The organism is Microcoleus sp. B4-C1 (assembly GCF_036705285.1).
Lineage (GTDB): Bacteria > Cyanobacteriota > Cyanobacteriia > Cyanobacteriales > Microcoleaceae > Microcoleus.
The window spans coordinates 57672-110951 of sequence record NZ_JAUBUC010000012.1 but is presented as its reverse complement, the minus strand read 5'-3'; the positions used below and the strand labels follow the sequence as shown (position 1 = coordinate 110951).

Here is a 53280-nt window from a genome sequence, read left to right as displayed (position 1 = left end):
CCCGCCCGTCCAAAAAGGACGGGCGGGACGCCCATCCCACTTTCAAGAGTGGAAGTTATTTAATTCTCATTCCTTAGAAAGTAAACGTCGTTCTAACAACCCCAATCACCAAATCAGAATTATTCTTATTGTGGTCAGGAGCAGTCAGCCAAATCAAACCAGGAGTGATAGAAATATTGTCGCTCAACTTAAACTGATAGAAACCTTCAACGTGCAGCGAAGTATCCTTATCTTCCGGCAAAGTCCGATTAGTAGAACTCGTCACCCGCGGCTCCATGCCTACGATAATCCCCGCCACATTTCCTTCTTTCAACAAATCGGGAAAAGCCAAAGTAACCGCCCAGTTCCAAATTTTTTGATCGCCCCGCTGCACAGAACCCGTAGGAGTACCCAAGTTGGATAAAATGCGCTGATTAGTGTAACCAGCCCAACCGCCAATTGCAAATCTCCGGTTCAACTGCCACGAAGCTTGCGCGCCGTAGGAATTGCTAGAAACTGGCACATTGCTATCGCTGTCGAACCCGAAGGAACCGAGACGCTGCGGAAAATTAGAAGCATTGCTGCCGGTATTGGTAATTAAGTTGTAGGAATTAACGTAAGTTAAACCTAAAGCCATGCTGTCGCTCGGTTTGAAAGTCAACTGAGCCAAACCGCCGTAAGAACCGTTGAACAAACCGTTACCCCGCGTCGGGTTCGCGGGGTCGCCGGCCAAATACCCCAAACTAAGCTCTAATTTTTCCCCAAACTGATGCCGCAGAGCGAGGCCAGTACCACCAAGCAAATAGTAAATCGGGTTGCGAGTACCGAAGTTAGAAAGAGCGCCGTAGCTGCCGTCTCCGTCAAAGTAAGGGTTGACAGTGTTAACAAAATCATCAGCAGCGCCGGCATTAGCTTCGAGAATTACAGTCGTGCTTTTGCCTAGAGGGAATTGGTAAAGCAGCGCATCTAAAGCTACTATATTGTTAGCCTCGCCAAAAGGCCCGACATTAAACCGCAATTCCCCTTCAGCAGTTTTCGTATTTTCCGTAGAAAACGCACCCAAATTTAAAACTTGCAATCGAGTTCTCAGCAAATCTTCTCCTGAGAAACTCGTGTCGAAATTGATACGAACCCTGCTACCAAAAGCCGTGGTTTGATCAGCTTCGCGACCCTCGGCATCATCTCCCCTGGCGATACCGGCCAAACCAAATATCACTTCGCCGTTGAGTTTAGTCGTAGTTGAAAACTGATTTGCTTCTAATTCAGAGGCGCGCGCTTCCAAAGCATCGACGCGGCCGCGCAAAGTTGCCAATTCCGCCGCAAATTCTTCTTGCAACCTTTGCACAGAAGCCAAATCTTCTCGCGTCGCCAGATTTCTGGAACCGCCTTGAATCAGCTCGCTAACTTTATCCAAACACGCATTTAAACCTGCTGCAAACTCGTAGCGAGTCATCGCCCGGTTGCCGCGAAAAGTGCCGTCAGGATAGCCAGCTATGCACCCGTAGCGCTCTACTAGAGACTGCAAAGCTTGGAACGCCCAATCGGTGGGTCGAACGTCGGAAAGTTGAGAAACTGAGGTTACTTGGCCAGCCGCATCTTCGCTGCTACTGTCTTCGGCGCTGTATTGGTTGATTTGTTCTAAAACATTTGACTGTGCTGGAGGTTGGGCACTTGGATTTGGCGATTGGGAAATCTGCTCTGGGGCGCTTAAATTAGCCGGTGCAACGGCGGGTTGCGTTTCGCTTAAGTTTGCGGGCGCTACTGCGGGAATTTGCTCCGCGACAGGTTGTTCGGGACTTAAAGTTGCGGGCGCTACTGCGGGTTTGGTTTCGCCTAAATCTGCAGCTGCAACTTCCGGTGCTTTTGCTTGTTCGGCAACTGGGGCAATCGGCTCGTTAGCGTTAGCCAAGCGATCCGAAGGAAAGCCCTCGTAGATGTTCGCACTTTCTTTCTCAATAGTCTCAACAGTCAAGTTGCTAGCTAGCGACGCTGGTTCGGCTGTCTCAGGCTTTGCCGTCTCAGACTTTGACGCCTCGGTTACAGCACCTGCTAATGGCAATTGATCAGCTTGATCTGTGGTGGCAATTTCTACAGGTTTCTCTGCTGCTAGCGCCGTCGAAGATACGACTAAACTTGCTGCCAATACAGCGGGACTAATTAAAAGTCCCTTCCACAAAAATTTGGACATTTTTTCCTCACACCACATTGAGCCGATCGCCCGTTCCGAAGATTTAGGCGCCAGCAAATCACCTTCAATATTCTGCCTAATAGTATTTCTTGTCAACAATCGGGGAAATCACTGCCGAAAAGTGCAGTTTTGCTGTGGCTGATTTGACAAAAACCCCGTTTATTCCCAAAATCCTTGGTTTGACTCACCGAAGAGCACCATTCTCAAGAACAGGCAAGATGCCTGTTCCACAAAGAGGGAATTTTCTTGTGGAACAGGCCGAAAAGCCTGTTCCTAAACAAGTAATTGAGAATGGCGCAACATCTCAGTTTGAAGATACCTACCTAGAAACCTGGTTGATGGCCCGATATTGCGTAAGTGAGCCCTCAGTAAGATTAATATTGACAGAAATGGCGCTAACACATCGTTCGATCGGCTACAAATACAAGTGAAACAACTCAAATACGCCCTAGTTCACGAATGGTTGACGCCCTTAGCTACTGGCGGTTCAGAACTCGTAGTACAGGAAATCCTCAAACACGTAGACGAGGCAGATATCTATGCCCTCATCGACTTTGAATCAGCCAATCCCGAAAGCTATCTTTTCGGGCGACAGATTGGCACAACTTTTTTGCAGCAGTTTCCCAATGCCCGCAGCGGTGTCCAAAAATATCTGCCGTTTCTGCCGATCGCGATCGAACAACTAGATCTGCGAGAATACGACATCATCCTCTCCTCATCCCATGCCGTCGCCAAAGGCATCCTCAGCAGTCCCCAGCAAATGCACGTCTGCTACTGCCACACGCCCATGCGCTACGCTTGGGACTTAACTTTTGACTATTTGCGTAGCAGCAAAGCCGGACGGGGCATCCAGGGTCTGCTGACGCGATATTTGTTGCATCGACTGCGGCAGTGGGACGTAATTTCCGCCAATCGCGTTGATTATTTCATCGCTAACTCTCAACACACGGCGCGCCGAATTTGGCGCTGCTATCGGCGGCGGGCCCAGGTGATTTATCCGCCGGTAAATATCGAGCGATTTTCCTTGATGCGGCAAAAACAAGACTTTTACGTCACGGTTTGTCGGTTGGTAAGTTACAAAAACGTAAGTGCGATCGTCCAAGCATTCAATCAACTAGGGCATACTCTCATTGTCATCGGCACCGGGCCAGAATTAGAAATGATTCGGCAAATCGCCAAACCCAACGTGCAAGTGCTCGGCTGGCAGCCCGCCTCCATCGTTGAAAAGTACATGGCAGAGGCGAAAGCCTTTGTCTATGCAGCTTGCGAAGATTTTGGCATAGCTTTGGTAGAGGCTCAAGCTTGCGGAACACCGGTAATTTCCTATGCAGCAGGGGGCGCTTTGGAGACAGTGCTCGACATTCGCCAACACCCAGAGACTGGGACTGGTTTATTTTTTTCCTCCCAAACCCCAGCAGCATTAGTCGAAGCTGTCGAGGAATTTGAGCAGTTGCAAGGCAAATTTGAGCCAGAAATCAGCAGGTTGCGCGCTGAACATTTTGCCCCCGATGTCTTTGGGCAGCGCTATCTAGCTTTTGTGGAAGGCTGCTATCAGGAATTTCAATCCCGTGATTTTACCGAGTCTGGGGCTTGAGAGTGCCAGAGCCCGATAACGGGAGAATCTTCCTTCTGCCTTTGTATAAGTGCCTTCAGAAGACCTCTGCATCAGTGCCTTGTGCCTTCTTCCTGGTGCGTTGAGAAGCCATCTTCCTTCTTCGTTCTGCCTTTTGAAGCCTTCTGAAGGCAGAAAATTGAGTATTGGCAACATAATTGAGAGAACAAAGCGTCTTGAGGCTTTATGATCAGGACTGTGTGTGGTGTGAAGTGAAGGAGTAAGATGACTGCCGACAGCCAACTAATCTCCGGCAAGGTAATTCGAGCGATCGCAAGACGCGGTTTTGGGTCTGTCCTGCAAGGAGATAGACGCATAAGTCGTTCTCTACAGAGCCTCGACGGAGAACTTTTCAAGCGGTTATTTGACATCCTGTTTTCCTTATCGGTTCTGATCCTGTTTGCTCCGGTTTACCTGCTTTTGGCTTTCTTAATCGCCTTAAGCTCGCCCGGTCCTATTTTTTACGTACAGGAACGAGTAGGCAAAAACCGTAAAAGGTTTTATTGCCTGAAATTCAGAACGATGGTGGAAAATGCGGACGATATATTGCTAGAAATCATGGAAAATTCTCCGCATTTGCGTCAAGAGTTTGAGGACAATTTCAAGCTGAAACAAGACCCTCGAATTACCTGGATTGGAAGATTTTTACGAATGACCAGTTTAGACGAGTTTCCCCAGTTTTGGAATGTTTTAAAAGGAGATATGAGCGTCGTTGGGCCCAGACCTTTAGTTGAAGAAGAACTGCCGAGATACGGCAATCACATCAACAAAATTCTCACCATAAGACCTGGAATTACAGGATTGTGGCAAGTTTCCGGTCGCAACGACATTCCCTATCCCCGCCGAGTCCAAATCGACCTCTATTACGCAAATGACAAAAACCTTTGGATGGATATGTGGATTGTTTTCAAAACAATTGGAGTTGTGATTTTTCCCAAAAATAACGGCGCATACTAATTTTTGTCCGCAGTCAGCAATCGGTAGTTAGTTTTATTTGTTACTGACCACTGATGCTGACTACTGACAATCAGCGACAAACTCTTTGTCAAAACTAAACAGTTCCGGGATGCCGATCGCAGAATTGTCAGCTTAACTAAAGGGGCAAATACTTAAATAAACCTACCTCTTATTCATCTAGAAATATCAGTTATTCTAGATAGACTACTTTAGGTTTAGGTGTTAAACTTAACTCTATAACCTTTGGCTTAAGGGGGATAGCCTACTTATCTTGGGATAGCCCACTACCCAACAGCGTAGGAAGTAAACTTCAACGGGCTTTAGGTAACTAAAGTTAAGTTTGAGTAAGTTTTATAAAGCAGTTTGAGAATACGGCCGGCAGGGAGCAACAGCCTCTGCCAAAAAATTTATTGTAAATTAACACAGCCTGTCAAAGGAAAATCAGATGACGCAACGTAAGCGAGCGCTAATAACAGGTATTACAGGTCAAGACGGCTCCTACTTGAGCGAATTACTGTTAGAGAAAGGATATGAAGTTCACGGCATTATCCGGCGCAGTTCTAGTTTCAATACCGATCGAATTGACCACATCTATGTCGATCCTCACAGCGAAGGTGCGCGCCTGTTTTTACACTACGGCGACTTGACGGACGGCACCACTCTCCGCCGAATATTAGAAGAAGTTCAGCCGGTAGAAATTTATAACTTAGGCGCTCAATCTCACGTTCGAGTCAGTTTTGACTCGCCGGAATATACGGTTGACACAGTAGGGATGGGAGTATTGCGGCTGCTAGAAGCAATTCGGGACTATCAGCACCGCACCGGCATAGAAGTGCGGTTCTATCAAGCAGGTTCTTCGGAAATGTTTGGTTTGGTACAAGAAGTTCCGCAGAAGGAAACAACTCCTTTTTATCCCAGAAGTCCTTACGCCTGCGCCAAAGTTTACGGGCACTGGCAAACAATAAATTATCGCGAATCTTACGGACTTTTTGCCTGCAACGGCATCTTGTTCAATCACGAATCTCCCCGCCGTGGCGAAACTTTTGTAACTCGCAAAATTACTCGCGCCGTTGCCAGAATAGTCGCCGGCAAGCAGAAAAAGATTTACTTGGGCAATCTCGATTCTAAGCGGGATTGGGGCTATGCTAAAGACTACGTGCGGGCGATGTGGCTGATGCTGCAACAAGACAAGCCTGACGATTATGTCATTGCTACCAACGAGACCCATTCCATTAAGGAATTTCTCGATTTGGCTTTTACTTACGTCAATTTAGATTGGCAAAAATATGTGGAGTTTGACGAACGCTACTTGCGGCCTGCAGAAGTCGAACTTTTGATTGGCGATTCGACTAAGGCGCGCCAGCAATTAAATTGGGAACCTTCTGTAACTTTTCAGGAGTTAGTACATTTAATGGTAGATGCTGACATGAAAGCTTTAGAGGAGCAAGGTCGAGGTTCGGGCAACGGATTTGATTAAGCTGCTACATCAAGCCGTCAGTGCGAACAATTTGTAGGGGTAGGGCCCCGTGTCTACCCCTTTGGCGAAAGGCGCGCACCGGAGGATTGCCCCTGCACACACTTCACAACTGATCAGAGGATGGTTACAGCTATTAGTGCGATCGGCATTCAAAGAACCAGCTTAATTGCTCGCCAAATTTTCGGCTGTGCGGGCTAAAAAAAACATTAAAATGATAGTTGAGGAGTCGCGACCCGTATATCTAACTTTCGGGTGTGCACGGCGCAAATTGTCCCTATCGGGTGCAGCTAAAACAAATTTGTGGGCAACCTCATCCTGTAGCTGAAAGCTTTTTTTGCTAAAGCAACAATTTTAGAATTGAAATTGTCGATCGACCTTTATTCAAAATCCCGAGGCTAAAATTATGACCAGCTTGGATTTAAGCAACAAACGCATTCTAGTCACGGGCGGCGCCGGTTTCTTGGGCCGTCAGGTAATCGACCAGCTAGTGAAAGCAGGGGCCGATGCTGATAAAATTTCTGTAAGTCGATCGCGCGACTGCGACCTCCGCGTCATGGAAAACTGCAAGCGCGCCGCCGACCAACAAGATATCATCATTCACCTCGCCGCCCACGTCGGCGGCATCGGTTTAAACCTAGTCAAACCCGCTGAATTATTTTACGACAATTTGATGATGGGCGCGCAACTAATCCACGCCGCCTACGAAGCAGGAGTCGAAAAATTTGTCTGCGTCGGCACGATTTGCGCTTATCCCAACTTGACCCCAGTTCCTTTCAAAGAAGATGACCTGTGGAACGGCTATCCAGAGGTCACTAACGCACCTTACGGAATTGCCAAAAAAGCCTTATTAGTGCAACTGCAATCCTACCGCCAGCAGTACGGATTCAACGGTATCTACTTGCTACCAGTAAATCTGTACGGCCCGGAAGATAACTTTGACCCGAAAAGTTCCCACGTCATCCCCGCCTTAATTCGCAAAGTCTACGAAGCCCAAGAAAGGGGAGACAAAACACTGCCTGTTTGGGGAGACGGCAGCCCTAGCCGCGAGTTTTTGTATTCCACAGATGCCGCGCGGGGAATTGTGATGGCAACTCAATCTTACAGTGAATCTGACCCGGTTAATTTGGGAACGAATAGCGAAGTTAAAATTCGCGATTTAGTGGAAACCATTTGCGAATTGATGGGATTTGAGGGAGAAATTGTTTGGGAAACAGACAAACCGAACGGTCAGCCGCGCCGCTGTTTGGATACGCAAAGGGCTAAGGAAAAGTTTGGTTTTGTTGCTGAGGTGAAGTTTAAGGAAGGGTTGAAAAGTACGATCGATTGGTATCGAAAACACGCAGTTTGAGTGGGAAAAACCCGGTTTCTTGAAGAAACCGGGTTTTTTTAGGAATAATATTATTTCCGGTCGATTACCCCTAATACGGTAGGGGCGGGTTCACGAAAAATATCTGCCAATAATTGACAATCTCAAAAACCCGCCCTTTTAATCGCTCGATCGTACATGATATAATACTAAATGCGGGTGAGAAACCTCATTTATAAGAGTCGGCGATTGCCACCTATCCTACACAAACCAGTCCGCCTTCTGGCACTAAGAAATTATACAAATTTGGGTGATAATTCACTGACAATAGTCGGCAGCAGTGCCGTGTCCCTAATGCTGTGTCCTGTATTTCATCCGAGTGAAAACTGCTATAATACAAATACCTCGACTGAAATCATCGAAAACTGAAATTTGGGAAAGCCAATGATTGCCGATCGCACCCACAATTATATCTCGCCCGAAGAGTATCTGAAGTTAGAAGAACTCAGTCCGATCAAACATGAGTATATTCAGGGCGAAGTCTATGCAATGGCAGGTGCAAATGACGCTCATGTAACTGTTAGTGTCAACTTAGTTACCTTGTTGAGAAATCATGTTCGGGGTAGTGGCTGTCGTGTCTATATGTCGGACATGAAAGCTAGGATTGAATCTAAGAATATTTACTACTATCCCGACGTGATGGTAACGTGCGACGAACGGGACAAATCATCTCAATCTTTTAAGAGATATCCTTGTTTAATTGTCGAGGTGTTGTCTAATGGTACGGAAGGATTCGATCGGGGTGATAAGTTTGCTGACTATCAAGAATTAGAAACCCTTCAAGAGTATGTGTTAATTAGTCAAAAACGTGAGCGGGTAGAGTGTTTTCGTCGCAATGCTGAAGGGTTGTGGGTTTTGTATTCCTATACTCAAGGAAGCGAGATTCACTTGGCTAGCGTAGATTTTCGCACAGGTATTGATGCTATTTATGAGGATGTAATTTTTACGAAGGAAGATTCAGAAGCAGATATTGACGAAGTGCGATCTAGGGGATAAATGGAAAGTGCGATCGCACCTCAGTTAAGGAAGGGCGAGCTTGATGTAAGGTGATGGTAAACTGAATTGCAAGTATCTTATATGATTAGTTAATGAGTGGCATTAACCGCGAACTAACACCAGACCCAAGAACCAGTTTATTTGACAAGCATCTTCCCGAAACGCCACAGGTACAAAGACTGCTGAGAAAAGAAGGAAAAGCTCATGTGTTTAATGACAGAGCCACAATGGATTTAGTGATACAAGCTATTATAGATAGAGGAGAGCTTACAGGGATTGAGGATGAAACCGATGACTACGATCGCTACGGGTTATACTTTGATTATCCTATAGGTTATCAAATCAGAGCCGACGGCAGTCGCATTCCGCTGTATTACGCAGAAATTAAAATCATCAAAGGAACTAATAATTACCATGTTATCCCCCGCACCAAACCTCGTCGAACAAATCAATGATTGGGAATTTATCGAGTTGTGGGTAGATCCGATTGTTTTCCCGCCTCGAATTCTGATGTTAGTGGGTGGCAAAAATGGTAAGTGTTGTATTTACGAGCCATCGGCGAATTATAAACCGCTGTTTTTAAGTTCAAGTTACGATGAGGCTCACTCGTGGCTAGTGGAAGATGAATATGAGCGAGTTGATGGTAGGCTTTTATCCTCGGAAATAGTTTGAGACTGTGATATTATGAGGGCGATCGCACCTCGGTTCAGGAAGGGCGATCGCTTTTGATATATTTAAAATGCCAGCAAAAAAGCGCCGATAATTTGTAAGATATGGATGACATACTCAATAGACACTCCGAGTGGGCCCGCCAACGATCCGATCGCCGCCGCTATTTCAGGAACACCGGCACCTGAACTGATTAAAGCTATCAACTGGCTAAGAATTTCAATCACCGCCGGTACGTTAGCAACCAAGCCAAACAGAGCGGCAACATAAACAGCTCCCACCTGGAGAGCTTCGAGTAGTGCCGTTAGCTGCGCGATCGCGTCTGGGCCTTGAGTGTGAATATAATCTAAAATTTGTGTGATTGCTGCTACCAGTGCATCCATCTTTCTTTCCTTTTAGGGTCAAATACTTACGATAAATCAATACTGTTAGTCAACTAGCTGAAAAAGCAGTTCAAAAAATAGTCTGATTATTTCAAACCAGCTCAAATCATTTCTCATCTTGGTTCCTACATTATTCAGCTTTTCAATATGTTAGATAAAATCAAGATTTTAAATAACCAGCCACTCAAAAGTAACATGACTGAAACTGCAAAAGCAGCAGCATTTTCTGGAATTCCAGAAATCTTGTGGCAGCCAGTGTAAATCATTAAAATTGTGTAGGTTATAGCCACAACCATAACTATAAAAATAATTTCCACATTCGTTATTCCTAAAAGACTACTGATTAATAGCAATAATGACGCAGGAACTAAAGCGACACCAGCAATGAATATATCCCCTTGAAAGCTACCATATCCCCGAAATAGTTTGCGCGTCAAAAAACTAGCCCCTGCTATACTCAAAAAATTAGCAGCGCTGGCAAGTATCAAATTAAATAATGAGCTATTGCTCGAAAATTGTGTTAAAAATTTTTGGCACGCGAATACAAAGCAAACTACATATGCTATTCCAAAAGCAATTCCAACTCCTAAAGCACGTTCCTTGCCTAACCCTTCAAAAAAAACTGGAAGACCGCCAACAGGATTAATTAGAAAAATTTTTAATCCTTGGATAGCGTCATTAAGAGTGGATTTAACTTTGCTTGCGACTTCACTAGCCACTTCATTTGGATTTTCTTTTTCGTTCATGATTAATTAGTGAGGGAAATATTTTTTTGTTATATTTTGTTGCAAAAAAGCAATAAAATATATTTTTGACTCTTACAGCTATATTATGGAAAGCCAGTTAATATATTAACTTTTACCAGTAATCTTTCTCACAATTTTTCTATGCTTATCAATGACATCAGCAACCTCTTTGACTGTCTCCTTTTGTTCTTGCGACAGGGGACATTTTAGCTTAGGTTCTCTTTTTGGTTGGTCAGCCATGAGCTTAATACTCCAATGTTGTGCTATAGTTCATTAGCGGAAAAATATCGCTTATCTTTGGATAATATCATTATATTTATAGTGATGTCCAGTCATACAACGTCAGAAAATGTAAGTTGTTTTACCTGACGATCACTGTCAAAAAAAATCAAATGTTGCCATCCATGTCATAAAATGTCATAAAATAGCAGGTATAATAAGCCAAACCCCTAAACTTAAGTCACCGATGGACGTTAAAGAAGTCTTGAGATTTGCCGATGACCTGGTTTTCGCTAAGACGGGAGAACATTTGGAGGATCTGCAAGAAGCTATCCTGGGTGGTGTATGGGAAGGTCAAAAATACTCTCAAATCGCAGAAGTATCGCATTGTAGCGAAGGTCACGTCAGGAATGTAGCTTCAAAATTATGGAAGCGTTTATCAAATGTATTAGGTGAAGAAGTTACTCCCTCGAATTTACGATCGACACTTGAGAGACGACAATTATTCATCATTTCATCAAATTCGGGAAACGATTTTTTTATTGGTAATGTCAATGTCTGTAAGGATAGTCAATTTTCAGAATATCCACAAAAGCGATCGCCCTCAACCCCCACCTCAGACACCTCCCAACCCCAAACCCGACTAGACTTAGCAGATGCACCTCATATTTCATCATTGTCCGATCGCACATCCGAACTCGCCACCCTCGAAAAAGCGATCGTCCAAGAAAAGTGCAACCTCGCAGCCATATCAGGACTCAGTGGCATTGGCAAAACCGCACTTTCCCTCCACCTCATCCAAAAAATTCAGCATAACTTTGAATGCGTCATCTGGCGAAGTCTCCGCCACTCCCCACCGTTAGAAAGTACCCTAAAAAATCTTCTAGAATTTCTCTTAAATAAACCCGAAATCGAACTCCCTACCAGCATTCCCGATCGACTTTCCCTATTAATGGAATTTCTGCGAAAAAACCGCTGTCTCATTATCCTCGACGACGTGCAAACCATTCTCAGCAGCGGACAATTATCAGGAAATTACCGCCCCGAATGCGAAAATTACAGCATCCTCTTCAGACAAATCGGAGAAACAACCCACAACAGTTGCTTAATTCTCAACAGTTGGGAACCACCCAGAGAAATTACCGCCTTAAAAGGTGAAAAATCACCAGTTCGCAGCTTACAACTCACAGGCATAGGTGCAGCAGCAGCCGAAATTTTCCGACAAAAAAGTTTACTAAATCCCGAAACATGGGAAAACCTAATTAACACCTACCGAGGCAATCCATTGTGGTTGAAAATAGTCGCCACCACCATTCAAGAAATATTCCGAGGTAGGGTTGCAGAATTTTTGAAATATGATATGCTATTCTTAGGCGAAGAATTGGCAGCAACATTGCACCCGCAGATAAATCGTTTGTCAGAATTAGAGAAAAAGCTAATCTGCCGCCTCAGCCACGAAGCAAATTCAGTTTCAATAGAGCAATTGTTAAAAGATGCCGATTTATCGCCCTCCGACTTATGTGACGGGCTGCAATCTTTGGGGAGGCGATCGCTAGTTGAAATAGAAGAACAGGAGAATGAAACGCTATTCAGCGTTTGTCCTGTGGTGAGACAATATGTGCTCTCAAATCCAGTTTGTTGATACAGTCCGACAGTCCGACAGTCCGACAGTCCGGCAGTCCGGCAGTCCGGCAGGGGTTGAAACCCCTGCCTCAAAGCTAAAGTCGGTTAAAACCGACTACAGAGTGTGATGAAAATGCAATGAATTGTAGTCCTCTTTTAGAGGACTTTCGCTGTGAGACAGGGGTTTTCAACCCCTGTCGGACTGGAAGTCAAACGAGAGACTCGATCGCAAATATGAATACTGCTCAACCTTCATTAACTAAAACCGAATTAAGAAAATCGCTCCTCAACACCCGCAAATCCCTATCAGCACCAGAATGGAGACAAAAGAGCACGAGCATCTGCAATCATCTCCAAAACTCGCCCCTATTCACCGAAGCAAAAACAATCCTCGCCTACTTCAGTTGTCGCCAAGAAACAGATTTAAGTCCCCTATTTGTAACTCCTCGCAAATGGGGATTTCCCCGCTGTGTCGGCAAAGAGCTATCCTGGCACATCTGGCAGCCCGGAGATGCTTTACATACTGGAGCTTATGGGATACTAGAACCACGGGCGGATGCTCCTAAAATAGATTACTCAGAAGTAGATTTAATGCTCGTACCCGCTGTAGGCTGCGATGTTCGCGGCTATCGCTTGGGCTACGGGGGTGGCTATTACGATCGAATGCTCAGTTTAGCTGAGTGGGAATCAAAAATTACGATCGGCATTATCTTTGAATTTGCCTTGCTCGCCCAGCTACCAGTTGACTCCTGGGATCAACCGCTGCACGGCATTTGTACAGAAAGCGGTTGCAAAATTGCACAGCAAAAATCTTAAACGGGCATAAACAAATTAATTTTCCGCAATTATGCCTATATCCTCTTAATCTAGAATCTAGAATCTAAAATCTAAAATCTAAAATCTAAAATAGTATGGCCCAGCGGTACGTTCGAGTAAAAACAACACAAGGACACATCCATTACGGTTTACTGCAACTAAGCCACAGCGTTCAAGTATTTGATGCACCGCCCTGGTTAAAAGGACAACCAACCGATTTGGAACTTTCACCCGATACTTACCAAATTCTCGCCCCGTGTTCTCCCTCAAAAATTGTAGCCGTAGGCAAAAATTATGTCGATCACGCCGCCGAGATGGGAACCCCTGTACCGGAAGAACCCCTGCTGTTTTTCAAGCCCCCCAGTGCAGTCATCCCTGCAGGTGCAGCGATTCGTTATCCACAGCAGTCGGAAAGGGTAGACTACGAGGGAGAATTGGCCCTGGTGATTGGCGAACATTGTACCAACTGCACTCCCGAACAAGCACACAGCAAAATTTGGGGCTATACCATCGCCAACGACGTAACAGCCAGAGATTTGCAAAAGCGGGACAACCAGTGGGCGAGGGCCAAAGGGTTCGATACTTTTTGTCCCTTGGGGCCTTGGATTGTCCGCGAACTGAGTCCTGCTGCACAATTGCAGACTTTTGTCAATGAGAGCGAGCGACCGGTACAGTCATCCCAGATCGATCGCATGGTATTTTCGCCAGACTTTCTCGTCTCCTACATCAGTCAAATAATGACCCTAATTCCCGGTGATGTGATACTGACAGGAACGCCGCAAGGAGTAGGGCCGCTACAAATAGGCGATCGAGTCCGCATCGAAATTGAAGGCATCGGCAGTCTTGAAAATACAGTAGTTATGGGTTATTAGTTATTGGGCATTGGGCATTGGGCATTGGGCATTACAACCAACAAATAATAACCAACTAACAACTGCCAACTCCCAACAGTCAACTACCAACTACCAACTGCTTTCCTGACTAACGAACCTGCATATAAACAGCATCCGAAAGCGGAGGAATCTCTGCATAGCGTCCCAAAAGCGACTGCACGACTGCATAAACAAATGCAGCAAAAGCGCCCAAAAACACCATGTTATACAGAGTTTCCGCAATAAATGCGACTTGGAGGCCGTTAGAAAAAATCGGCAAAACCAGACCGCACAGCATCAAAACAATGTCTAAAAGAATCGCCTGCATTGCATTAAAACGAATGAAGTGACTGATGTTTTCGTTTCTAACTACTCCTAAATACAGGGCAAAGAAGATAATCAAGCTAGCAAAGGGCAAACTATAAATTTGCATCAAAGGAGCTAGCGGTATCAACAACAGTTGCAGGACAGGAAACTGTGTAAACAGAAACCTGCCAAAGGCAAGCCCGTCAACCAACGGGAGCAAATAAGGCAAAGAAGCAAAAATCCGGTCTGTAACAGTTGTAGACCCGCGCCAAGTCATAATGAACTCTCCTGAGTCGATCGGTTAACTATGAATTCCATTAAACTCAGGATAACGCAGCAGCAGGGTTTGTGTTTCGACTCTGCCGGAACTTGCTTTTCACTCAGCAGGGAGCAGCCCCAACTACCAGAGGCAGGCTTTTTTATTTAATATTAGCGATCGTGAAGCCCATTTGACACTCGTACCGATCGGGCAAATTTTCCGTAGGTTTAGCAACTGGATGTCCACAGCGAAGCTCTCCACCGCTCCAGCGCGGTTGGCCAGTGCGATCTGCCAGCAAACAACTTTGGCAAACACACTGAGGGGCAAGCATCTGATTTTCCATTAAAATGACTAACATTTGATACCTCCGGCAGGTTTCACACCAGTAATTTCATTGTATGTCAGGAGTTGGGGACAAACCGCTTAACCTGAACACAACGTAATATTTATGTCAATGGTGCGAAATCCGTAGTACGGTATAAGATCCCCAATTCCCAATCCCAAAACTGTCAAGAGGTTGATTATTGTGACGGACACTAACTTAGAATTCCTTTCCAAAACCGATCCGCTGATTGCCGATTTAATCGGGCAAGAGCTCCAGCGGCAGCGAGACCACCTAGAACTCATCGCCAGCGAAAACTTTACCTCCGCAGCGGTAATGGCAGCTCAAGGCTCAGTGCTGACCAATAAATACGCCGAAGGACTGCCAGCCAAACGTTACTACGGCGGCTGCGAATTTATTGACGGCATCGAGCAAATCGCGATCGATCGCGCCAAACAGCTATTTGGAGCCGCTCACGCCAACGTCCAGCCCCACTCCGGCGCTCAAGCCAACTTTGCAGTATTTTTGAGCTTGCTGGAACCCGGAGACGGAATAATGGGCATGGATTTGTCCCACGGCGGACACTTGACCCACGGTTCGCCGGTCAACGTATCCGGCAAATGGTTCAAAGCTTTTCACTACGGCGTCAGCCAAGAAACAGAACAGCTCGACTACGACGAAATTTTGGCACTGGCCAAAGAAAACCGACCGAAATTGCTAATTTGTGGGTATTCAGCATATTCGCGAATTATCGACTTTGAGAAGTTTAGAGCGATCGCCGACGAAATCGGAGCCTACCTGCTCGCAGACATCGCCCACATCGCCGGGTTAGTCGCCACAGGGCATCACCCCAACCCCCTCCCCCACTGTCACGCAGTCACCACCACCACTCACAAAACCCTGCGCGGCCCCCGTGGTGGCTTGATTATGACTAATGACCCGGAATTAGGTAAAAAGTTTGACAAAGCAGTTTTCCCCGGCACTCAAGGTGGGCCCTTAGAACACGTCATTGCGGGCAAAGCAGTAGCTTTCGGCGAAGCATTAAAGCCTGAATTTAAAACTTATTCCGGTCAAGTAATTGAAAATGCACGCGCTTTAGCGACACAGTTGCAGCAGCGGGGTTTAAAACTCGTTTCCGGTGGCACGGACAATCACTTAATGCTAGTTGATTTGCGATCGGTAAATATGACAGGCAAGCTAGCGGACCAATTAGTCAGCGGTGTGAATATTACTGCTAATAAAAATACCGTGCCTTTCGATCCGGCATCGCCCTTTGTCACCAGCGGTTTGAGACTCGGTTCGCCGGCGATGACCACCAGGGGAATGGGAACAGCAGAATTTACTGAGATTGGCAATATTATTGCCGATCGCCTGCTAAATCCAGATGATGAAAGCGTCGCAGCAGACTGCCTGCGTCGAGTAGCAGCACTGTGCGATCGCTTCCCGTTATATCCCCACTTGTACTTGAAAGTGCCGGCATTAGCTTAATTTTCCTGATCGGCAATGGGAAATTGGTAGTTGGAAGTGTACGGGTAAAAGGGTTAGTCGATTTTAGATTTTAGATTTTAGATTTTAGATTTCTTCTCGCATTGAATCTGGGGGATTGAACTAGCATCTTAAATTTTGGGATCGACCATCGATTGTATCGGGGGCTTGTAACCGCTTTGGGGCGGATATAAAGAGCAGGAAAAGATTGAGAGTTGCCGGTAGCGATATTGACAAGCGGTTTTCACCAAAAATATCGATCGCCAAGGCGGTTTTTAGTAAAGATATTTGTCGGGCGGGGCTGGTTTGAATAACGGTATTTGTAGGTTGCGAAAGATACCGCTCAACTGGGCCCGCTCGCCAAATATCGACTTTTTGGCTCGCGAAAAAGTCGATATTTCAAATCGTTAATTCGAGAGTTATGAATGAACAACCTGACAATTCGCCCCAGGGCAACTGCCATTGCGGCAAATCTCCGACTCCCAAACCCCCAGTCGCTCTTCAAGATGTTTCCTTGTTATAAGCCATCTGAAATGTAGTAGACTCTGCCTGACAGACTAATTGCCCCGCACTATTTAAAATTGATTTCAGATGCCGTACCAGTATCTGTACCACATACTCGCTTTTCTGGTTTCTGCGATCATCGTCCTCTGGAGTACACCAATAGTCAAAAAAATTGGTCTCAAAAGCGGGCGAGTCGATCGGCCAGGCGAGCGAAAAGTCCACAAGCGCCCTATGGTGCGCTTGGGAGGAGTGTCCATCTTTCTCGGCACTATCACTGCCCTCTTATTTGTCTGGATCTCAGGAGGCTTCATCGATGCTAACGGACAAGTTCTCAATCCCAAAGACGAATACGAAATTTGGGGAGTCACCCTCGGCGGCATCGGATTCTTCCTCATCGGTTTAGCAGACGACCTATTTTCGCTCTCGGCATTAAAACGCTTGCTCATGCAAATTGGCGTATCCAGCATCGTTTGGATGGCAGGCGTACAGATTGAGTTTCTGACAGTTCCCTCCTTGGGACTGACTAATATTGGCTGGCTGAGCTTGCCAATTACCGTGATTTGGCTCGTCGGCATGGCGAATGCCATCAACTGGATTGACGGTTTGGACGGTTTAGCAGCCGGAGTTTCAGGGATTGCAGCCGTTGTGATGCTGATTGTCAGTTTGGCGATGCAGCAACCAGCGGCGGCCCTCATTGCAGCGGCTTTGGCTGGCGGGACATTGGGGTTTCTGCGCTACAACTTCAATCCGGCTCAAATCTTTATGGGAGATGGCGGGGCTTATTTTATCGGGTTTACTCTCGCTGGAGTGGGAGTAATTGGGTTAGTTAAAACTACGGCTGTTACTTCTGTGTTGCTGCCCTATTTAATTTTAGCTGTACCGATTTTAGATATGTCGGCGGTGATTCTCGATCGACTTCGCAACGGCAAGTCACCGTTTATTGCTGACAAGCGCCATCTCCACCACAGACTTCTACAAGCCGGACTATCCCATCGATTTGCGGTTTTATTTATTTACTCACTGACACTGTGGGTGGGAAGTTTAGCCCTAGCTTTTTCGCTTCCGAGCGGCGTAATTTACGCTATGGGTGCAACAAGTTTGCTGGGATATGCTAGCTGGAAAGTTTGGAGACACGCTAGGTGAAGGAAGAAGGAAGAAGGAAGAAGGAAGAAAAATAATTTCTAATGCCAAATGCCAAATGCCTAATTCCCAATGCCCTGCGCGGGCCAATGCCCTGCGCGGGCCAATGCCCAATGCCCAATGCCGAATTCCCTGTTTTGCCAATGCCCTGTTTGCCCAATTCCCCAATCCAAAATCCAAAATCTAAAATCTAAAATCGAATAATGGTTGCTGAAATTATTTGTGTTGGCACTGAATTGCTGTTAGGCGATATTCTTAATAGCAATGCCCAGTTTTTAGCCAAAGAATTAGCGAGTCTGGGAATCCCTCACTACTATCAAACAGTGGTGGGGGACAATCCAGAACGTATCAAACAAGTGTTAGAAATCGCCGTCAGTCGATCGCAGCTTTTGCTCTTCACCGGCGGTCTGGGCCCCACACCAGACGACCTGACAGTGGAAACCATCGCCGATTTTTTTGGGGTTCCCTTAATAGAAAAGCCGGAAATTATCGCCGATATCGAATACAAATATGCCCAGCGGGGACGCACCATGAGTCCCAGCAATCGCAAGCAAGCTTTAATTCCAGAAACTGCGGATATTCTGCCGAACCGCAGCGGTTCTGCACCGGGCATTATTTGGCAACCGGTTTCTGACGTGACAGTAATGACTTTTCCCGGCGTACCGGCGGAAATGCACTTGATGTGGCAAGAAACCGCCGTTCCTTACCTGCAAAATAACGGCTGGTGCAGCGCCACTATTTACAGCCGCACATTAAAATTTTGGGGGATTGCTGAGTCAGCATTGGCGGAAAAAGTAGATAGTTTTTTGAATTTAACTAATCCTACTGTGGCTCCCTACGCCAATCACGGCGAAGTCAAACTGCGGATTTCGGCCCGCGCAAACGAGAAAGTGGCTGCGAAAAACTTGATTGAGCCGATCGAACAACAATTGCGGCAAATTGCCGGCTTAGACTGTTACGGTGCTGATAGCGATACCCTCGCTTCGACTGTGGGCCAATTGTTGCTGGATGCGGGGCAAACTCTTAGCGTGGCTGAATCCTGCACGGGAGGAGGATTGGGGGCGATGCTGACGGGTGTTCCCGGCAGTTCGAGCTACTTTTTAGGCGGGATTATTTCTTACGACAATCGGGTTAAGGAAGGATTATTAGGTGTTAAGCCGCAAGATTTAGCCGAATTTGGGGCAGTCAGCCACCAAGTGGCAAAACAAATGGCTGCGGGAGTGCGTGCCAGTCTCAATACAAATTGGGGATTGAGTATTACAGGCATTGCCGGGCCCGGAGGTGGCACAGATGCTAAACCTGTCGGACTGGTTTATGTTGGTTTAGCTGGCCCCCACGGATCCGCAGAAAGCTTTGAATACCGTTTTGGCGATGCCAGAGGCCGCGAGTGGATTCGGAATTTGAGTAGCTGTACGGCGCTCGATCGGCTCCGGCGTACATTATTGTTGGCAAAAGCGTAGAAAAAATCCTACGATTGGTCAATTGTCAACAGTAAACCGTAAGCTTAAGCTTTATTTAACACTCTCTACTCCGATATAATTCGGCAATTTTCCTTTTGCCTCTTGATTATCTGTAAAGATTAGTTATGATAATAAGAGAGGACTGATTGGCCAATATACTGACTCTCTCCATTGCTCAAAATAACCAGCAAGCGAGAAAGCAAGTTTGACCTTTGGTTTCAAAGTCGTGCTTGCTTATTTTCAGATATTTAGCCGTCGGTTTAGCAATCTAGACTATAAAAAAAGGAGCTATCCGTTCAATGGAAGACATTGAAAAGGTGCTGGAACAAATTAAAGAATGGGTTCGCAAGCTGATAGAAGGACTGCTGAGTCCCGAACATGAACCTGAACTAGAACCGATTCGTATTCCTGTAAACCAACCGAGGAATCGCAGGTAGTCGGGACTGAATTAGAAGTTTGAGGTTTAAGGTTTGACGTTTGAGGTGGCAGACTGGTTCTAAATCCCATGTCAAAACTCTCATAATTTTTGTTGCGCGGGAAATTTTAAAATTGTTAAATATCCTGGTACTTCACGGCCCTAATCTGAATCTATTGGGTCAGCGAGAACCTGGAGTTTATGGTTCTGCGACTTTAAATGATATCAACAAGTTGCTAGAACGAGAAGCGCAAGCCCTCCAGGTGCAAGTCTCAATTCAGCAGTCGAATCATGAAGGGGTATTGGTGGATGCAATTCACTCGATGTTAGGGCAGCACCAAGGCTTATTGATTAATGCTGGAGCTTATACTCATACGAGTGTGGCAATTAGAGACGCGATCGCAGCGGTGAATATCCCGGCGGTAGAAGTTCATCTGAGCAATATTTATCGGCGGGAAGATTTTCGGCACCACTCCTTTATCGCAGCGGTGGCGATCGGACAAATCAGCGGTTTTGGCCCAGAAAGTTATCGGCTGGGGCTGCAAGCTCTAGTTAGTTACCTGATTAAAAATTAAAAATTTACCGATGGTAGCGATCGGATGAGGGCAGGTTTTAGATGGAAAACCAGCCCTTATATGTTTGGGTTGAATTTTGGCTTGAATTCAAATTAACCACAAGACTTGGGTAAAACAGGATACCATAAAAAATCATAAATTATAAATTACCAATTACTAACAACTTGAGTTAAATTCAAATGCGGCATTCCCTGTTGAGCAAGTTTCAAGGAACCATCCTGGGGGCAGTTTTAGGAGACTCTCTAGGCCTGCAATACCAGAGGCAACTCGTCGGTATTCCCCCCCAAACAGAAGACTTGCAGCCGATTTTACAACTGACGAAACACCAACAATTGACCGTAAGTGGCGCAACATTGGCGTTGAATTCTGTCAACAGTAAAATCCCAAGTGGCAAAGACTCATCCGCATCCGGGACACTTGCGGTAGCGTGTGCTCAAAGTTTAATTCGGTGTAGGGGTTTAGATTTAAAAGATTGGCGCGATACTTGGGAAGCATTTGCCAAGTCGGAAATCTACCATCCCCGCAACAGTGAGTTTCAAACCCTGCTTAACCCTGGTGAAGCTGCCGTTGCTGCGCTGCCATCGGCGATGTTTTTTCACGAAAATAAAGCCAAACTGCGAGAAAAAATCATGCTGGCGATAGAGGTTTGGCACAACGAAAACCAGCCAGAATGGGAAACAGCAATTTTAGCAGTAGCATATACGATCGCCCGATCTCTCAAAGAAAGACTTGACCCCGCGACAGCGATCGAGCAAACACTTGCCTACCTGAAAACAGAGAATGCCTTAACAGAGCTGCTGCTGCAAGTACAAACACTATTAGAAAAGGGAGCCGATTTAGAAACAGCCGCCACTCATCTGTGCAAAAGCGCCACAGCTTTGCGAGAAAGACAGGGCGAAGGTGAAAAAAAATTACCAACCGAGTCAATTGTCAATCCAGGAAATTTCATTCCCATTGCCTTAGCTTTCTACTGCTTTTTGAACACCCCAGAAGACTTGCGCTTGTCAGTGGTGCGCGCTGCCCGCTGTGGTATAGCCGGACAAATAACCTGCGCTTTGACGGGAGCTTTGTCTGGAGCTTATAACGGCGTTGCTGCGATTCCTGTAGAATGGCGACAGGTATCTTCGGCTCAAGTTAATTCGCAGCAGCTAGCCGAGGGCCGAGAACCTTTGCTCTGGGGAACTGGCAGCGATGTAAAAATTGTAGAGTTAGCAAATAACCTGTTTGCAGTTTGGGCAGGCGTTTACAGGCCCGATGCCGGACTTGATTCTGCAGTGCTAGCCCGATCGGTGGCTGCACCTTATGTCATTAGACCTCGTAAAATATAAAGGTTAAAGCTTTTAACAGTAAGGGGAAACCAGCAATTAACAAGTCAAAAGCGAAAGTGGAAGGAGAGCGCCAATTAAAGATTAAAAAGTGAAAAATTAAATCGGACGCGCCTGCCCCAAAAAACCGGGTTTCAACGAGAATATGGGTAGTTCGGATAAAATCAATCAAGATGCATAGTCAGAAATTCTGACAAAGCTGCTGGATAACAGTGATATATCTTCGACACAAATGAATACGCTCTCCTCATTGATGCGACAGATTGAGCAGCTAGGGGCTGCGCGCTCACTGCGCCAACACATTGCTAAAGTGCAAAATGGCAGCAAAGCAGATACCTCACGCGCTGGCGGGCCTCTCCTGAGCCGTTTGTCGCGCCAGAAATGGCTTCTTCCCGAGACTTTTACTACTAAATTTACAAGTAAAACCTCCAAATCAAGCCTCAAAAATCAAGCTCGTTCCCCTATGTTGGCGCTGGTAGCGGTAGTTTCCCTAAGCAGCACTCTGGGCCACCGCTTCTACAACCAGCCGAAACTGGATGTGGGGACGAAAGCTCCTCAGACGATTAAGGCTCCTGCCACTGCTAGCGTCCCGGATTACAAAACTACTGAAGAACAGCGGAAAGCAGCGCGGATAGGGGCTGTAGCTATATTAATGCTGGATTCGGCGGTCGATCGACAAATTTATAAAGAATTGCAACAATTTTTGCAGCAGGGAAGCGAGCTACGGGAGGCGGTAGGCCCGTTTCCGTTTGCGAGTACCTCGGCGCTCTCACTTGCGGTTCAGGTTTACTTGCGGGGCTGTCCCGAGTGGGAGTGGCGCTGGATTTTGGCGCAAGCGGGTGACAAAAGTGCAACTTCCGAGCGATTGAGTTTGGATTCCCCGGCAATTGCTGGGGCAACAGATAACAAGTCTCAGCAAGATGCTATCGCTCAACTGCAAGCTTACAGCCGATCAGTCCGGGCAGCAGACTTTCAAAGCCTGACAGACAGTATTTCCTCTGCTCGCCAGCGCTATCTCAATGCTGTGGAGGCGCTGGGAGAACCGTCGGTTTTGGGGCTGCCCCAGATTTACGATACTTCGCTGTTTGATTTGTCCGAAGCAGCTTGGCAGAAAACCCAAACCGGTATGAGTCGGGCGGCAAAAAGAATGGTGGCTCAAGGTATCCCGCAGGGGTTGCCCAAAGAGATTTTACAAGAAGCCGTGAACCTGCAAGTGGCTGATGAAGTGCCGTTAGAGTCCCAAGGTTTGGCGGTTGAGGGTTTAACAGCGATTTTGCAGCCAAATCTGGTGAGAGATCGGGAGGAAACCAAACAGCTAGCTGAATTAGCGGCCCAAAAGGTGAAACCGGTGATGATCGCAGTAGATCAGGGCGAGATAATTGTTGCACAAGGACAAGAGATATCGCAGCAAGATTTCGTGTTGCTGGACTATTTTGGTTTGAGCCGGCGGGGGGTGAATTGGCTGGGGCTGACGGGTTTTGTTTGTTTAGTCGCGGGGGCAATTGCGATCGTACTACTGGTGGAAAGGCACTACCGCTTGCGCCGCAGAGATCATTTGCTATTGCTGCTGCTGACTTTGAGCGCGCCGGTGCTGGTGAGTTTGGGGCTGCCTTGGACGAGTTTGCCCGCGATCGGGATTTTAGCGGGCGGCTTCTACGGTTCGGCGGTGGGAGTCACTGTGGTGGGGCTGCTGTCGGCGCTGCTGCCCATTGGCTTAAATGTGGACTTGATTCATTTGGTGGCTAGCGGGGCGGGCGGATTGCTGGGCGCTTTTATGGCCGGGCGGCTGCGATCGCGCGAGGAATTGGCTCTTTTGGGCGTAGCTGTCGGCTTGGCTCAGGGCAGCGTTTATCTGGTGGGGACTTTGATTGCCAGCGCGGCTGCCGGTGCGATTTGGTACGTCGTACTCGGTACGGTGGGCGCGCAAAGTTTGGCCGGTTTGGCTTGGAGCGTTGTGGCGATCGGCATCAGCCCTTATTTGGAACACGTTTTTGACTTGATTACGCCGATCCGGCTGGCGGAACTTGCCAATCCCAACCGCCCGCTGTTGAAGAGGTTGGCTGCCGAGGCTCCGGGGACTTTTCAGCACACGCTGTTTGTGGCGAGTTTGGCAGAGGCTGCGGCCCGGGAACTTGGCTGCAATGTTGAGCTGGTCAGAGCTGGGACATTATACCACGATATTGGAAAAATGCACGACCCGCTGGGATTTTGTGAAAATCAAATGGGCGGGGCCAACAAGCACGATGAAATTAATGACCCTTGGGCGAGCGCGGAGATTATTAAAAAGCACGTTACTGAGGGTTTGGTGATGGCGCGGAAGCATCGATTGCCGAAGGCAATTCAGGCGTTTATTCCCGAACACCAAGGTAAAATGTTAATTGCTTACTTCTACCACCAAGCGCAGCAAATTGCTGCAAAAGAAATAGAAGATTTAAAGATGGTGTTGCCAGATGCGGATAATTCAAAGTTAACAATCGCAAGTCGCCAAGTGAGGGAGGAGGATTTTCGCTATGATGGGCCGATTCCGCAGTCGCGGGAAACCGGGATTTTGATGCTGGCGGATTCTTGCGAGGCTGCTTTGCGATCGCTCAAGGATGCTACTCATGAAGAGGCTTTGAATATGGTTAATAAGATTTTGAGGGCTCGCTGGCAGGATAATCAGTTGATTGATTCGGATTTAACGCGGGAGGATATGTCTCTAATTGCGGAGATTTTTGTGCGAGTTTGGGAACAGTTCAATCACAAGCGGATTGCTTACCCTAGTGCAGTTTTTACTCCCAGGTAGGGGGAATTTTTTAGTTAGGAAAAATCAGTTCGCATTTCAGTTGTGAATGAGATTTTATTGCGATTTGCCCCGCAAACCGCCATGCACTTCAGGATTGTCGCTGACAATTACCATAGTTTGTTTGATTCCTCAAAATTCCGAAGAGTCGATATCTCTTTCGCCGGCTAGGTGCGATCGCAATTTTTGCCAGTCTTCGGCATCGATCGCATTTGCAAAAGCGATGATAGTATCTACAACCCCAGCGTAGTAAACAATCCAGCAGATTGCTGGCTGTTCCTACATCACAAATAAATTTTGTGAGTTTTGAGTTCAAAAGATTTTAATTTTTAACCGCAGAGGAACGCGGATAAACGCCGATTTTTTGTGCTGATTCTATCCTTTGACTCCTGCCGCAGTTTCTGTTGGCACAATGTATTTTTGCAAAAGCAAAAATAGTCCTAAAACTGGAACAATAGAAATAATAGAACCCGCCGCCACTAAACGCCAATCTAAGGAAAATGTCCCGGCTAAATTGGCTACACCTAAAGGTAAAGTGTAATATTCCGGCCTGTCTAAAACTAGCAGCGGCCACAGAAAGTCGCTCCAAGAACCGATAAATACGAAAATTCCTAAAGTAACTAAAGCCGGCTTAATTGCCGGAATCATGACGTGCCACCAAATGCCTAATTCGCTGCAGCCGTCGATGCGGGCGGCTTCTTCTAGTTCTTTGGGAACTGCTAGGAATGCTTGTCGTAATAAAAATATGCCGAAGGCTGAGGCTAGTCCGGGAAAGATTACGCCTAAATAACTATTTTTTAGTCCGAGTTGTACAGTCAATATGTATAGGGGAATCATGACTATTTGGAAGGGAATCATGATTGTGGAAACGATCGTGATTAAGATGGCTTCGCGACCGCGAAAGTTGAGTCGGGCTAAGGGGTAAGCGGCGAGGGCACAAAAGAGGACGTTGATGCTAACTGTGAGACCGGCAATTAGGGTGCTGTTGAAAAGGTAGCGGCCGAAGGGGTTGGTTTGCCAAACTTTGATGAAGTTTTCGAGGGTTGGCTGTTGTGGCCACAGTTGCGGGGGGAATTGAAAGATGTTTTCGTTGGGGGATTTGAGGGAGGTGCTGAGCAGCCACAGCAAGGGAAACAGCATTAAAAGTGCGATCGCGCTCATGATGCTGTACGTCCACAGGGTGCTCCACGGCGAGGGAGTGTTGTTTGGGGAATTTGGTTTTTTAGTTTTGAGATTGTTCATTGTTGGGATATGATAATAAGTCCTTGCTTCGTGAGAAGCCTTGTTGTCCATAAGGGGATTATTGCCATGAAACCGTTTATTTACGAAACTATGTACATTCTGCGCCCAGATTTGGGTGAGGAAATGACAGACCAGGCGATCGCTAAATATCAAACTATTTTGCGCGATCAAGGTGCTGAAAGCATCGAAACTCAGCACCGCGGCAAGCGCCGCTTGGCTTACGAAATCGGCAAGCACCGGGACGGAGTATACGTTCAAATGAACTATACAGCTCCGGGCGCTGCAATTTTTACCCTAGAGCGCGCGATGCGTCTGAGCGAAGAAGTGATTCGCTATTTGACTATCAAGCAAGATGTGCCAGATGCACCTGAAGCGGAAGCTGAAGCTGAAGTCGCCGAGTAGCATTCCTGTCAACTTAACGTTTTATGTAGTACCAGTCTACTGTTTGACGATTAGGGCCGCTTATTCTCCGGCACGCCTTTCTTAAGGGCTACCCTGTACACACAACTTGAAAAACTAACGTCAGAGCCTTTCGCTCCCCCTGGCAGCCTCCTGAAAAAGAGGCTGGGGGGAGCTCTGGAATTGTGGAACATAGTTTTTTAAGGGCGGGACTTGATGTTAATTGAAATTATAGGTGAATGGGCGATTGTTTTTCTACGGGAGGACGATCGCTCTTTTTTGTGGGGAGACTGCTGGGACTTAATCTATTTTTATCAACAAACAAAGCTCGCTTTTTGAGGATGGCGAGGGCGATTCACTTAGCCCAACTCTATTATCTAGTTGACTAGAAAAAACTTGACTATGCTTGAGCATAGCTGCTTAATCATTGTAAATCTAATTGTGATTCGCTACTTATTAAATTTACTGTTAACTAAGGCAAATTCGACTTTCTTGAGAGGCAAAATTCTGCATCTATAACTCTGAACCAAACTATAAAGTTATTTTTGCCCTTGGCAATTAGGTAGCCGCTAAAATGTGGCTCTTAGAAGAGGAGTATTGTCAAATTTTGCCAACTGCTGCTTGAGGTTGGGCCTGAATCAACTAGCCCAAGGTCGATCGCACTCCCTGCAACCTCGATCGAGATTCTCGCCCCATAGCCCAATTGTAAACTTTTGTGACAATTTTTATTTGGTAGCTTTAGATACAGAATTGTCTGTTATAGTGATAGAAGAGAAGAAAAAACAAGCCCAACATTAATCTAAAGAATACGGAGGAACCCCATATGTCTACCGAAAATCAAGCTCGCTCTCTGATGATGCGCCACCACCAACTGGTGAAGAACCGCCAGCAATCCATGCTCAACCGCACCGCCACCGAAGTCGGGATGGAAGATACGCACTACTGGGGTCACATTCAAGGCAAACCGCAGCCCAGCTTTCAAGCCAGCTACGATCGCAGCAACGCCACTATGAGCTAGGGCAAACTCAATTTCGACAATTGTCTACGAAGTTATTACCTATAATTTGGAGAAATCAGTTATGTCCACTCAAGAACAAGCCCGCAACCTGATGATGCGCCATCAACACGTCGTCAAAAACCGTCAGGAATCCATGCTGAGCCGTGTGGCTGCTGAAGTTGGTTTAGATGCTGGTTCTCCAGCGAGTATCGATCGCAAATAACCCCTTTTTTCAACGGCGAGATAGTTGAATCGAGTGTGTTGTTTGCTAGCTAAAAATTAATAATGTCAATTACCAAACCGTCGCGACTTCTTCTTGAGTTCTAACTCAAGATTGGAAGCCGCGATTAGTTTTATGGGGAATTAGGAATTGGGAATGAGGAATGGGAAATTGGGCCCAAAAGAATGGCAAATCTAAAATCTAAAATCTAAAATCGTTCGACTGAGCGCTCACGCCGAAGTCTAAAATCTAAAATCTAAAATCTAAAATGGTATAATCCCCTTTCAGCAGATTGAAGGCTACTAGGGAGGTCATGATGTCAGACTGGAAAGAAATTGACGGCGGAGTTACAGCACCCAGAGGGTATCGAGCATCGGGAATTACAGCGGGCTTGAAGCCTTCAGGCTTACCAGATTTAAGTTTAATTTTGTCAGAGGTAGACGCGATCGCCGCCGGAGTCTTCACAACCTCCACTGTCCGGGCTGCTTGCGTGGACTACTGCCGCCAGCGTTTGCAAGCTAAACCCAGTGCGAAAGCAATTTTGTGCAATGCGGGACAAGCTAATGCTGCTACTGGCGAACAAGGTTTGGCAGATGCCCTCGAAAGTGCCGAATTGTTGGGAGAAGCGCTGAATATTCCTCCAGAATCGATTCTTTTGGCCTCCACTGGCGTCATCGGACAGCGGATAAAAATGGAGCCGCTGAGGGCGGGAATTCCCCGATTAGTTGCTGAGGCATCGGAAACTGGTTCCGATGCGGCGGCTAAGGCTATTTGTACGACTGATTTAGTGCCGAAAACGATCGCGCTGGAAACCATGTTTGGCGATCGACCCGTCCGCATCGGCGGCATTTGCAAAGGTTCGGGAATGATTCACCCGAATATGGCAACAATGCTGGCATTTGTAACTTGCGATGCAGCAGTGTCATCGCATTTGTGGCAAGAAATGGTGAGTCGGGCGGCTAACAGAAGTTTCAATCAAATTACTGTTGACGGCGATACCAGTACCAACGATTCGCTAATTGCTTTGGCAAACGGTCAATCCCGCACACCCGCAATTACAGAAATGGGGGCAGATGCTGAAAAATTAGAGGCGATGCTGACAGAAGTTTGCGTGCATTTAGCAAAGGCGATCGCCCGTGACGGCGAAGGTGCAACTTGTTTGGTGGAAGTGCAAGTTAGTGGCGCGCTAGATGAAGTTTCTGCGAGTAAAATTGCCAAAACAATTGTCGGTTCTTCTTTGGTGAAAGCTGCTATTTTCGGACGCGATCCGAATTGGGGCAGAATTGCGGCGGCGGCTGGGCGCGCTGGTGTCGCTTTCGAGCAAGAGAATTTGCGGATTCAATTGGGGGATTTTTTGATGATGGAAAACGGACAACCTAAAGAGTTCGATCGCGCTGCTGCAAGTAATTATATGAAAGCGGCTGCGGAAGGGGAATATTTGAAGGCTGATACGGTTTTAATTCAGGTTAGTGTCGGGAATGGCAGCGGTTTTGCGAAAGCTTGGGGATGCGATTTGAGTTACGACTACGTGAAGATTAATGCGGAGTATACGACTTAAATAAGTCCAGGCGGTTAGAAGTCCTGGTGGTTAGAAACCGCGCCTACAAAAACAAAACCAGACGAGAGAAAGTTGAAGGCAAATTTCACACAATTTAAACTAAATTCCCTCCCCGTGGGGGGAATTTAAAAAATCTCAAACCTTTACTCACCAAGTTAATCTCAGCTTTTTTCCTCCTCATTTTAAAATCGCTAAAGCCGTTACAGAGCTCAGCTTTTTAGGATTTTAACAAAAGAGCGCTAAAAATCTTATTCAGACTAAGTTTCAAGACTTTTTAAGGTTATTATTAATAATAAAAAAGTCTTGAAAACACGCCCTAACCAAAACTATCGGAGACAAACACATAGCCGCCACCATATCCAACATTATCATCCACTAATATTAAGCCCTCGTTACCCTGCGGTTCGCCACTCTGAGCAAGCCCATAATTCACCACGCGCAACAACCGCTGCGGCGTAAACGATTCCAATTCCACAAAATTGCCTGCATCCAGCCATGCTAGTTCTTCTGCTGTTAAACTTTGCCTTACAGCGTCGGGTAATTGACGGGCTGTTTGTGCGATTGTTTGAGATTGCTGCACAAACATATCGCGGGATGCTAAGATTTGACGGGGAGAAATTCCCAAATCAAAAATTGTCACCGCTTGATTCGCAAACCAGTTTGGATTAGTTCGCAGTTGATTTACCAAGCGAACTCCTGCAGGGCTCGCATTGTGCAGTGCATAGACTTTTAAATCGGTATTGCGCCGCAGCATTTCAATCACGGTACTGAAGATGCTTTGGGGATAGCCACTAATACTAAGAATGGCGCAGTTGTTTTCAAAATGGACGTTGTTGGCAATCAGGAATTGAGCGATTTCGTCACTGTCGCAGATAATTGCGCGATCGAAACTGTAGGCGCTAACTTCGCGATCGATGCTGGCGGGTAAAGCTTCTTGACGAGGTGCAGGGAGCAGTTTTTCTAATGTGCCGTTCACTGTTTGCCAGTCTCGCAGCCATTTATCGCTCTGCGCTTGATTAACTAGAAATATTTCACCCGTTATCTGTGGGCGAGTTTTTTGGTAAATGCCGAGCCAGTAGGAAAATAGCCCTAGTATAATCGCTACGATGTATCCTGGAAAATAATCAAATATTAGGCTTCCTGAAATGCCGCTCACTAAAATAATTCCCCCTAAAATTTGGAGGTTTTTAGCATTAATTCTTCTGCCGCGAATACCTTGAGCAGGAGATTTGCTGGAGTGGAAAAATAGCCATATCCAAATCAAATTGTAGAGAGCGAAGGAAATAATAACTGCGAATTGTGAGGAAAAAATAGCAAGAGCGAAGGTAAGGGAGAAGGTTCCAGCAAATACGCTAAACAAGAAGTAGGTCAAAATCCAACTGGTTTCTGGCGCGCGAGATTTAAGCTTTTGGTCAATAAAATACAAAAACTGTTTGTGCGTAAAAAACAACATATTTTGGCTGGAAATATTTTCGATCGCCTTTTTGAAAAAGGGATCGGTGAATGCCAATGTTTTATCAGTGACGGTAGTGGGTTCAAAGACAAACGGATGATTGCAATTCTTACAGCGACCTGAGTTCCTGGTACGATCGCGCAAATTGTTATCGGTATTACACTGGACGCATTTCATTCCCATTTCGGTTACTCCTGATTGATTTAATGGATTTATATCGTTGACGGTTGTTTTGGAATGATTTTACCGCAGAGGCCGCAGAGGGCGCAGAGGAAGAGAAGAGAGATAACTTCGTTACAACCGAGATGTTACACCATTGTCAGCAACAGGCAAGATGCCTGTTCCACAAGAGAATTTATTTATTGTGGAACAGGCATCTTGCCTGTTCTTAAGAATGGTGTAACATCTCAGGTTTAAAATACTTGCCCGTTTAACAAGATAGAATAGTCTTCTCGCTGTCGAATTAATCGATCGCCCTTAGCATCAATTAACACCTCAGCAGGGCGGGGGCGGTGCAGAAAATGAGATGACATCGCATAGCCGTAAGCCCCGCTATCCAAAATTGCGATCGTATCCCCAGTTTTGAGTTTGGGTAGCCAACAGTTGCGCCCCAAATAATCCCGCGAATAAGTTGTGTTGCCGCAAATATCCGTTTCATGCCGCGATACATCGCCAGTTTCCCAAGTTGCGATCGCCCGATAGCCCCCGTGCACCGCAGGTACCGATAGATTTGATACAGTCGTATCCACGCCGACAATTTGCCTGTCGCCCAACCACTTCACCGAAACAACTTTCGCAAGCAAAACGCCACAACCTGCGATCGCCGATCGTCCCGGTTCAATCACCAACTCGATCGGGCGAGATAGCGCACTCAATCGTTCAGTAATCGCCGCACCAAACTCCCGCCAGTCAAACACCGCACCGCCTCGATAGGGATAGCCAAAACCACCGCCAAAATCGAGGGTTCGCCAATCGGGCAACAGTTGGGCGATCGCAATTAGCCGATCGATCGCCTGCGTAAAAGCACTCGTGGCGTTAGTTCCAGTCCCCCTATAAAAATGCAATCCGGTAATCCTCAACCCCTGCTGCTGCGCGATTTCGTTGGCTTTCTCGAATTCGGCGGGACGCACTCCAATCCGACTGTCTCCCGTCAATTCTGGTGAGTTGAGGCGCAGTCCAATTTCGGCACGGATCGATCGCGGTTGACTCCCGGAATATTCGCAAAAATCTTGGAGTTGGGACAGACAATCGAAGTTAAATTGATCGATCTTCCATTCAATCAATTGCTGAATATCCGCCCTGTTGAGGTTACTGCCGGTGTAGACAATGCGATCGCTCGTAAAACCCGCTTTCAGTCCCAAAAAAACATCCCCCGGTGTATTCGCGTGTAGCCCCCAACCAGCCTGCTGAATCAATTGCAACAGAGCAATATTGCCGTTGGTGACGCTAGCAAAATGAAACTGAACGTGCGGATAGTCGATCGATCGGGTAATATCGTCAAGGGTTTGACGGAGGATATCGGCCTGATACACATATAAAGGCGAACCATAAGTTGACAAAAGTCGCTGGGCCATTGCTTCGGAGAACGGCGGCGAATGAGTTTTGGTTTCATTCTGTAGCAAAGATTCCGTCATAAGGAAGAAGTTTGGCAACGAGGAATGTACGGGATTTAACGGATGTAACGGAGGTTATATCAAGTCCGATGGATCTGTCTGATATAATTCCATATCTTGTAGGGGCGGGTTCACCATTATTCTCAAATTCAAAGCCAACAAATTTATAAACCCGCCCCGCCCATATCAACTGTCAACTGTCAACTATCAACCATCAACCTCCTTCGATATTTCCAAATGCGTTGCCCGATCGCCGGTGGCAACCAAAACACATGATCGAGCGATCGCTTAACCGGAATTTCGCCTAAAACCTCGGTTCGCCATGCCTGCCACATCAGCAGCAACCAGAGATTATTGCCAATATAGCGATCGCGCATGGCAACTCCGAGTTGTCCCGATAACATCGAGTCAGCCAAATGGGGCTGCCAGCAATTTTGCGATCGCAACAGATTCGGATTCAGCCGATCGCCGATCGCAGCCCAAAACTCCCGGTAATACCAAACCTTCAACGGGACTCCCATCCCGCGCTTTTCCCGCCAGACAATTTCCGGTGGCAACCAGCGTTCGGAGGCTTTTTTGAGGATGTATTTTTCGCACGCACCTTGCAGTAGCAGCTCGCCAGGGAGTTGAAACGTCCACTCCGTGAGGTCGGGGTCGCAGAAGGGCGATCGCACCCACAAACCGCAAGCAAACCCCAATGCCGTTGCCCTCGGCTGAATATTTTGGGCACCTTTGAGCATCAGCGAAGCCCGCCGCAGCCTCGCTAGCAGGGAAGGACACCTCTTCGACAAACAACCGGGATCGATCGCGTCTTGCAGATAAACGCTCAAATCGTGAGACTGGATGCGATCGAGCATTTCTGGCGAAAAAATCTGTTTTTCATAACCATAAAATCGCTGAAACGTCCGCAAATACTGCTGTTCAAAAGTTTCTTTTCCGGCCGGATGTTCTGCCGTGTAAACTCCGTGTGCAATCAAAGGCTTGTTTGTCCATCCGGCAAATAACTGATCGCCATTCTCGCCATTGAATACAACTCGCACGTCTTGCGCCGCCGCCTGTTTGAGCAAAAACAGCGCAGCCGTCGTGCCATCTCCATAGGGTAAATCGAGGGCTTTGGCGGTTGGCCCGATCGCCCGCAACACTGCATCGCCCGTCGCCGCCACTCGGATCAGCGGAATCTGAAAAAAGTCCGCCACCTGTTGGGCGTAGGGCAGTTCGGAATAGGCTTCGACACCAAAATCGAGGGCATAGGCGCGCACCTGCAAGCCTGCTTTCACTAGCAGCGCCGTTACCAGGGAAGAATCGATGCCGCCGGAGAGTAAAACGCCCACGGGTTCGTCGATCGGCAAATCGGCCACTTGTCGATCGATCGCCTGTTGCAACAGCCCTTGCAATTGTGCGATCGCCTCATCCTCACGGCGCAGTAGTTGGGGCGCTTCTTGCCAAGCTGAAGGCAGCGATCTCACTTTCGGCAGATCCTTAATATCGGCGATTTCCCAAATCATCTCGCTTCCGGCTGCTACGGATGCAATTTGCTCGATCGGCGTTAACGGCGTGGGCACGTAGGAAAAACAAGCATAACTGTGTAGGGCGATCGGGCTAATTTGAGGGGAAGCAATCAGCGGTAGCAGCAGTTGCATTTGCGTCGCAAACCAAATCGTTTCTCCCAACTGCATCCAATAAAGCGGCACTCGCCCAAACGGATCGCGCCCCAGCCGTAGCTGTTTCGCTTCTACCGCCGCCCAAGCATCTCCCGGTAAATCGGTTGGCCCAAATCGCCCGCAAGCATTCAGCGTCACTGTGTCAGCCGTGAGTACAGATGCAGAGGCGATCGCCCATTCTGATAATTTGCCCTGCCGAATGCAGTAATCTGGGACTAAACGGCTGAGCGTTTTTGTGCGATCGTCCAGTCCCCAATAGCCGATAAAATGTGAAGGTTTGTCGATCGCACCCATTAGATGTCTCCAATAATCATTGTGGAACAGGCATCTTGCCTGTTCAAAACAGGCTTTTTTGGATAAGTCTATTTATTTCACCGTGAAAGGTTCACTGCTGATGACGCGCCCATCCAGGGACATCCGAACTTCCCATTTGCCTGGGGCCGCAGCAGATCCGAGATCGTAAAAGCAGTGGGTATTCCAAACCGCAGTATCGATCGTGCGAGTTTGATACCTGCCCTGATGCACAGTTTGACCGCTAGAATTAATCCAGTCGCATTGTAAAGACAACTCACGACCGATCAGAGCATTTTGCAACGTCACCTGATAGTAAACGCGGGGATTGATTTGACGGTTGACTTGAGTAAGGCTGTCACCGCCCTTTTGAGATAGGGCAATTCGGTCTTCTCCTGCGACAATTTGAGCAGTTTGCTGCTGCTGATTTTGCCCGAACAGTACACCTATACCGATCGCAGATATGACACACGCTGTCGAGGCGATCGCGATCCAGCGATTCCGTCGCTGCTGTTTTTCTAGGACTTCGCGGCGGCGCATTTGGGCGATCGCATCTTCTAAAAGCTCATCAGGCAGATTCAACTCCCGTAAAATTTCTCTTACCTGATCGGGTTCCAATTCTAACTCGCGCTGCTGCGATAACTTGTCGATTTCAGCGACTACCTGTGCTAACTGAGTTTGAGTGAGTCGAGGTTCCATAGAGTTCCTTCCCAGTAAAAATTAGATATAAAAATCACATCACATTTCTCTTCTCTTCCTCTGCGCCCTCTGCGCTCTCTGCGGTTAAATTACTCATATTATTCAATAAACAGCTCTCAAAGTCAATTCATAAAAATCCTAACCTTAACCTCATAAAATTCATGTAAAAGCTATGGTAAGGTGCGTCGCCATCTATACTCTCCAATTTTTATTGAATCTCTGACAGCGACGCACCCTACACATTATCGCTAAGTCCTCTATTTAAGAACCTCGATTATAAAATCAAGACTGCTGCACACTTCTATTTTTGTTTCACTTAAAGGCAATTTGCCTGAATTGATTTTTTCCTGTTGGCGATTCAACCAAATTGCGTTTAATCCCGCATTTTTAGCACCACAATAATCAGCTTTGAAGCTGTCGCCGATATGCAACACATTCTCCGCAATACAGTTGTGCTTTTGCAAAGCGGCGGTAAAAATTTGAGAATCGGGTTTGGCTGCGCCAACTTCGGTGGAAATTGTCACTGATGTGAAATATTCAGCTAAATTTAGTGCTTTTAATACTGCATAAATTCTGGAATCGAAATTCGAGACTACTGCTAATTCTATTCCTTGTTGCTGCCACTTATTTAATGCTGGCAATACGTCGGCATAGACGAACCAAGGTTCGGCGGTGGCAAAATGAGCGTAGAGTTCGACAAAGAATTTGGGAAAGTCAGAAAATTGCTGGAAAATGCCTGCTATTTGGAATGCTTTTGCGGAAACTGTTTGCCACCACTCAAATTCTAATTGGGGAATTTTTGCCGTTTCTCTCCCTGGAAATGCCATCGGGCTTGCTGAGGCGAAACTTTGGAAAAAGGCTGCATTTAACTCTTCGCTTTTAACTGTTACTCCAAAACTCTTGGCTAGTTCTCCGTAGACTTCGCCGACGCTACCGCGAACATCAAATAGTGTACCTGCGGCGTCTAAAAAAATTACTTTGGTCATTTGTTATTTGTTATTTGTTATTTGTTATTTGTTATTTGTCAGGTTTTTGGGTGGTTTAAACCGCTACTATACAAACAAAGTCCGCCTGCGCGGACTAATAAATACAGTTAACAGTTAACAGTTAACTAACTTTTCAGCAAATCCTGAATCGGCTTGCTAATCCAATTGAAACCAACTTTTAGCTGATGATCAAATGTTGGCATCCGATAGAGATAGGCTAGGCGGCGAGCAATGTGGGCTAGTTGTCCGTCGAGTTTAATTCCTAAACCGGCTAGGGTGGCGTTGTCATTTCCTAATGTCATCATTTCTCCTAGGGGCTGATAGCGGAAAGGAAGTAATGGGCGGCCGGTCAGGGAGGCCCAAATGTTCCATGCGGTGTAGTCAGCTTGCTGGAAGGCTGTTTGGGCTGTTCCGGGGACTTTTTGACCATTTGCATCGTGACATTCAGCTAAGTCTCCCAAGGCGAATATATCTGGATGGTCGATAATTTGCATCTGCGGATTGACTATTAATTGACCGCGCTGGTTTTGTTTGAGGGGTAGCGATCGCACTGCTTGACTAACTTGAGTTCCTACTGTCCACAGCACTATGTCTACGGGGAGAACATCTAATTGTCCTTTGTAAAGTAAGGATATTGTGTCTGCTTCGATCGCCTCTACTGCTGTTTCTAAGTCGATCCACACTTTCCGTTTTTCTAAAGCTTGGGTGGCGGCTTGGCGGTTAAACTCCGGTGATGTCCGCAGAATCATGTCCCCTTGCTCAACTAACCGCACGCGACCTTTTTCTCCGAGTCGATCGGCTAATTTACAAGCTAATTCTACTCCTGAATAACCGGCGCCGACGATCGCCACCCGAATTTTGTCGTTGTTGCTGGCTTCTAAAAACCGCAGTCTTTCTTCTAAGCGGTAGGCGTCGTCGAGAGTGCGAAATGAGTAAGCATATTCAACGGCACCTTTGACCATATCTAGAGGGGTTTTGCCGCCTAAAGCTAAAACCAGGCGATCGCACGGAATTTCTGGCCCGTCGTGTAACTGCACTCGTTTTTGCTCCACATCGATGCCGGAGACAGTACCTTGACAAAAGCGCACGCCTGTGTTTTCCAATAGTTCGGCAAACGGGGGGGCAATTTCCCAGGTTTGGAGTTCGCCGGTCAGGAGTTCGTACAGCAAGGGAACGAACAAAAATCGATCGCGGCGGTCAACTAGGACTATTTCGGGTTTTTCGGTTTTGGAGAAGGGTAACTGACTCAAGCGCAGGGCTGTGTAGAGTCCGCCGAAGCCTCCGCCGAGAATGCAAATCCGGGGTTGTTGTTGAGTCATGGTTTTTTGTTTGAGGGGCTGGTCGGTAGCAAGGAAACTTATCTTATTCTAACGAGAGTGAGGGAGTGGGGAAGGGGAGTGGGGGAGTGGGAGAGTCGCAGAGTGGGAAAGTGAGAAAATCTTCCCTATTTCCCTCGAACCTCAACATCCATTCGTTAAATCCGTTAAACTGAGATGTTGCACCATTGTCAGCAACAGGCAAGATGCCTGTTCCACAAGAAAATCTATTCTTTGTGGAACAGGCATCTTGCCTGTTCAGAAAAGGCTTATTGAGAATGGTGCAAGATGTGAATTTAACTCATATGTTGCACCATTCTCAATAAGGCAGGACTTACGCACGCATCTTGCCTGTTCTTGATAATAGTTCTCTTCACAAGAAAATGCACTTGTTGTGGAACAGGCCTCTTGCCTGTTCTTGATAATTGTGCTCTGGGCGTGAGTTAAATCCATTAAATCCGTTAGACAATGCGTTTCCGAACTGTTTTCTACATCTCTAGCCTTGATTAGCTCTACCTATTAGCCACCCTCAAATTTTCTGAATGTTCGCAGAACTAATTTTGTACTATATTAGTTTATAACGAATTATTTCGCCAATTTAATTCACTTTTTATAGGGTAATCTACTCTAACACTTGCCCCCGCACTCACAAGTGAAAAAATCATGCAAATTTCCTCTAATTCTTCTAAATTTAAGAACGGCGATCCCAATAAGGAAGACGGCTCATCTTTGTTAAAAAGCGAAGAAAAATATAAAAATTTAGTAGCTAATATTCCTGGTGCTGTCTACCGCTGTACCTGCGAGTATACGGACGAGGAGGAATTAACACGCACAATGGCGTTTTTGAGCGAGGCTGTTCAAGAAATATCAGGCTATCCTTCTTCTGATTTTATCAACGATCGCGTCCGTTCTTTTGCCAGCATTATCCATCCTCAAGACCGCAAAAATGTGGATGCTACTGTCAAAAAAAGTGTAGAAACCAGAACTCCGTACATCCTTGAATACCGGATTGTCCGGGCTGACGGCGCTATTAGCTGGGTTTACGAAAAAGGCAAAGCTGTTTGCTGCGAGGCGGAAGAGGATAGAGGAAAACAAGAGGAACAAGGGGAAATTGAGGGCTTTTTGTCGGCTGTGGTTTTGCCAGTTTCGCCGGTTTCGCCGATCGCAAATTCTCAGTGTCGGGTTGTTTATCTCGACGGAGTAATTTTGGATATTACGGAACGAAAGCGAGCTGAGGAAAACCTGCGAAACACTCAAGATTTTCTGAATGCGGTACTGCAAAATCTACCAATTAGCGTCTTTATTAAAGATGCTGTAGAGCAAAAATTTATTTATTGGAATACTGCTAGCGAAGAATTGTTTGGCTATTCCAGGGATGAAGTGATTTTAAACAATGCTGCTGACTTGTTGGAGTCAGTTCAGGCCAATTACTTGCAAGCACAAGATTTAGAAGTGCTGGAAACTAGAAAAGGCGTAGATTTGCCCGAACAAACTATCGAACTTCCGCACCGAGGCAAGCGGATTTTGCACACAAAAAAAGTTCCTTTGTTTGACGAATCGGGCGCGCCTAAGTACATTTTGGGTATTGCTGAAGATATTACGGAAAGCAAAAAAACTGAAACAGAATTGTTGCGCTTGGCCATTGTGGCTCAAAAAACGCAAAATGGTGTGATTATTACTGATGCTCAAGGCTGCATTGAATGGGTGAATGAAGGATTTACTCGGATTAGCGGTTATGTGCTGGCAGAAATGCAGGGAAAAAAACCGGGTGATGTACTGCAAGGCGCTCAAACAGACCCGGTAACTATTGCTCAACTGCGATCTGCTTTGGCTGCGGGCGTGCCGTTTAATCAGGAAATATACAATTACAGCAAGGATGGAAAGGGTTATTGGGTGGCGCTTTCGATCGCCCCAATTTATCAAGAAAATGGCGAACTAGAAGGTTTTATTGCGGTACAAACTGATATTACGGATCGCAAGCAAGCAGAGGCAACAGTCAGGGAGAGGGAGAATTATTACCGCTGCATTGTCGAGACGGCTTCGGAGGGCGTTTGGATGTTTGACAGCGAAAGTATCACGACTTTTGCTAACAGCATGATGGCCGAAATGCTGGGGTATACTGTGGAGGAAATGCTGGGGCGATCGCTATTTGAGTTTATCGACTGCGAGTCTAGGAAAATAGCAGAAAGTTACGTCCAGCGCCGGCGGCAAGGCATTCGCGAACGCCACGATTTTAAGTTTACTCGCAAAGACGGATCTCACTTGTGGGCGATCGTCTCGGCGACGCCGATGTTCGACGGTGAGGGCGAATTTTCCGGGGTGTTGCGGATGATTACCGATATTAGCGATCGCAAACAAGCCGAAGCAGAATTGCGCCAAACTCTCCAAGAGTTGGAATTTGAAAAATTTGCTTTGGATCAATCGGCAATTGTCTCGAATACCGACGAATTCGGAGCCATTACCTATGTCAACGATCAATTTTGCGAACTCTTTAAATATTCCCGAGAAGAACTGATTGGCAAAACCCACAGACTTGTCAATTCTGGCTATCACTCAGCCGATTTTTTCAAGGAGCTTTGGTCAACCATCCGCCAGGGAAAGGTTTGGCGAGGAGAAATGAAAAATCAAGCTAAAGATGGCACATTATTCTGGTTGGATACTACCATTGTACCTTTCTTAAATACCAACGGCGAACCCCATCAATATGTAGCAATTCGTAAAGATATTACCGATCGCAAACACGCAGAAGAAGCGGTGCGACTTTCCGAAAGTCAATTGAGGGCTAAAAATCAAGAATTGGCAAAAGCCCTGCGGGATGTGCATAAAACTCAAAGCATGATGGTTCAAAATGAAAAAATGGTAAGTTTGGGGCAATTAGTCGCTGGCGTTGCTCACGAAATCAACAATCCAGTTAGCTTTATTTACGGCAACGTCATGCACGCTGACGATTACTTTAAAGACTTGCTAAAAATGCTGCAACTTTACCAGCAGGAATACCCGCAACCAACATCGGCAATTCAACAAGAAATAAATGATGTTGATTTAAATTTTCTGCTCAAAGATTTGCCGAACCTCTTAAATTCGATGAAAATGGGAGCAGAGCGAATTCGTCAAATTGTGCTGTCACTGAAGAATTTTTCGCGATTAGATGAAGCCGAACAAAAGCAGGTGGATATTCACGAAGGGATTGAAAGCACTTTGTTGATTTTGCAACACAGGTTGAAAGAAACGGCAGGGCATCCTAAAATTGTACTGATCAAAGAGTTCGGGAATTTGCCCCGCGTACAGTGTTATGCAGGACAGTTGAATCAGGTATTTATGAATATTATCGGCAATGCAATTGATGCTTTGGAAGAGGCAATGGAGACTGGACAGTGGGCGCAGGGGGAACAGGCGCTTATTCCTTATTGTCCTTCGCCGACGCTGCGGATTTGTACGGAGGTAAAATATGAACAGGATGCTTTGATGCCACCCGATTCTGCTGTTTCTGATACTTCGATTCGGTATCCTTCTCATATTGTGATTAGGATTGCTGACAACGGCCCGGGGATTCCGATAGATGTTCACGAAAGGCTGTTCGATCCGTTTTTTACTACGAAAGAACCCGGTAAAGGTACTGGTTTGGGGCTGTCTATTAGCTATCAAATTGTAGTGGAAAAGCACGGCGGGCAGCTTCATTGCGATTCTGCACCGGGTCAAGGTACGGAATTTGCGATCGAGATTCCTGTAGGGAATAGTCAGTAGTCAGTAGTCAGTAGTCAACAGTCAACAGTCAACAGTCAACTAATGAAATATAACGTAATTTACGACGGCAATTGCAATCTCTGCGTTACCTTGGTGCAGTTACTAGAAAACTTAGATAAAGGCCAGAATTTTGAGTATATTTCCATGCAAGATTTAGAGCAATTAAATCACTTTGGGATTACGTCTGGTGACTGCGAAATGGGGATGATTTTGATAGATGGCAACACCCCGGAACGCCGCTGGCAGGGCAGCGATGCGGCGGAGGAAATCGGACGGATATTGCCTGCTGGCGAGGTTTTTGTGGCTGCTTATCGGGCAATGCCGGGGATGAAGTGGATGGGCGATCGCGTGTACGAACAAGTCCGCGATAACCGCTATACTTTGTTTGGCAAGCGATCGACTACTTACAAATCTGTTTATCCAGTTGGCTGTAAGTCGATCGGCAATTGCGACAATCGGGACTAATACCAAATCCACCTTCGTTTCCGTAGGGGCAATCCCCCCGTGGTTGCCCGATTTCAATCGCCGATTGACCTTCAATCTAAAATCTAAAATCTAAAATCTAAAATCGATTGATTGATTAAACAAATCAAAAATCTGCTGGCAAAAGTCTTTGAGTTTTTGCGCCGACTCCACCGCAGGTTCGGTTAGGCCGAGAAAATTCCAATTTTCCACAGTAGAAAAGTGCCACTGCTGACCACTATGATCGTAACCGGCGGCCTCAACTCCGATCGCCCGCCGATATCCTTCCACCGGATCTTGGTAAAATCGGATTTGAATCAAAATGCTGCGGCTTTGCAACAAGCGGCTTCTACCGGGAAAATGGAAGCCAATGTCGATCGAATCTGGATCGACAAGTTCTCTAGTATCCTCGTCATTCATCCAAGGTTTCAAATCGACTTTTGCATCCGGGAATTCGGACTTGAATAAATTAACAACCGCAGCAATTTTGCTGGCAACTTCTATATTTTTGGCTTGTTCGGCAGCGTTCACTCGAAATACTCCTATCAAATATAGTTATTACATTTAGCTAATAATGTAACTGCATACTGCCGAATGTAGACTGTGAACAGCGGACTTTTTAAAAGATAATTAGAGATTGACAAATTTTAAAAATTGTGTTACTCCCTCTTAGTCTGCGGAGGCAGACTTCGTTTGTGTAGACGCGGTTTCAACCGCCGAGTCCCTTAATTCAGCGGCAGGACGATCGCAAATTCCGAACCTTCTCCCAGCACCGATTCGCAAGTTAGTTTACCGCCGTGGGTTTCTTCCACAATTTGCCTGCTGATAGACAACCCCAAACCCGTACCTTTTCCTACTCCTTTGGTAGTAAATAAATGGTCAAATATTTTCGACTTGATCTCCGATGACATCCCTTGACCGTTATCTTTGATTTTAATCACCACGTTGTTGTTATCCTCCGAGAGATGAGTGATAATGGCGATCGTATTCGGTAAAGCTTCAATTTCAGCGTAAGTGCGACCCTGATTGAATTCGTCAAAACACTCGATCGCATTTGCCAGCAAATTCATAAATACCTGATTCAGTTGCCCAAAATAACATTTAACTGACGGGATATCTCCGTATTCTTTGATAATTTTAATCGCGGGGCGAGTATCTTTAGCTTTCAGACGATACTGTAAAATCATCAAAGTGCTGTCGATGCCCTCATGAATATTTGCTGACACTTTATTCGCACTGTCAGCGCGAGAAAAAGTCCGCAAAGACTTGCTAATATTGCGGATGCGCTCTGTACCTGATTTCATAGATAAAAGCATTTTCGGCAAATCTTCAATCAAATATTCTAAATCAATCTCTGATGCTTTATCCTGTAATTCATCTCCAGGATTAGGAAATTTTTCTTGGTAAAGTTGTAAGCAATCAATCAAATCTAAGCTAGCCTCAGCAGCAGCATCAAGATTGCCCGCAATAAAACCAAGCGGATTGTTAATTTCGTGAGCAACCCCTGCAATCAAGTTGCCTAGAGCCGACATTTTTTCGCTTTGAATCAGTTGCAGTTGCGCCTGTTGCAGTTCATTGAAAGATTTTTCTAACTGTTGAGATTTTTCTTTCTCGCGCGCGTACAAACCAGCATTTTCTACAGCAATAGCAACTTGAGAAATTAACACTTTGAATACTTCAACTCTCTCTGCTGTAAAAGCTCCTACTGTCAAAGCATTTTCTAAATAAATTATTCCGCGCCGCTGAGATTGATAAATAATCGGCAAACAGAGAATTGATTTGGGTTGATATTTCTGAATGTAGGCATCTACGTTAAAAGGTTCCGCGACAGTCGCATTGTCTAAAACTAGATGCTTTTGACTGCGGTGTACGTAATTAATCACAGACAGGGGAACATCTTGACTATTTTCTACGGGAATAGAGGGTAAGAGTGTCACTTTATCCTCCGCAAAACTTCCAGTAGCTTCTATGCAGAGGATCTCGTTTTTCACCAGCAGCAGCACTACTTTTTGAGCCGCTGCATTTTCTAAAATAATTTTGATTAATTTGGTCAACAATTTTTCTAGAACAATTTCACCATTAATGGCTTGCGCCGACTTAATAAAAGTAGCTAAGTCTAATAAATCGCCTAAACTACTACTGGTAGTATTTCCCGTGGTAGTGCGGGTGACATCGAGGGTTGGGGTTGGAATTGTGCGCGTCTGTGCTGCTAAGAAAGGATGTGTTGATTCTAAGTGTTTAACTTTAGCGATGGCTCCCCAATGGATATATCCATAATAGGCTTTAGTCAGATATGCTTGAGAAACTATCTCTTTACCCAAATATTGATAAAATTCTCCTGCTAATTCATAGGCTAATGCTTCCTCTTGAATGTAACCGTTTTTTGCGGCTCCCTCAATTGCGCGATCGTACAATTCCATTGCTTCGGTATTTTGCCCCAACACTCGCGCTGTTTCCGCTGCTACCAAGTCGTATTTGTGTTGATAATTCATCGGAGCATGAACTGCCCATTTTTTCATCTTCTTTTGGTTTTGCAGCACTTTTTTCAAATATTGCTTTTGTTCCCCTTTGCCAGTTGCTGGATACAAAGCTATCATACTGAGAGATGAGTAAAAATTATTCAGAGCAACCACATCGAATCCGGCTACAGACTCCTCATGTTTCTCAAATAACCTTGAATTTTCTAATGCTTGAGCATAGTTTTTGAATATAAAATTAAGCTGAGTTTTGGCATGATAAACCAAACCCACTAAAAAAAAGTTTTTAGATTCTATTAAAATGGGGAGCGTTTTGACTTCATTAAATCTCTCACCGACTAAATGACAGGGTTCGACAGCTTGACCGAGCAAATTGAGGGCTGTCTGCCTGCCTATACTTATATACTGTACAGCCATTTCTAGTTTAGATTGCTGCATTAGTTTCATATATTTACCAGTCTCCTGTTCCACCAAATCTAGCGGCTCTCCTATCGACATTTTGTTTAAGCAATATGCACCTATAGCATAACCAGCAAATTCCAAATTTCCAGTTTCCATCCCATTTGTAAAACCTTCTTTGAGATCGCCTAATCCTGACTTGAGAGCAGCTTTCCAGTGGTGAATAAAAGAACCAAATGTTGGATAAACTCTACTTTTGATTGAACGGGAGGGAAATTTGTCTAACAGCCTAATTGCCAGTTGACCGAATTGGTATGCCAAACTAATGTCCCCTAGCTTGCACATAACTACGCCATAATAAACGTAGGCAATACTTGCATAAGGCGAATTACCGTATTTAATACACAGCTTGACCATCCTAAATGCCAGCAGCGGTATCAGTGGGGGTTTTGCCTGAATAGCACTGCTGAGAATCCCTGATAAAATCCGCATGGCTGCTTGTTTTTCGGGATCAATCATTTCTGGCAAGTTAGCTAAATCCTCAATTCGTTTCAATCCCAAGCTCAGTTTGGTATTACTCAGTCCCGCCATAATATGTAGCGCGTGGGGATTTTGAGGAAAAGAAATGCCTAAAAGTTTCAGAACTTCTAGTCCTGTGTTGAGTGCTTCTACCACTCTATTTTGAGCGTTATAAGACTGGATTTGAAGTTCATAAACATTCACTTTCTCGAGTAAAGTTTTAGCTTTTTGCAGTACAACATCAACCAGCTTTCTTGAATCTTCATAGTTGATATTTAAGTATTCAGCTTCGGCTGTTGACTCGTAGATTTCTAACGTTAAGTCATAGTGACATTGCCAAGAATCTGCCGGCAATAATTCCATAGCAACCCGCAAATACCTAACAGCAGCTTCATAGGCCGCCGCCGCTTTGGCTTTGCGTCCAGCAGTTAAATTTAATTGTGCCAACTGAGTTTTTTCTGACTGTTGGCTAATCGTCTCAATTCCGACATTTAATTGATTGACGATATCAAATATGTTTTCTTCTAGCTTGTCTGCTGGAGTATTATTTAACAGTAATTGACCGATTTTTAAATGGGTTAATTGCTTTTGGTCTTCGGGAATGAGCGAATATGCGGCTTGCTGAACGCGATCGTGCAAAAATTTGTAAGTAACCCGCGAAGTGTCTAACTTGAGGTTGATTGATTCGGCTCGATCGAAAACTAAAGGAATGCGATAGGCATCACTCAATGGTAGAATTAACCCGGATTGTAAAGCTGAATAAAGTTCAGTTGCTGTAGTATTAGCTGACTTTTCGCTAACAAGTGACAGCACATCTAGAGTAAATTTATCTCCCACGCAAGCTGCTAGCTTCAACACTTCTTGCGTGGGTTCGGGCAGCTTTTTAATGCGAGAAGCTACCAGTTCCACCACACTTTTATCGGTGATTCCTATGGCTTGGATTTCATCGATACTCCAATACCAGCCACTGTGATTTCCCTGATTGGTAATGCGATCAAATTCAAATTTCAAAAGAGAGTCTTGATAAAGTGCTTGGAGTAATTGGGTCAAGAAAAAAGGATTGCCACCCGTTTTATTCCAGATTAAATCGGCTAGATTTGTTACTTTTTCTGTGCAAGTGTTAAGTGTTTCAGTGACTAATTCCGTCACATTTGCTAAATCAAGCGGTTGCAACACGATATTGTTGACTATTGTACCAGTTTTTTCAAGTTCTTCTACGGTCTGAATTAAGGGGTGGGTCGGACTAACTTCATTGTCTCGATAGGCACCGATTAGCAGCAAATATTCCTGGTCAGGGTCAGTTATTAGTATTTGCATCAACTTTAATGTTGCTGAATCTGCCCACTGCAAATCGTCTAAAAAGATAACTAGGGGGTGTTCTTTTTGGGCGAAAACGCGAATAAATTCTTTGAATACCCGATTGAATCGATTTTGGGATTCTATAGGGGCGAGTTCTGGGACTTCTGGCTGTTTGCCGATGATTAATTCAACTTTGGGAATTACGTCGGCAATGACTTGGCCCTCTGTTCCCACTGCTGTTAAAATTTTAGTGCGCCATATTTCTAATGAAAGTGCACTTTCGGTTAGCAATTGCCGCAGCAAGGAGTTAAATGCTTGGATTAATGAGGCATAAGGAATGTTGCGTTTTAATTGGTCAAATTTGCCGCTGATGAAGTAACCTTTTGACCTGGTAATTGGTTTGCTAATTTCGTTGACTACGGCTGATTTACCGATGCCTGAGTAGCCTGATACTAGCATTAATTCGCTTTGGCAATGGGCGAATTTTTCTGTATTTTGGTTGGGTGGAAAAGATGGGGCTGAAAGAGTTTCTGCATTGGGGCGGGCGGGTTTTTCTGTATTTAGGTTGGGTGGCAAAGATTTGGGTGATCCCGACCCTACACGTTCAAATGCTGCTAATAGTTCGTTGACTTGTTGTTCTCTACCGTACAATTTTTGGGGGATCAACAACTGGCTGAGAATATCTAAGCGTCCGGGGATGAATTCGGTAATTTGTCCGGTGGCTTCTAACTGATGCAAAGAAATTTCTAAGTCTGCTAACAATCCGGCCGCACTTTGATATCTATCTTCGGCATTTTTTGCCATCAATTTCATTACTATCTCTGAGATGGCGACAGGTATTTCTGAATTGATTTGATGGGGATATATTGGTTGAACTGCGATGTGGCTGTAAACTATTTCTAATGGGTCGTTGCTGCGGAAAGGCAATTTTCCAGTCAGCATTTCATATAATGTGATACCAAGGGAATAAAAGTCTGTGCGGTAGTCGAGGGTGCGGTTCATTCTCCCGGTTTGTTCGGGTGACATATAGGCTAAGGTGCCTTCGACTGAGTTGGGGTTGTTAAATTGCGGGTTTTCTTTGTTGAGTTGTGTAGCAATGCCGAAGTCGGTTAGTTTTACTTGTTTTGTTTGCGAGTTAATTATGATGTTGCTGGGTTTGATGTCTTTGTGAATAATGTGGTGAAAATGCAGGTATTGTAAGGCTTTGACTATTTGGAGGGCGATGTTTAATTTTGCTTGCAGACTCAAGGTTTCTCTTTCTAGCAGTTGGGCGAGGGATTCGCCGCCAAAGTCTTCTAAAACGATTCCTAATCGGTGGTCAAATGTTTCGATCCTGATGGCTTTGACGATTTGTTCGCTGTCTAAATTTTGGCTGATTTGATATTCGTGTTTGAGCCTGGTAATGGCTTCGAGGGTGGGATATTCGGCTTTGAGGACTTTCAGAATTACTGGGGGCGAGTCTGTCGGTGTTTGTCCGCGATAGATTATTGTTTCAACGCCTTCGTGCAGAGTAGAAATTATTTGGTATTCTGATAAGGTTAACATCACTTAAGTTATAAATTACAGGACATAATTGGGATTAGATTAACACTACTTAATCTAGATTTGGTGTGATTCCGATCGTGTATTTGGCGATTTCCCATCACACGGAATATACAAGAAGTGACAATGTGGGCTTGGTCGTTGGTGTCAACAAACATCTTAAATGTAATATTGGTCTTGTGTGTGAGTCCCGGATGTTTTCGCGGCACCGTTTTTCAGGGGGATGGGAGCGATCGCACGCAGGCCTCAAACAGGAGGAGATGGGAGCGATCGCACGCAGGCCTCAAACGGGCAATTGAACGGGTTATCAATCGCTGACTACCGTAACTTCACAGATAGTAGAAATAGATTCCGGTTCAGGTAAAATACGCACGCGGGCGAATTTTAAACCGCTGACTCCTTGGAGTGATTCTACCATGCCCGTCTGAACTTTTGGCTCTACCCAACCTTCGCGAGACAAGTAGCGCAAGTATTGTTGGTACTCTTCCCATTCGTCTTCGGTTGAATAAACTACCGTTAACATTCCTGGCTGGGTAATTCGCTCTTGTGCGTCTTTGTCAACGGCTTTCTCGATCCGCTTTTTGACAAGTTCGTAGCGGATGTCGCGAGTGCCTTTGACATCAAACATTTTTTCGGTGTTTTCGTTGTGAAAAATGTCGATCGTGGTATTCTGCACTAAGACTAAATGTGCGAGTTCCATGTTGATTTGAGACTCGGCTTGCAGGCGAAAAACTGTGCGGCCGCAATCGCAAATAGCTCGCAGTTGTTCGTACCGTAAACTGTGTAGGTGAAACTGGCTGAATGTGGGGTCGATCGATTTTCCTGCATAAATCATGTGATCGATGCCGTCGGTGCATTCGATATCGCAGTAGTGGGGCAAAATTTGCTGCATTTTTTCTTGCCAGCGAGCCCAGGTTTCTTGAAGTTTGGTGCTGATTAGGTTCAACATTTGGTCGTAGCGGTTGCGATCGCTGTAAACGCAGTTGTGCTCATTTTCACAGGCTGCTTGGTAAGCTTTAACTGCTGCCTGAACCTTGGGCCCGCACTGCACAAAATAGTCAAAATATACTTCTAAACGCTCGTTTAAATATTCGGCTGCTCGCACCTCCATATCGACTGTTACTTTTTGTTTTAAATGCTGGATGTAGTCGAGCAAGTCGAGTCGCAGTTGCTCGCCGAGGTGGGTAGTTTGTGTTTCGCAAACAGCATCAGCTATGACTAAACCTAAGCGAAATTGTTCGAGCAAATCAGTTTGAATGGCTCGGTTTCTTTCGTCGCTAGAACCGCGAATGTCCGAAATTCCGTATAGCGGATGAACATCAGCAAATACGATTGTTTCTGGAGGTAGTCCCCAACTTCGCCTTTCTGCTTCTTGAGCGAACCGCCACTCGACTGCGGGGTGGATGTTGTGAATGTGGGTAAACCGCTCCTGGATGGCTTGCCGCAGGGCTGCAATGAAGGCGGGAATGAGTTCTTGGGCGTGTTGAGCGTCAATGCCGTTGAAGTGATTTGGCCGATCGCACAACAGCCCCACGACTCCCAAAATCCGTACCCCGCACCCCTCGCGGGTGACGGATTTGACTACGAGGGGCACCAGCAGCATCGATCGAGTTCCCATTCTCCGCAAAGTTCGATCGCACTCGGTTTCGCACTCCCTACGCAAGTCTGGCACATTCCAAACTTGATTTGCTGCTGTGGCCTTCAAAAAGTGAGAAGCTTCTAGGGAGTGCATTGAATAAAGAATCGGCTGCAAATGTTGGCCGTCTTTTGCAACTAATAGCTGTACCTGTTCGCCGTCGGGGCGCAGCAGCAAAGTGCCGTCAGCATGGAAGAGGGATCGCAAACACCGATCGATTCTCTCAAATTTCTCTGGCCGCAGCATCGAATCTTGATCGATCAATAACTGAGTCAGCCGCCGAATTTGCTCCTGCACAGTGACATCAAAACCTTCTAGCAACAGCAAGCCTTCTACGCGATAATTATCCAACTGCAATCGATCGGCTAAATTCTCCAGTTGATTCGGCTGCATCAGCCAAGCTTCCCGTTCCGCTACAGGCATTAATCTTAAAGAAATATCCGCAAATTCATCTATTTTTGAGTCAATTCGAGTAATTTTCAACTGTTCCGAACCCAGCCAAAATTCTATAAATCTAGGTTCTCTGTGTTTGGGATTTTTTACACTCGCCATGACAGGTTCTTCTAGCACCCGTAAACCGTCGATGTCAATTTGATAATATTGCTTAAATACCCAGTGCAAAAGGTGGCGGCGGTACAATTGTTCTGCTGTTTTGCCGTCCCCATCCTCGAATAGTTGCAGCAGAGTGATGTCGGTTTCTGCAAACAAACCGTTGGTAGATTGAGTTGCCAAGGACGTTTCCTCCCAACCTGCCAAGCGACAAAATGCCGCGTTAGCGTACCGCAGGGCAAAAGTTCCTGGTTGCATTACTGCGATTAAAACGCGACGATCGCCGAGAAATTGAAACAATCGCTGTAAATCTTGTTTCCACGTTTTCAAGGGTTCAATTTCTGAAGATTGACTGGGTACTTGGCCCGCCAAAGCTTCCAGTAGCTGTTCTATACTTGGTTCGCTGGGCAGATTGTTACTGTCTGGCTTTGTTGGGACGATATCTGTCGCTGGCAGTGATTTTACGGAGTTGTTGTTTTGATGGGAAGACGATTTAGGAGTAGACATGAGTAAAACACCTGAAAGCAGTGGATTTTGCCAAAAAATGTCAGCGATCGGCGATTATGGCTTTGTAAAGAGCTTATATCCTGTTTGTAAAGTTTGTGTATGGGTATCGGAAACTGGGTTTTTTCTCGGAGGATGGGCCCAGGGACTTTTACTTTTATTCACAAACAACCTCTCAGTCTCGACGTTATAGGTGATATTAACGTGTTTACTGCCTGGGGGGTAACACCCATTATAAGCGGTAGACAGTAGCGGATAGTGTCAATCGATTTTAGATTTTCTATTTTAGATTAAAGAATTGACCCTAGGGATAAATGCGGGGGCTCTTCTGATTTTCGATTTTCGATTAAAGAATTGATTCCACCGATAAATCACGTGGCGGGTACCACCTTTGAAATTCGTGGTCAGCAACTAATGCTATTTGACTAAAAGGCGAGATATATAGCAGGTTTGGGTTGAATGAAGCACAGCCCTGGTAATTGGGAATTGGGAATTGGTAACTGATACGATCGCGTAACCGAAGTATTGATAATTGTAATTGACTATAGCTCAACAGGTTGCTTGTCATTAATTGAGAAAATAAAAATTGCAGCCCAAATCCAAACATTCTTGCTATTTGGCAATAGAATAATTAAAATGTATAATACAGCTAAGAGGATTTTTGAAAGGACATAGTTATGGCTTTAACGGTTAACAATCTTATTGGCGATGTGACGGGATTTCCTGTATTTGCTGGGGGCGGGCCACGTCTTTTGGCATTCGCTACACCCGATGAGATTAACGTAGGGAATGGAAATTTGGCGTCTTTTCCCTGGGGAGTTTGGGGACTCGATGGCAACGATACTATAGGAGGTTCGTCGGATTCTAACGAACGGCTGTTAGGAAATAACGGCAATGATATTATCGGTGGTGGTGGCGGAAATGACATAATTTACGGCGGGAAAGAGGACGATCGCCTGGATGGAAATGATGGCAACGACGTAGTTAGGGGCGACGCCGGAAATGACCTGATCTTCGGAGGGTTCGGAAACGATATCCTGCGGGGAGGGCAAGGAGACGACGATTTAGAGGGCAATGAGGGCGACGATTTCTTAGCAGGCGATCGGGGAGTTGACGTGCTCACGGGAGGCCTCGGTGGTGACATATTCGTCCTCAGAAGCAACGATGAAGCATTTGGTATAGATGGAGCAGATGTCATTACCGATTTTAACTTCGACGAGGGCGATCGCATCGGTTTGACGGACGGTTTAACAGAACTAGACCTTTTCTTTGAAAACGACAATTTGATTGCTTACGATAACGACGGAATCATCAACGACATGGTGATTGAAAACATATTTACCGGACAGATTGTGGGGATAGTTTTAAACACGGACAACTTTGAACTTATCGGTGCATTTGAACAGGCAAGTCCGTTTGCTTTGGCAGTTAACGGTTCTCAATTCCAGTTTTTGGCTTAGTTATTTGTAGGGAATTAGACTGGCAAAATCCCCCATAACCCCCCTTAACAAGGGGGGAACAAGAGCGATCGAAGTCCCCAATTTCTCCCTTTATATATTATTATGCTAATCTAAAAGTAGAAACTAAAAATCGGGTAAAGTATATATGACCATTGCCACTCACCCCAAATTAACTGCACTCCCGGAACAGCGGTTGATTTTGCCGCTATCAATGACTTGGGAACAGTTCAAAGCTCTGGATTCCTTGCTAGAGTACACTCGCAGTGTTCGCTTGTCTTACCTCGACGGATATGTGGAAATTATGACACTTTCGCCGGAACATGAAACCATTAAATGCCTGCTGGCAGGAATGTTAATGATCTTTTTCTTAGAAAAAGATATTAGTTTTACACCGACAGGGAGTGCTACACTCCAAGGGGAAACAAAAGGCAGCAGCAAGGAACCAGATTTATCTTACTACTTTGGCGAAGACCGGCGGCAACGAGAAACACCCGATTTGGCGATCGAAGTTGTTTTTACTAGCGGAACTATTAATAAACTGGAATACTACCGCAGATTTAACGTAGGGGAAGTTTGGTTTTGGGAAGACGGAGTATTTTCGATTTACCAACTGCACTCGGAGGGTTACGATCGCGTTTCTGGGAGTATGCTGTTGCCGGATTTGGATCTAGAATTGCTGGGGAGATGCCTGCAAATGTCCGAAGAAAAAGAAGCTTTGAAAGTGTTTCGGGACGCAGTGCGAGCTGGTTAACCTAGAAGATATACAAATAAAATATGGCCTAGTAAGGCCGGCAAGGGCGGAAATATACGAAATGTACGAAATGTCATAAAAATCGCAATCATCTGAAAACATCCAGGGTTTCTGGTTTTCAGAAATTTTATTTTAATCTATACTATTCGGAGTATTAGGGCTTACGCATTTCGACCAAAGAAACCGGGTTTTTTACCGAATCTGTGGTAATAACGGGTCTTCGGGGCAAAAAACCCGGTTTCTGGACTCCCATGCGTAAGTCATAAGTATAAAAAATCTTACTCTTCAGCAAATATCTATGAATAGGGATTATTCGCGGTTTGATTCCCTCGCCAGCATCCTCGCAGGAACAGTAACAGTAGCAGGAATAGTCGTCTTTGCAGCAGCACCTGTTTTCGCAAAAACTCCCCAAGAAATTGCCAAATTCGCTGAATCTGTCACCGTTCAAATTAACAGATCGGATAAGCGTGGTGGAACGGGATTTATTATTGCAAAACAAGGTACAACCTACACTCTCCTGACAGCTAACCATGTAGTTGATGATGATAAACTTACCTATACAATTCGCAGTCATACGGGAAAAAACTATCCAGTAACCCGTCGTGTACTATTACAGAAAGGTCAGAATGCTCCCGATTTAGCAGTGGTAACATTTAACAGTGCAGATTCTTATCCTGTTGTCACTTTCGGCGATTCCGAACAAGCGACAGTTGCTACACAAATTTTTGTGTTTGGCTATCCAGGTATTCCGGCTAGCAGAAACCAGCACCAAAAAGAGCGCAATTTCGAGTTTGTGCCGGGCTTCGTTACAAGCAGAATTTCAAGTCATCCCCAAGGGTATAATTTGCGCTACAATGCTGTCACGAAAGGGGGAATGAGTGGAGGGCCTGTATTTGATGGAGAAGGGCGGGTAGTTGGAGTTCATGGAGAGGGCGATCGGGATTACGATCCTGTCATTGACGGAAAAGTTATTACAGGTTTAGCCGATATTAAAACAGGATTTAATTCAGCGATTCCTATCAACACT

Annotated in this window: 45 protein-coding genes (1 of these 45 cut by a window edge); 28 read left to right on the top strand and 17 right to left on the bottom strand. The window is 45.8% G+C overall.

Features of this window, described 5'->3' with window-relative positions; all coding sequences use genetic code 11:
* Nucleotides 1-73: 73 nt before the first annotated feature.
* Nucleotides 74-2263 (bottom strand): iron uptake porin, encoded by a 2190-nt coding sequence (locus QUB26_RS07420; RefSeq protein WP_333237492.1) that lies wholly within the window; start codon nt 2261-2263, stop codon nt 74-76.
* Nucleotides 2264-2385: 122 nt separating this feature from the next.
* On the opposite strand from QUB26_RS07420, the gene QUB26_RS07415 reads away from it, so the two are divergent.
* The 8 genes from QUB26_RS07415 (at nt 2386) to QUB26_RS07380 (ending at nt 9247) form a co-directional block, all read left to right on the top strand.
* Nucleotides 2386-2598, top strand: coding sequence for a hypothetical protein (locus tag QUB26_RS07415; RefSeq protein ID WP_333237490.1), 213 nt, complete (start codon nt 2386-2388; stop codon nt 2596-2598).
* A complete protein-coding gene (locus QUB26_RS07410; RefSeq protein ID WP_333317310.1) occupies nt 2595-3761 on the top strand; it encodes a glycosyltransferase in 1167 nt (388 codons plus the stop codon). Before QUB26_RS07415 ends, QUB26_RS07410 begins: the two co-directional genes overlap by 4 nt.
* 243 nt (nt 3762-4004) lie before the next feature.
* Nucleotides 4005-4736, top strand: coding sequence for a sugar transferase (locus QUB26_RS07405; RefSeq protein WP_333054666.1), 732 nt, complete (start codon nt 4005-4007; stop codon nt 4734-4736).
* Nucleotides 4737-5181: 445 nt separating this feature from the next.
* On the top strand, nt 5182-6213 hold the full coding sequence (gene gmd / locus QUB26_RS07400) for a GDP-mannose 4,6-dehydratase (protein WP_333054667.1): 1032 nt from the start codon (nt 5182-5184) through the stop codon (nt 6211-6213).
* 403 nt (nt 6214-6616) lie between these two features.
* Entirely contained in the window at nt 6617-7561 is a 945-nt protein-coding gene (locus QUB26_RS07395) for a GDP-L-fucose synthase (protein WP_333317308.1), read from the top strand.
* 402 nt (nt 7562-7963) lie between these two features.
* Nucleotides 7964-8575 (top strand): Uma2 family endonuclease, encoded by a 612-nt coding sequence (locus tag QUB26_RS07390; protein ID WP_333317314.1) that lies wholly within the window; start codon nt 7964-7966, stop codon nt 8573-8575.
* A 92-nt stretch (nt 8576-8667) separates the two neighbouring features.
* Complete coding sequence (locus QUB26_RS07385; protein WP_333317306.1) at nt 8668-9030, top strand: DUF6972 family protein; 363 nt, start codon at nt 8668-8670, stop codon at nt 9028-9030.
* On the top strand, nt 8990-9247 hold the full coding sequence (locus QUB26_RS07380) for a hypothetical protein (protein WP_333317304.1): 258 nt from the start codon (nt 8990-8992) through the stop codon (nt 9245-9247). Before QUB26_RS07385 ends, QUB26_RS07380 begins: the two co-directional genes overlap by 41 nt.
* A 62-nt stretch (nt 9248-9309) precedes the next feature.
* Here QUB26_RS07380 and QUB26_RS07375 read toward each other — a convergent pair whose 3' ends face one another.
* The 3 genes from QUB26_RS07375 to QUB26_RS07365 form a co-directional block, all read right to left on the bottom strand.
* Entirely contained in the window at nt 9310-9627 is a 318-nt protein-coding gene (locus tag QUB26_RS07375) for a hypothetical protein (RefSeq protein ID WP_333054669.1), read from the bottom strand.
* Between the two features lie 134 nt (nt 9628-9761).
* Nucleotides 9762-10373 carry a hypothetical protein gene (locus QUB26_RS07370; protein ID WP_333237480.1) on the bottom strand — a complete coding sequence of 204 codons (612 nt, stop codon included), beginning with the start codon at nt 10371-10373 and terminating at the stop codon, nt 9762-9764.
* 105 nt (nt 10374-10478) lie between these two features.
* Nucleotides 10479-10613, bottom strand: coding sequence for a hypothetical protein (locus QUB26_RS07365; protein WP_333054671.1), 135 nt, complete (start codon nt 10611-10613; stop codon nt 10479-10481).
* Nucleotides 10614-10839: 226 nt separating this feature from the next.
* Here QUB26_RS07365 and QUB26_RS07360 point away from each other — a divergent pair, with 226 nt between their 5' ends.
* The 3 genes from QUB26_RS07360 to QUB26_RS07350 all read left to right on the top strand — a co-directional run bounded on the left by QUB26_RS07360 (nt 10840) and on the right by QUB26_RS07350 (nt 13903).
* On the top strand, nt 10840-12234 hold the full coding sequence (locus QUB26_RS07360; RefSeq protein WP_333317303.1) for an NB-ARC domain-containing protein: 1395 nt from the start codon (nt 10840-10842) through the stop codon (nt 12232-12234).
* A 215-nt stretch (nt 12235-12449) separates the two neighbouring features.
* Nucleotides 12450-13031: a 5-formyltetrahydrofolate cyclo-ligase gene (locus tag QUB26_RS07355; RefSeq protein WP_333317312.1), complete on the top strand. Its 582-nt coding sequence runs from the start codon at nt 12450-12452 to the stop codon at nt 13029-13031.
* 95 nt (nt 13032-13126) lie between these two features.
* Nucleotides 13127-13903 (top strand): fumarylacetoacetate hydrolase family protein, encoded by a 777-nt coding sequence (locus tag QUB26_RS07350; protein ID WP_333237472.1) that lies wholly within the window; start codon nt 13127-13129, stop codon nt 13901-13903.
* A 109-nt stretch (nt 13904-14012) separates the two neighbouring features.
* Here the strand turns inward: QUB26_RS07350 and QUB26_RS07345 are convergent, their stop codons facing one another.
* Both QUB26_RS07345 and QUB26_RS07340 read right to left on the bottom strand, forming a co-directional pair.
* Entirely contained in the window at nt 14013-14486 is a 474-nt protein-coding gene (locus QUB26_RS07345; RefSeq protein WP_333109200.1) for a Tic20 family protein, read from the bottom strand.
* A 142-nt stretch (nt 14487-14628) separates the two neighbouring features.
* The gene (locus QUB26_RS07340) at nt 14629-14826 is read right to left on the bottom strand and encodes a hypothetical protein (protein WP_190739976.1); all 198 of its coding nucleotides are present in this window, start codon (nt 14824-14826) and stop codon (nt 14629-14631) included.
* A gap of 168 nt (nt 14827-14994) precedes the next feature.
* Between QUB26_RS07340 and glyA the strand changes: the two genes are divergently transcribed.
* The 8 genes from glyA (at nt 14995) to QUB26_RS07300 (ending at nt 24726) form a co-directional block, all read left to right on the top strand.
* On the top strand, nt 14995-16278 hold the full coding sequence (gene glyA, locus QUB26_RS07335) for a serine hydroxymethyltransferase (protein ID WP_333237470.1): 1284 nt from the start codon (nt 14995-14997) through the stop codon (nt 16276-16278).
* Between the two features lie 588 nt (nt 16279-16866).
* Nucleotides 16867-17922, top strand: a complete 1056-nt coding sequence (locus QUB26_RS07330; RefSeq protein WP_333237467.1) for an MraY family glycosyltransferase — start codon at nt 16867-16869, stop codon at nt 17920-17922.
* A 200-nt stretch (nt 17923-18122) separates the two neighbouring features.
* Nucleotides 18123-19379, top strand: a complete 1257-nt coding sequence (locus QUB26_RS07325) for a competence/damage-inducible protein A (protein WP_333237465.1) — start codon at nt 18123-18125, stop codon at nt 19377-19379.
* Between the two features lie 299 nt (nt 19380-19678).
* Nucleotides 19679-19816: a hypothetical protein gene (locus QUB26_RS07320; protein ID WP_333237463.1), complete on the top strand. Its 138-nt coding sequence runs from the start codon at nt 19679-19681 to the stop codon at nt 19814-19816.
* A 112-nt stretch (nt 19817-19928) separates the two neighbouring features.
* Nucleotides 19929-20369 (top strand): type II 3-dehydroquinate dehydratase, encoded by a 441-nt coding sequence (gene aroQ / locus QUB26_RS07315; RefSeq protein ID WP_333237461.1) that lies wholly within the window; start codon nt 19929-19931, stop codon nt 20367-20369.
* A 179-nt stretch (nt 20370-20548) separates the two neighbouring features.
* The gene (locus QUB26_RS07310) at nt 20549-21697 is read left to right on the top strand and encodes an ADP-ribosylglycohydrolase family protein (protein WP_333237459.1); all 1149 of its coding nucleotides are present in this window, start codon (nt 20549-20551) and stop codon (nt 21695-21697) included.
* Between the two features lie 229 nt (nt 21698-21926).
* A complete protein-coding gene (locus QUB26_RS07305) occupies nt 21927-24479 on the top strand; it encodes an HDIG domain-containing metalloprotein (RefSeq protein WP_333237456.1) in 2553 nt (850 codons plus the stop codon).
* 46 nt (nt 24480-24525) lie between these two features.
* Nucleotides 24526-24726, top strand: coding sequence for a hypothetical protein (locus tag QUB26_RS07300; protein ID WP_333237454.1), 201 nt, complete (start codon nt 24526-24528; stop codon nt 24724-24726).
* 125 nt (nt 24727-24851) lie between these two features.
* Here QUB26_RS07300 and QUB26_RS07295 read toward each other — a convergent pair whose 3' ends face one another.
* A complete protein-coding gene (locus QUB26_RS07295) occupies nt 24852-25769 on the bottom strand; it encodes a carbohydrate ABC transporter permease (RefSeq protein WP_333237450.1) in 918 nt (305 codons plus the stop codon).
* 15 nt (nt 25770-25784) lie between these two features.
* Here QUB26_RS07295 and rpsF point away from each other — a divergent pair, with 15 nt between their 5' ends.
* From rpsF to argJ, 4 genes are all read left to right on the top strand, one after another.
* The gene (gene rpsF / locus QUB26_RS07290) at nt 25785-26120 is read left to right on the top strand and encodes a 30S ribosomal protein S6 (protein WP_006631907.1); all 336 of its coding nucleotides are present in this window, start codon (nt 25785-25787) and stop codon (nt 26118-26120) included.
* A gap of 820 nt (nt 26121-26940) precedes the next feature.
* Nucleotides 26941-27135, top strand: coding sequence for a hypothetical protein (locus QUB26_RS07285; RefSeq protein ID WP_006631905.1), 195 nt, complete (start codon nt 26941-26943; stop codon nt 27133-27135).
* A 61-nt stretch (nt 27136-27196) separates the two neighbouring features.
* The gene (locus QUB26_RS07280) at nt 27197-27337 is read left to right on the top strand and encodes a hypothetical protein (RefSeq protein ID WP_015176121.1); all 141 of its coding nucleotides are present in this window, start codon (nt 27197-27199) and stop codon (nt 27335-27337) included.
* Nucleotides 27338-27650: 313 nt separating this feature from the next.
* Nucleotides 27651-28892 carry a bifunctional ornithine acetyltransferase/N-acetylglutamate synthase gene (gene argJ / locus QUB26_RS07275; protein WP_333237645.1) on the top strand — a complete coding sequence of 414 codons (1242 nt, stop codon included), beginning with the start codon at nt 27651-27653 and terminating at the stop codon, nt 28890-28892.
* Nucleotides 28893-29208: 316 nt separating this feature from the next.
* On the opposite strand, the gene QUB26_RS07270 is transcribed toward argJ, so the two are convergent.
* The 7 genes from QUB26_RS07270 to QUB26_RS07240 form a co-directional block, all read right to left on the bottom strand.
* Nucleotides 29209-30528: a hypothetical protein gene (locus QUB26_RS07270; RefSeq protein ID WP_333302654.1), complete on the bottom strand. Its 1320-nt coding sequence runs from the start codon at nt 30526-30528 to the stop codon at nt 29209-29211.
* A gap of 230 nt (nt 30529-30758) precedes the next feature.
* Entirely contained in the window at nt 30759-31979 is a 1221-nt protein-coding gene (locus QUB26_RS07265) for a decarboxylase (RefSeq protein ID WP_333237446.1), read from the bottom strand.
* A 179-nt stretch (nt 31980-32158) separates the two neighbouring features.
* Nucleotides 32159-33913 carry an asparagine synthetase B family protein gene (locus tag QUB26_RS07260; protein WP_333317300.1) on the bottom strand — a complete coding sequence of 585 codons (1755 nt, stop codon included), beginning with the start codon at nt 33911-33913 and terminating at the stop codon, nt 32159-32161.
* A gap of 72 nt (nt 33914-33985) precedes the next feature.
* Complete coding sequence (locus tag QUB26_RS07255) at nt 33986-34609, bottom strand: DUF3859 domain-containing protein (protein WP_333237442.1); 624 nt, start codon at nt 34607-34609, stop codon at nt 33986-33988.
* Nucleotides 34610-34866: 257 nt separating this feature from the next.
* Nucleotides 34867-35595 (bottom strand): HAD-IA family hydrolase, encoded by a 729-nt coding sequence (locus QUB26_RS07250; RefSeq protein WP_333237440.1) that lies wholly within the window; start codon nt 35593-35595, stop codon nt 34867-34869.
* A gap of 125 nt (nt 35596-35720) precedes the next feature.
* Complete coding sequence (locus tag QUB26_RS07245; RefSeq protein WP_333237438.1) at nt 35721-36914, bottom strand: NAD(P)/FAD-dependent oxidoreductase; 1194 nt, start codon at nt 36912-36914, stop codon at nt 35721-35723.
* 43 nt (nt 36915-36957) lie between these two features.
* Nucleotides 36958-37116, bottom strand: coding sequence for a hypothetical protein (locus tag QUB26_RS07240; protein WP_333302656.1), 159 nt, complete (start codon nt 37114-37116; stop codon nt 36958-36960).
* A gap of 458 nt (nt 37117-37574) precedes the next feature.
* Here QUB26_RS07240 and QUB26_RS07235 point away from each other — a divergent pair, with 458 nt between their 5' ends.
* Both QUB26_RS07235 and QUB26_RS07230 read left to right on the top strand, forming a co-directional pair.
* Nucleotides 37575-40655, top strand: coding sequence for a PAS domain S-box protein (locus QUB26_RS07235; RefSeq protein WP_333317298.1), 3081 nt, complete (start codon nt 37575-37577; stop codon nt 40653-40655).
* 42 nt (nt 40656-40697) lie between these two features.
* Nucleotides 40698-41120 (top strand): DCC1-like thiol-disulfide oxidoreductase family protein, encoded by a 423-nt coding sequence (locus tag QUB26_RS07230; RefSeq protein ID WP_333237434.1) that lies wholly within the window; start codon nt 40698-40700, stop codon nt 41118-41120.
* 90 nt (nt 41121-41210) lie between these two features.
* On the opposite strand, the gene QUB26_RS07225 is transcribed toward QUB26_RS07230, so the two are convergent.
* The 3 genes from QUB26_RS07225 to QUB26_RS07215 form a co-directional block, all read right to left on the bottom strand.
* The gene (locus QUB26_RS07225) at nt 41211-41648 is read right to left on the bottom strand and encodes a hypothetical protein (RefSeq protein WP_333237432.1); all 438 of its coding nucleotides are present in this window, start codon (nt 41646-41648) and stop codon (nt 41211-41213) included.
* 194 nt (nt 41649-41842) lie between these two features.
* On the bottom strand, nt 41843-47356 hold the full coding sequence (locus tag QUB26_RS07220) for a protein kinase domain-containing protein (protein WP_333317296.1): 5514 nt from the start codon (nt 47354-47356) through the stop codon (nt 41843-41845).
* A gap of 304 nt (nt 47357-47660) precedes the next feature.
* On the bottom strand, nt 47661-50045 hold the full coding sequence (locus QUB26_RS07215) for a GAF domain-containing protein (RefSeq protein ID WP_333237426.1): 2385 nt from the start codon (nt 50043-50045) through the stop codon (nt 47661-47663).
* A gap of 674 nt (nt 50046-50719) precedes the next feature.
* Here QUB26_RS07215 and QUB26_RS07210 point away from each other — a divergent pair.
* The 3 genes from QUB26_RS07210 to QUB26_RS07200 form a co-directional block, all read left to right on the top strand.
* The gene (locus QUB26_RS07210; protein WP_333053306.1) at nt 50720-51502 is read left to right on the top strand and encodes a calcium-binding protein; all 783 of its coding nucleotides are present in this window, start codon (nt 50720-50722) and stop codon (nt 51500-51502) included.
* Between the two features lie 145 nt (nt 51503-51647).
* The gene (locus QUB26_RS07205) at nt 51648-52253 is read left to right on the top strand and encodes a Uma2 family endonuclease (protein WP_333237422.1); all 606 of its coding nucleotides are present in this window, start codon (nt 51648-51650) and stop codon (nt 52251-52253) included.
* A 298-nt stretch (nt 52254-52551) separates the two neighbouring features.
* Nucleotides 52552-53280: the 5' portion of a tetratricopeptide repeat-containing serine protease family protein gene (locus QUB26_RS07200; RefSeq protein WP_333317294.1), read on the top strand. 774 nt of this gene lie beyond the right edge of the window; the window shows 729 of its 1503 coding nt (coding positions 1-729); its start codon is at nt 52552-52554; its stop codon lies beyond the right edge, outside the window.

Excerpts from the sequence above, each read along its gene's own strand:
- QUB26_RS07415 (WP_333237490.1), top strand. The coding sequence starts at position 2,386 with ATGCCTGTTCCACAAAGAGGGAATTTTCTTGTGGAACAGGCCGAAAAG.
- QUB26_RS07405 (WP_333054666.1), top strand. The coding sequence starts at position 4,005 with ATGACTGCCGACAGCCAACTAATCTCCGGCAAGGTAATTCGAGCGATC.
- gmd (WP_333054667.1), top strand. The coding sequence starts at position 5,182 with ATGACGCAACGTAAGCGAGCGCTAATAACAGGTATTACAGGTCAAGAC.
- QUB26_RS07395 (WP_333317308.1), top strand. The coding sequence starts at position 6,617 with ATGACCAGCTTGGATTTAAGCAACAAACGCATTCTAGTCACGGGCGGC.
- QUB26_RS07390 (WP_333317314.1), top strand. The coding sequence starts at position 7,964 with ATGATTGCCGATCGCACCCACAATTATATCTCGCCCGAAGAGTATCTG.
- QUB26_RS07385 (WP_333317306.1), top strand. The coding sequence starts at position 8,668 with ATGAGTGGCATTAACCGCGAACTAACACCAGACCCAAGAACCAGTTTA.
- QUB26_RS07380 (WP_333317304.1), top strand. The coding sequence starts at position 8,990 with ATGTTATCCCCCGCACCAAACCTCGTCGAACAAATCAATGATTGGGAA.
- QUB26_RS07375 (WP_333054669.1), bottom strand. The coding sequence starts at position 9,627 with ATGGATGCACTGGTAGCAGCAATCACACAAATTTTAGATTATATTCAC.
- QUB26_RS07370 (WP_333237480.1), bottom strand. The coding sequence starts at position 10,373 with ATGAACGAAAAAGAAAATCCAAATGAAGTGGCTAGTGAAGTCGCAAGC.
- QUB26_RS07365 (WP_333054671.1), bottom strand. The coding sequence starts at position 10,613 with ATGGCTGACCAACCAAAAAGAGAACCTAAGCTAAAATGTCCCCTGTCG.
- QUB26_RS07360 (WP_333317303.1), top strand. The coding sequence starts at position 10,840 with ATGGACGTTAAAGAAGTCTTGAGATTTGCCGATGACCTGGTTTTCGCT.
- QUB26_RS07355 (WP_333317312.1), top strand. The coding sequence starts at position 12,450 with ATGAATACTGCTCAACCTTCATTAACTAAAACCGAATTAAGAAAATCG.
- QUB26_RS07350 (WP_333237472.1), top strand. The coding sequence starts at position 13,127 with ATGGCCCAGCGGTACGTTCGAGTAAAAACAACACAAGGACACATCCAT.
- QUB26_RS07345 (WP_333109200.1), bottom strand. The coding sequence starts at position 14,486 with ATGACTTGGCGCGGGTCTACAACTGTTACAGACCGGATTTTTGCTTCT.
- QUB26_RS07340 (WP_190739976.1), bottom strand. The coding sequence starts at position 14,826 with ATGTTAGTCATTTTAATGGAAAATCAGATGCTTGCCCCTCAGTGTGTT.
- QUB26_RS07330 (WP_333237467.1), top strand. The coding sequence starts at position 16,867 with ATGCCGTACCAGTATCTGTACCACATACTCGCTTTTCTGGTTTCTGCG.
- QUB26_RS07325 (WP_333237465.1), top strand. The coding sequence starts at position 18,123 with ATGGTTGCTGAAATTATTTGTGTTGGCACTGAATTGCTGTTAGGCGAT.
- QUB26_RS07320 (WP_333237463.1), top strand. The coding sequence starts at position 19,679 with ATGGAAGACATTGAAAAGGTGCTGGAACAAATTAAAGAATGGGTTCGC.
- QUB26_RS07310 (WP_333237459.1), top strand. The coding sequence starts at position 20,549 with ATGCGGCATTCCCTGTTGAGCAAGTTTCAAGGAACCATCCTGGGGGCA.
- QUB26_RS07305 (WP_333237456.1), top strand. The coding sequence starts at position 21,927 with ATGAATACGCTCTCCTCATTGATGCGACAGATTGAGCAGCTAGGGGCT.
- QUB26_RS07300 (WP_333237454.1), top strand. The coding sequence starts at position 24,526 with ATGAGATTTTATTGCGATTTGCCCCGCAAACCGCCATGCACTTCAGGA.
- QUB26_RS07295 (WP_333237450.1), bottom strand. The coding sequence starts at position 25,769 with ATGGACAACAAGGCTTCTCACGAAGCAAGGACTTATTATCATATCCCA.
- rpsF (WP_006631907.1), top strand. The coding sequence starts at position 25,785 with ATGAAACCGTTTATTTACGAAACTATGTACATTCTGCGCCCAGATTTG.
- QUB26_RS07285 (WP_006631905.1), top strand. The coding sequence starts at position 26,941 with ATGTCTACCGAAAATCAAGCTCGCTCTCTGATGATGCGCCACCACCAA.
- QUB26_RS07280 (WP_015176121.1), top strand. The coding sequence starts at position 27,197 with ATGTCCACTCAAGAACAAGCCCGCAACCTGATGATGCGCCATCAACAC.
- argJ (WP_333237645.1), top strand. The coding sequence starts at position 27,651 with ATGTCAGACTGGAAAGAAATTGACGGCGGAGTTACAGCACCCAGAGGG.
- QUB26_RS07270 (WP_333302654.1), bottom strand. The coding sequence starts at position 30,528 with ATGGGAATGAAATGCGTCCAGTGTAATACCGATAACAATTTGCGCGAT.
- QUB26_RS07265 (WP_333237446.1), bottom strand. The coding sequence starts at position 31,979 with ATGACGGAATCTTTGCTACAGAATGAAACCAAAACTCATTCGCCGCCG.
- QUB26_RS07260 (WP_333317300.1), bottom strand. The coding sequence starts at position 33,913 with ATGGGTGCGATCGACAAACCTTCACATTTTATCGGCTATTGGGGACTG.
- QUB26_RS07255 (WP_333237442.1), bottom strand. The coding sequence starts at position 34,609 with ATGGAACCTCGACTCACTCAAACTCAGTTAGCACAGGTAGTCGCTGAA.
- QUB26_RS07250 (WP_333237440.1), bottom strand. The coding sequence starts at position 35,595 with ATGACCAAAGTAATTTTTTTAGACGCCGCAGGTACACTATTTGATGTT.
- QUB26_RS07245 (WP_333237438.1), bottom strand. The coding sequence starts at position 36,914 with ATGACTCAACAACAACCCCGGATTTGCATTCTCGGCGGAGGCTTCGGC.
- QUB26_RS07235 (WP_333317298.1), top strand. The coding sequence starts at position 37,575 with ATGCAAATTTCCTCTAATTCTTCTAAATTTAAGAACGGCGATCCCAAT.
- QUB26_RS07230 (WP_333237434.1), top strand. The coding sequence starts at position 40,698 with ATGAAATATAACGTAATTTACGACGGCAATTGCAATCTCTGCGTTACC.
- QUB26_RS07220 (WP_333317296.1), bottom strand. The coding sequence starts at position 47,356 with ATGTTAACCTTATCAGAATACCAAATAATTTCTACTCTGCACGAAGGC.
- QUB26_RS07215 (WP_333237426.1), bottom strand. The coding sequence starts at position 50,045 with ATGTCTACTCCTAAATCGTCTTCCCATCAAAACAACAACTCCGTAAAA.
- QUB26_RS07210 (WP_333053306.1), top strand. The coding sequence starts at position 50,720 with ATGGCTTTAACGGTTAACAATCTTATTGGCGATGTGACGGGATTTCCT.
- QUB26_RS07205 (WP_333237422.1), top strand. The coding sequence starts at position 51,648 with ATGACCATTGCCACTCACCCCAAATTAACTGCACTCCCGGAACAGCGG.